General features: G+C 37.7%; 40 protein-coding genes. 23 read left to right on the top strand and 17 right to left on the bottom strand.

The annotated features are described in order from the left end of the window. Window positions 1-18 precede the first annotated feature (18 nt). The 5 genes from ACNKXV_RS01765 to holA form a co-directional block, all read right to left on the bottom strand. Complete coding sequence (locus ACNKXV_RS01765; protein WP_417905977.1) at window positions 19-942, bottom strand: CPBP family intramembrane glutamic endopeptidase; 924 nt, start codon at window positions 940-942, stop codon at window positions 19-21. A gap of 8 nt (window positions 943-950) precedes the next feature. Then, window positions 951-1,985 (bottom strand): o-succinylbenzoate synthase, encoded by a 1,035-nt coding sequence (locus ACNKXV_RS01770; protein ID WP_417905978.1) that lies wholly within the window; start codon window positions 1,983-1,985, stop codon window positions 951-953. Between the two features lie 3 nt (window positions 1,986-1,988). Continuing rightward, a complete protein-coding gene (locus ACNKXV_RS01775) occupies window positions 1,989-2,669 on the bottom strand; it encodes a metal-dependent hydrolase (protein ID WP_417905979.1) in 681 nt (226 codons plus the stop codon). A gap of 64 nt (window positions 2,670-2,733) precedes the next feature. After that, a complete protein-coding gene (menA, locus tag ACNKXV_RS01780) occupies window positions 2,734-3,636 on the bottom strand; it encodes a 1,4-dihydroxy-2-naphthoate octaprenyltransferase (RefSeq protein ID WP_417905980.1) in 903 nt (300 codons plus the stop codon). Between the two features lie 2 nt (window positions 3,637-3,638). Next, window positions 3,639-4,643 (bottom strand): DNA polymerase III subunit delta, encoded by a 1,005-nt coding sequence (gene holA / locus ACNKXV_RS01785; RefSeq protein WP_417905981.1) that lies wholly within the window; start codon window positions 4,641-4,643, stop codon window positions 3,639-3,641. 84 nt (window positions 4,644-4,727) lie between these two features. On the opposite strand from holA, the gene ACNKXV_RS01790 reads away from it, so the two are divergent. From ACNKXV_RS01790 to ACNKXV_RS01805, 4 genes are all read left to right on the top strand, one after another. Next, window positions 4,728-5,174, top strand: a complete 447-nt coding sequence (locus tag ACNKXV_RS01790) for a type I restriction enzyme HsdR N-terminal domain-containing protein (RefSeq protein WP_417905982.1) — start codon at window positions 4,728-4,730, stop codon at window positions 5,172-5,174. Further along, a complete protein-coding gene (locus ACNKXV_RS01795) occupies window positions 5,174-6,172 on the top strand; it encodes a glycosyltransferase family 2 protein (protein WP_417905983.1) in 999 nt (332 codons plus the stop codon). Before ACNKXV_RS01790 ends, ACNKXV_RS01795 begins: the two co-directional genes overlap by 1 nt. 90 nt (window positions 6,173-6,262) lie before the next feature. After that, window positions 6,263-7,105 carry an OmpA/MotB family protein gene (locus ACNKXV_RS01800; protein WP_417905984.1) on the top strand — a complete coding sequence of 281 codons (843 nt, stop codon included), beginning with the start codon at window positions 6,263-6,265 and terminating at the stop codon, window positions 7,103-7,105. 128 nt (window positions 7,106-7,233) lie between these two features. Then, window positions 7,234-8,331: a hypothetical protein gene (locus tag ACNKXV_RS01805; protein WP_417905985.1), complete on the top strand. Its 1,098-nt coding sequence runs from the start codon at window positions 7,234-7,236 to the stop codon at window positions 8,329-8,331. A gap of 31 nt (window positions 8,332-8,362) precedes the next feature. On the opposite strand, the gene ACNKXV_RS01810 is transcribed toward ACNKXV_RS01805, so the two are convergent. From ACNKXV_RS01810 to ACNKXV_RS01820, 3 genes are all read right to left on the bottom strand, one after another. Continuing rightward, window positions 8,363-8,983, bottom strand: a complete 621-nt coding sequence (locus ACNKXV_RS01810; RefSeq protein WP_417905986.1) for an L-threonylcarbamoyladenylate synthase — start codon at window positions 8,981-8,983, stop codon at window positions 8,363-8,365. A 52-nt stretch (window positions 8,984-9,035) separates the two neighbouring features. Further along, window positions 9,036-9,248: a hypervirulence associated TUDOR domain-containing protein gene (locus tag ACNKXV_RS01815; RefSeq protein WP_417905987.1), complete on the bottom strand. Its 213-nt coding sequence runs from the start codon at window positions 9,246-9,248 to the stop codon at window positions 9,036-9,038. Between the two features lie 210 nt (window positions 9,249-9,458). Further along, window positions 9,459-11,780: an ATP-dependent helicase gene (locus ACNKXV_RS01820; RefSeq protein WP_417905988.1), complete on the bottom strand. Its 2,322-nt coding sequence runs from the start codon at window positions 11,778-11,780 to the stop codon at window positions 9,459-9,461. Between the two features lie 152 nt (window positions 11,781-11,932). On the opposite strand from ACNKXV_RS01820, the gene ACNKXV_RS01825 reads away from it, so the two are divergent. The 3 genes from ACNKXV_RS01825 to ACNKXV_RS01835 all read left to right on the top strand — a co-directional run bounded on the left by ACNKXV_RS01825 (window position 11,933) and on the right by ACNKXV_RS01835 (window position 14,674). Further along, entirely contained in the window at window positions 11,933-12,469 is a 537-nt protein-coding gene (locus ACNKXV_RS01825) for a DsrE family protein (protein WP_417905989.1), read from the top strand. A 77-nt stretch (window positions 12,470-12,546) separates the two neighbouring features. Further along, on the top strand, window positions 12,547-14,142 hold the full coding sequence (locus ACNKXV_RS01830; RefSeq protein ID WP_417905990.1) for an FMN-binding glutamate synthase family protein: 1,596 nt from the start codon (window positions 12,547-12,549) through the stop codon (window positions 14,140-14,142). Window positions 14,143-14,152: 10 nt separating this feature from the next. Then, complete coding sequence (locus ACNKXV_RS01835; protein ID WP_417905991.1) at window positions 14,153-14,674, top strand: DUF7935 family protein; 522 nt, start codon at window positions 14,153-14,155, stop codon at window positions 14,672-14,674. Here the strand turns inward: ACNKXV_RS01835 and ACNKXV_RS01840 are convergent. The 3 genes from ACNKXV_RS01840 to ACNKXV_RS01850 are packed head-to-tail and all read right to left on the bottom strand — an operon-like array spanning window position 14,658 to window position 18,599. Beyond that, window positions 14,658-15,581, bottom strand: coding sequence for a patatin-like phospholipase family protein (locus ACNKXV_RS01840; protein ID WP_417905992.1), 924 nt, complete (start codon window positions 15,579-15,581; stop codon window positions 14,658-14,660). The two genes, ACNKXV_RS01835 and ACNKXV_RS01840, sit on opposite strands and share 17 nt — an antisense overlap. After that, on the bottom strand, window positions 15,581-16,483 hold the full coding sequence (locus ACNKXV_RS01845) for a patatin-like phospholipase family protein (protein ID WP_417905993.1): 903 nt from the start codon (window positions 16,481-16,483) through the stop codon (window positions 15,581-15,583). The genes ACNKXV_RS01840 and ACNKXV_RS01845 overlap by 1 nt, the downstream gene beginning before the upstream one ends. A gap of 1 nt (window position 16,484) precedes the next feature. Then, window positions 16,485-18,599 carry a M1 family metallopeptidase gene (locus ACNKXV_RS01850; RefSeq protein WP_417905994.1) on the bottom strand — a complete coding sequence of 705 codons (2,115 nt, stop codon included), beginning with the start codon at window positions 18,597-18,599 and terminating at the stop codon, window positions 16,485-16,487. 124 nt (window positions 18,600-18,723) lie between these two features. On the opposite strand from ACNKXV_RS01850, the gene recG reads away from it, so the two are divergent. The 3 genes from recG (at window position 18,724) to pheT (ending at window position 24,584) form a co-directional block, all read left to right on the top strand. Beyond that, window positions 18,724-20,823 (top strand): ATP-dependent DNA helicase RecG, encoded by a 2,100-nt coding sequence (recG, locus tag ACNKXV_RS01855; RefSeq protein ID WP_417905995.1) that lies wholly within the window; start codon window positions 18,724-18,726, stop codon window positions 20,821-20,823. Between the two features lie 288 nt (window positions 20,824-21,111). Further along, on the top strand, window positions 21,112-22,017 hold the full coding sequence (locus ACNKXV_RS01860) for a tetratricopeptide repeat protein (RefSeq protein ID WP_417905996.1): 906 nt from the start codon (window positions 21,112-21,114) through the stop codon (window positions 22,015-22,017). Between the two features lie 140 nt (window positions 22,018-22,157). After that, the gene (gene pheT, locus ACNKXV_RS01865) at window positions 22,158-24,584 is read left to right on the top strand and encodes a phenylalanine--tRNA ligase subunit beta (protein ID WP_417905997.1); all 2,427 of its coding nucleotides are present in this window, start codon (window positions 22,158-22,160) and stop codon (window positions 24,582-24,584) included. Window positions 24,585-24,633: 49 nt separating this feature from the next. Here pheT and ACNKXV_RS01870 read toward each other — a convergent pair whose 3' ends face one another. Further along, complete coding sequence (locus ACNKXV_RS01870; RefSeq protein ID WP_417905998.1) at window positions 24,634-25,212, bottom strand: DUF4136 domain-containing protein; 579 nt, start codon at window positions 25,210-25,212, stop codon at window positions 24,634-24,636. 244 nt (window positions 25,213-25,456) lie between these two features. Here ACNKXV_RS01870 and ACNKXV_RS01875 point away from each other — a divergent pair, with 244 nt between their 5' ends. The 3 genes from ACNKXV_RS01875 (at window position 25,457) to ACNKXV_RS01885 (ending at window position 26,691) form a co-directional block, all read left to right on the top strand. Continuing rightward, window positions 25,457-26,182, top strand: a complete 726-nt coding sequence (locus ACNKXV_RS01875) for a hypothetical protein (RefSeq protein ID WP_417905999.1) — start codon at window positions 25,457-25,459, stop codon at window positions 26,180-26,182. A gap of 70 nt (window positions 26,183-26,252) precedes the next feature. Further along, window positions 26,253-26,498 (top strand): putative signal transducing protein, encoded by a 246-nt coding sequence (locus ACNKXV_RS01880; protein WP_417906000.1) that lies wholly within the window; start codon window positions 26,253-26,255, stop codon window positions 26,496-26,498. Further along, on the top strand, window positions 26,491-26,691 hold the full coding sequence (locus ACNKXV_RS01885) for a hypothetical protein (RefSeq protein WP_417906001.1): 201 nt from the start codon (window positions 26,491-26,493) through the stop codon (window positions 26,689-26,691). The genes ACNKXV_RS01880 and ACNKXV_RS01885 overlap by 8 nt, the downstream gene beginning before the upstream one ends. A 31-nt stretch (window positions 26,692-26,722) precedes the next feature. Here ACNKXV_RS01885 and ACNKXV_RS01890 read toward each other — a convergent pair whose 3' ends face one another. The 3 genes from ACNKXV_RS01890 to ACNKXV_RS01900 all read right to left on the bottom strand — a co-directional run bounded on the left by ACNKXV_RS01890 (window position 26,723) and on the right by ACNKXV_RS01900 (window position 30,056). After that, window positions 26,723-27,733 carry a 3-oxoacyl-ACP synthase III family protein gene (locus tag ACNKXV_RS01890; RefSeq protein ID WP_417906002.1) on the bottom strand — a complete coding sequence of 337 codons (1,011 nt, stop codon included), beginning with the start codon at window positions 27,731-27,733 and terminating at the stop codon, window positions 26,723-26,725. Between the two features lie 328 nt (window positions 27,734-28,061). Continuing rightward, entirely contained in the window at window positions 28,062-29,372 is a 1,311-nt protein-coding gene (locus tag ACNKXV_RS01895; RefSeq protein WP_417906003.1) for an ABC1 kinase family protein, read from the bottom strand. 12 nt (window positions 29,373-29,384) lie between these two features. Further along, the gene (locus ACNKXV_RS01900) at window positions 29,385-30,056 is read right to left on the bottom strand and encodes a TetR family transcriptional regulator C-terminal domain-containing protein (RefSeq protein WP_417906004.1); all 672 of its coding nucleotides are present in this window, start codon (window positions 30,054-30,056) and stop codon (window positions 29,385-29,387) included. Between the two features lie 205 nt (window positions 30,057-30,261). On the opposite strand from ACNKXV_RS01900, the gene htpG reads away from it, so the two are divergent. Both htpG and ACNKXV_RS01910 read left to right on the top strand, forming a co-directional pair. Then, window positions 30,262-32,148 (top strand): molecular chaperone HtpG, encoded by a 1,887-nt coding sequence (gene htpG, locus ACNKXV_RS01905; RefSeq protein ID WP_417906005.1) that lies wholly within the window; start codon window positions 30,262-30,264, stop codon window positions 32,146-32,148. A gap of 81 nt (window positions 32,149-32,229) precedes the next feature. Beyond that, window positions 32,230-33,048 carry a DUF6503 family protein gene (locus ACNKXV_RS01910; RefSeq protein ID WP_417906006.1) on the top strand — a complete coding sequence of 273 codons (819 nt, stop codon included), beginning with the start codon at window positions 32,230-32,232 and terminating at the stop codon, window positions 33,046-33,048. Window positions 33,049-33,053: 5 nt separating this feature from the next. Here the strand turns inward: ACNKXV_RS01910 and ACNKXV_RS01915 are convergent, their stop codons facing one another. Beyond that, window positions 33,054-35,285, bottom strand: coding sequence for a tetratricopeptide repeat-containing hybrid sensor histidine kinase/response regulator (locus ACNKXV_RS01915; protein ID WP_417906007.1), 2,232 nt, complete (start codon window positions 35,283-35,285; stop codon window positions 33,054-33,056). A gap of 172 nt (window positions 35,286-35,457) precedes the next feature. Between ACNKXV_RS01915 and ACNKXV_RS01920 the strand changes: the two genes are divergently transcribed. Next, window positions 35,458-35,784, top strand: a complete 327-nt coding sequence (locus ACNKXV_RS01920; protein ID WP_417906008.1) for a DoxX family protein — start codon at window positions 35,458-35,460, stop codon at window positions 35,782-35,784. Window positions 35,785-35,795: 11 nt separating this feature from the next. Continuing rightward, entirely contained in the window at window positions 35,796-36,380 is a 585-nt protein-coding gene (locus ACNKXV_RS01925; protein WP_417906009.1) for an alpha-ketoglutarate-dependent dioxygenase AlkB family protein, read from the top strand. Here the strand turns inward: ACNKXV_RS01925 and ACNKXV_RS01930 are convergent. Beyond that, complete coding sequence (locus tag ACNKXV_RS01930; protein ID WP_417906010.1) at window positions 36,377-37,159, bottom strand: S1/P1 nuclease; 783 nt, start codon at window positions 37,157-37,159, stop codon at window positions 36,377-36,379. The two genes, ACNKXV_RS01925 and ACNKXV_RS01930, sit on opposite strands and share 4 nt — an antisense overlap. A 154-nt stretch (window positions 37,160-37,313) precedes the next feature. On the opposite strand from ACNKXV_RS01930, the gene ACNKXV_RS01935 reads away from it, so the two are divergent. The 6 genes from ACNKXV_RS01935 (at window position 37,314) to mqo (ending at window position 42,970) form a co-directional block, all read left to right on the top strand. Continuing rightward, entirely contained in the window at window positions 37,314-38,246 is a 933-nt protein-coding gene (locus tag ACNKXV_RS01935; RefSeq protein ID WP_417906011.1) for an alpha/beta hydrolase, read from the top strand. Window positions 38,247-38,249: 3 nt separating this feature from the next. Continuing rightward, complete coding sequence (locus ACNKXV_RS01940; RefSeq protein ID WP_417906012.1) at window positions 38,250-38,420, top strand: type II toxin-antitoxin system antitoxin; 171 nt, start codon at window positions 38,250-38,252, stop codon at window positions 38,418-38,420. Next, window positions 38,420-39,229, top strand: coding sequence for an HAD family hydrolase (locus ACNKXV_RS01945; RefSeq protein ID WP_417906013.1), 810 nt, complete (start codon window positions 38,420-38,422; stop codon window positions 39,227-39,229). The genes ACNKXV_RS01940 and ACNKXV_RS01945 overlap by 1 nt, the downstream gene beginning before the upstream one ends. A gap of 67 nt (window positions 39,230-39,296) precedes the next feature. After that, a complete protein-coding gene (locus ACNKXV_RS01950) occupies window positions 39,297-40,562 on the top strand; it encodes a DUF819 family protein (RefSeq protein ID WP_417906014.1) in 1,266 nt (421 codons plus the stop codon). A 52-nt stretch (window positions 40,563-40,614) separates the two neighbouring features. Next, entirely contained in the window at window positions 40,615-41,355 is a 741-nt protein-coding gene (locus ACNKXV_RS01955; protein ID WP_417906015.1) for a DUF4369 domain-containing protein, read from the top strand. Between the two features lie 118 nt (window positions 41,356-41,473). Next, window positions 41,474-42,970 (top strand): malate dehydrogenase (quinone), encoded by a 1,497-nt coding sequence (mqo, locus tag ACNKXV_RS01960; RefSeq protein ID WP_417906016.1) that lies wholly within the window; start codon window positions 41,474-41,476, stop codon window positions 42,968-42,970. The last annotated feature ends 75 nt before the right edge of the window (window positions 42,971-43,045 follow it).

The following is a 43,045-nucleotide window of genomic DNA, read 5'->3' on the forward strand; positions in this document are numbered from 1 at the left end:
CAATTTGCTTTCATATTCTTAATTTTCTTCTGAAACATTTAATAATTCAGAGGTTTCCACACGACCAAATAACTTCTCTTTCCAATTGGTCCAATTATATTTTTTGGCGAGAATGAACAAGAAAATTGGGTATACCACCAAAACAGGAATAATAATATCAAAACCTGCAGAAGGCTCTGAAACATCTTTAAAAACAGAGTTAGTTTGGAAAGCAGTCCAGTCGGCAGTTACCAGAAGTGCCGTGATCAAATTGTTGGCAGCATGAAATCCCAGCGCTAATTCCAGACCTTCATCCATAAGGGTCATGATGCCTAGCATAAACCCTGTGCCTATATAATAGATCATTATAATATCACCTAATTTGGTAACTTCAGGATTGAAATAATGCAATCCTCCAAATATTACTGAAGTAAGTACCAGGGGGATCCATCGATTTTTTGCAACTAAACCTATTCCCTGCATTAAATAACCCCGGAAAAAATATTCTTCAAAACTGGTCTGGATGGGAATTAGAAATACCGAAATAAGCAATAAATACAGGAAAGGTTCCCATTGAAAATTCAGTACATAATCCTGCGGATTCGAATAATAATCCAACAGAGTGACCCCAATATTGAATACTGCAACAAGAATAAATGCAAACCAGAACCTGCTCCAATCCACCTTCTTTCTTGAGGTGGTAAGACTTTTAATTGGTTGTTTATGGACATATTTCACCCATAAGAACAAACCGGCAAGAAATATTAAAAATGCAAGCAGGTTTTCAAATAAAACCCGGTTGGATCCCTTGCGGGCAATTTCCTCCTGCATTATTTGATTCATATCCAACCCCAGCATTTCAATCGCCACATAATTTAGGGCCATCAATCCGAAGAAAAGAATAGGGATTATCAAATATTTCCAAAATGACTGATTGTACCTGAAAGCCTGTGCTATAAACATAGTATCACTTAAAATTTAAAATCCCATTGTCTAGCGGGATCATACTGAATATTTCCATTTTTTACCAATAGTGGACTTTCCATATTATTGGTATATAAACCACCGGTTCCCAATCCCTGAGGCAAACTGGTGTTCAAGGTATAGGTCCATTGCGCAATGGCATTTAAACCAATATTGCTTTCCAGTGCGCTGGTAATCCACCAATTAACATTGTTGTCCTCGCAGATTTCTATCCACTCCTGAGTCCCCTTGATACCACCAATTAAACTCGGTTTAAAAATGGCGTATTGAGGTTGAATAGTTTGTATAAGTTTTTGTTTTTCTGTTACACTGGTAACCCCGATTAATTCTTCATCAAGAGCTATAGGAACCGCAGTTATTTCACATAAAGAGGCCATTTCTTCCCATTGCCCCTGCTTTATAGGCTGCTCAATGCTATGAATCCCAAATTCAGAAATACGTTTAATTTTTTCCTGCGCTTCAGTAGGTTTCCAGGCTCCATTTGCATCAACCCTTAATTCAATTTCAGCTTCAGAAAAATCTTCCCTGATAGATTCAAGTAATTTGATTTCAGATTCAAAATCAATAGCTCCTATTTTCAATTTGATACAGTCAAACCCCTGTTTCAGTTTATCTGAAATTTGCTGCTTCATGAAATCCTTATCTCCCATCCAGATAAGACCATTGATTGGAATGGATGCATTGCCTGAAGTAAATTCAGAAGGAAACAGGTTAAAAGGATCTTGAGCCTCCAAACTCTTGAAGGCCATTTCTATTCCAAATTGAATGCTGGGAAAATCCCGGAGTTCTTCCCACAGCATTTCTTTACCCAGATTTATATTAGCACAAACCCACTTTAATTTTTCCTCATAATCTGGCCTGTCATCAAAACTCAGGCTTCTAAGAATTCCACATTCACCATAACCAACCTTTCCATTATTAGTGATTTTAATGAACCAGGTCTCTTTTTCAGTAAGAACGCCCCGGGAAGTTCCACTGGGGCGTTTAAATTTTAAAAAGTACTTTTTATAAGCTGCATGCATAAATTAGATTTCGATGGATTCACCAATTTCAAGGAGCATAAGGTCTTTGCCTTTTTCGTAGAATTTTTTCTTCGCCATATCATGGTCGATTTCTAAAAATCCGAAAGTATCATAATGGCAACCCAGAATTTTATCACATTCTATAAAATCACTCGCCAAAATGGCATCATCTACCCCCATGGTGAAGTTATCACCAATAGGTAATACAGCAAGATCCAGTTTGGTTTGCATTGGTATAAGTTTCATATCCATGGTCAGTGCTGTATCCCCGGCGATATAGATGTTTTTATGTTCTCCTTCGATTACAAATCCACCCGGCTGTCCGCCGTACTTTCCATCCGGGAAAGAACTGGTATGAATAGCATTTACATATTTTACCGATCCAAATTCGAAGTCCCAGCTACCACCATGATTCATTGGATGAACTTCGAATCCCATCGCTTCATAATGGCTGGCAATTTCAAAATTGCTTACTATGGTTGCTCCGGTATTTTTAGCAATAGCTTCAGCATCCAGAATATGATCCTGGTGTGCATGGGTCAAAAGAATATAGTCTGCTTTAAGATTATTTATATCCACCTTATCCTTTGCAAGATCATTCCCGGTTATAAATGGATCTACGATAATATGGGTGTTTCCTATTTCGAGAGCAAGAGTATTCTGGCCGTAAAATGTAATTTTCATAATCTCAGTTTATGGTTTTTATAAAAATAGACAGTTTAATTTTGCTATACAATTAATAAGCTTTTTACCATACTAATCCAATGGCAAAAAGAATGGAGATGGCAAATGTGGATAAAGCAACAACCTTTAATTCCGGATCCAGATCTTTGGGATTGGTGTTATTTCCCACGCGATTCAAATGCAGTATAAGTGGAATAAACCCTACGAGATAGATAAAATCATTTAGTTGCCTTGAAATAAAGGCGGAGTAAATTAAAAAGAAAAACAGAGCGCCAACTATAATGGTATAGTGATAATTTTTTGCCTTCTGCTCCCCCATCTTCACCACAAGGGTATTCTTACCGGCATTAGCATCTGAGATCCTATCCCGCATGTTATTTAAATTTAGAACAGCAACACTCAAAAGCCCAATCGCAATAGCCGGAAAAAAGCTGATCCATTCATGATTATGGGTATAGAGATAATAACTTCCATAGACTGCGACCAGGCCAAAAAATAAAAAAACGAACAGATCTCCCTGACCGCGGTAACCGTAAGCTGAATTTCCTACGGTGTATTTAATAGCTGCAACAATTGCGGCTACCCCAAGAAGCAAGAATATAAGTGCCGAGAGCCATTTATCACTATCAAAAGAAGCATAGATGAGTAAAACGGCTAATACCAAAGTTGCAATTGCGGTAACCACGATGGCTACCAACATCTCCTTTTGACTTATCAAACCGCTTTGTAGTGCTCTTGTTGGGCCTATTCTTTCATCATTATCTGTCCCCTTAATTCCATCACCATAATCGTTGGCAAAATTGGAAAGGATCTGCAGCCCAAGCGTAGTTCCCATGGCCAGACTAAATATCGCCGGATTGAAGGCTGCTTTTTCAGCTGCCATGGCACTTCCAACAATAATTCCTGAGAAAGAAAGCGGCAAAGTCCTGATACGGGCTGCACTAACCCAGGTAATTAATTTACTCATAATTAGTTCATGATTTTTACAAGAAGTTCTTTCAATAGATCTCCCTGTGGAATATTAGTCGCACCAACCCCTTTACTTTTAACGTCAGTTTCATGTAGCAGGCTTATGGCATTACTTACTTTCTTCATAGGATAATTACGGGCAGCGCTGGCATAATCGCTAACAAAAAACGGATTAACCTTTAGCTGTTTAGCAACCGCGGCTTTAGATTTATCCTGAAGTCCGTGATATTGTAAGATCTTTGAAAAATAACCAAACAATAAGGAAATGGTAACTATAAGCGGATTGTCTTTAGGATTCTGAGCAAAATAGTTGATGATGCGATGAGCTTTTACGGTATCTCCTGCTCCAATAGCTTTTGTTAGCTCAAAATTGTTGAAATCCTTACTTATCCCAATATTCTCTTCAATTAACTCGGGAGTTATGGTTGTACCCTCCTTACATATTAACTGAAGTTTTTGTAGTTCGTTATCAATTTTACCTAAATCTATTCCCAGAAATTCCACCAGCATTTGTGCGGCTTTTGGAGAGATATCATAGTCACGGCTTTTTAGCGTTTTCATGATCCAGCTACCAACCTGATTTTCATACAGCCTTTTATTTTCAAACACCACTCCTGTTTTTGAAATGGTTTTATGAAGTTTCTTTCGTTTGTCTATTTTCTTGTATTTATAACAAACAACCAGTACGGTAGTAGGCTGCGGATTTTCAGCATAGGAAGCAAGATTTTCAATAGTTCGGGATAAATCCTGAGCTTCTTTTACGATCACCACCTGCCGCTCAGCCATCATAGGGAATCTTTTAGCATTGCTCACAATGTCCTCTATAGAAGTATCCCTCCCATAAATGGTCATTTGATTAAAACCTTTTTCCTCTTCAGTCAAAAGATTATCTGAAATAAAATCGGCGATACGATCAATATAATAAGGCTCTTCACCCATCAGGAAATAAATTGGCTTAATATTTCCTTTTTGAATGTCACTAACTATTTGTTTGGCTTCGTCCATAGAAGGTTTTGCGGCGGTTTAGGTAAAGAAAAACTCAGGAACGGTTAATTGCAGCTATGTAATATTCTTTATTACTTTTGAAAAATGCAAAAACTGAACTTTCCTTCATATTCGTTTCGGTTCAAAAATAATCAAAATAAAATAGCTGTTTTTGATGATCTAAGGAAAAAATTCGTGATCCTTACCCCGGAAGAATGGGTGCGACAACATACGGTGAAATATCTCCAGATTGAAAAGAATTATCCGCAGAGTCATATCAATGTCGAGAAACAGCTTAAGATAGCCGGACTTGTAAAAAGATATGATGTAGTGGTTTTTGAACCAGATGGAGGGATTCAGATAATTGTGGAATGTAAAGCACCGCAAATTAAGATCACTCAGGATACATTTGATCAAATTGCGAGATATAACTTAAGTTTAAAAGCCAATTATCTTATGGTCACGAATGGGCTGGAACATTTTTTTTGCCAACTTGATTATGAAAATGAGACTTACATCTTTTTAAAAGAACTACCGGAATACAAGAGATAATGAAAATTGGAATTGTAATATTAAACTGGAACGGCAAAAAGCTACTGGAACAATTTCTACCTTCAGTAATAGAACATTCGCAAGCTGCCACGATCTATGTAGCAGATAATGCTTCTACAGATGATTCCGTAGCGTTTGTAAAAAAAGAATTCCCGGAAGTTAGAATTATTGAAAACAAACATAACATTGGCTATGCCGGAGGTTACAATCTCGCCCTGCAATCTGTTCCTGAAGATATCTTCATACTATTAAACAGTGATGTTGAAGTTACCCAAGACTGGTTAGTGCCAATTTTGGAAACTTTCGAAAAGGAACCTGGAGTAGCTGCCATTCAGCCTAAAATCCTGGATTTTAAAAATAAAAATCACTTTGAGTATGCCGGAGCAGCAGGTGGTTATATAGATAAATATGGTTATCCATATTGCCGCGGAAGAATTTTTCAGGAAATAGAACAAGACCACGGGCAATATAATGATGATCCCTATATATTTTGGGCAAGCGGGGCGTGTATCGCCATTAGACGGAAAGTATTTTTTGAAGCCGGAGGTTTTGATGAAGATTTTTTTGCTCACCAGGAAGAAATTGATCTTTGCTGGCGTATTCAAAATATGGGATACCGCATAAAATTTGTTTCTGAATCCTCCGTTTTTCATGTTGGTGGAGCTACTTTAAATACTCTTAATCCCAAAAAGACATATTTGAACTTTAGAAACGGACTTTTTTTACTTCTGAAAAACTTAAAATCTCAGGAATTATATAAAATTTTATTCATTAGAATGATCCTTGACGGGCTTGCTGCATTCAGGTTTATTTTTAGCGGTAAGTTCCAGCATTTTTTCGCAATTCTTAAGGCGCATTTCAGCTTCTACAGCCAATACAGCCTAATGAAAAAGAAAAGACCGAACTCATTCATTATCAATAAATACTGGGATATCAGCTCTATAGTTTACCAGCATTTTGTACTTAAAAAACACAGGTATACCGAGCTTAAAAAATAATTAAGCAAGGAAATGTTAAAATAGCTTTCTACCTTATTAATTTTTTGATATTTTTGATCCATCTAACAATTAAAATTTAAGATACTGATTATGAAAAAAATCATGCTTTTGTCGGCAACAGCTGCCATTCTACTTTCTTCTTGTGTTTCACAGAAGAAATACAATGAACTTGAAACTAAACAAAGAGAAACTCAGGACCAGTTGAATACTGCTACTGTTAAGTTGAACTCTTGTTTAGATGAAAAGGGTAGAATGAATGAGCAGATTACACGTTTAAATAATACTAATGCTGCCTTATTGAACAACGTTGGAGATCTTGCAACTCTTTCTAAGAAAGAAGCTGAGAACCTTGAGCGTTCATTAGAGAGCATTAAGGAGAAGGATCTTGCTATTCGTTCTATGCAACAGGCGATTAACAAGAAAGATTCTGTAACTCTTGCTTTAGTTACAAGTCTTAAAGGAGCCCTTGGAAACATGAACGATGAGGACATCGAAATCAATGTTGAAAAAGGTGTGGTATACGTATCTATTTCAGATAAGTTATTATTTGACAGTGGACGTTATAACATCACTCCTCGTGCAAAAGAAGTACTTGGAAAAGTTGCTACTGTTGTTAAAAACAAGCCGAACATCGAATTTATGGTGGAAGGTCACACAGATAACAAGCCAATCAGCACTTCAATGTTCGAAGACAACTGGGATCTTAGTGTAAAACGTGCTACTTCTGTAGTAAGAGTTCTACAAGACGATTTTGGTGTTGAACCTGCTCGTATGACTGCAGCTGGAAGAAGCTACTACATTCCTGTAGCTAGCAACGAAACTGCTGAAGGTCGTGCTAAGAACAGAAGAACAAGAATCGTTGTTCTTCCAAAACTTGACCAATTCTACTCTATGATAGAAGAAGGTATGGAGAAAGCAACATCTCAGGAATAAGAAAACAAGCTTTATAAGCTGAAAAGAAGCCTCGCGATAGCGGGGCTTTTTTTATTTAACCTTGATTGTTGTTGAAAATCAGTAATTTATATTATTTTTAAACCATCCCTACACCAAACATTATTGCTATGAAGAAGATGGGTGCGCATATATGGCTGGTAGGGCTCGTTATTATAATCCTTATTTCCTGGTCCTGTTCCAAAGAGCAGCTTGATAAAACCATAACCACACCTATGGTGGAGCAAGCTAAGGTGGATAAAACTTCTGACACCCCCGGGCTTAAAAAAGATCATACGTATAAAATTGAAAATTGCGGTTTACGCTATACCGGCATACCTGCGCTGGATGATTCCTGTACCTTAACAGATTTTGCAGTTATCCTCTTCGGCTATATCAATAGTCTGGTAAGTGATCCCGACTACCAACCGGCTCTTACACAATATTATGCCGAATTAAATAAGAAATATGCCGTCCATTATAGAGGGGATAATTATTTTGGTAAGGATGGGGAATATGATCAACTCGCTAAAAAGCGCTGGAGGGAACTGAATGCTTTCTGGGACCTGAAAAAAGAAATTACTTTAAATGCCCAGCATACTATTTCTCTCGATAACCGGGAAACCCTCGCTGCGATGATTGAAAGCTTTGATCCTCTGGTTAGAAACAGAGAAGAAGCTTACGCCAAGGCTGATGCTTTGATTGCCTATAACTCTTCTTCCCCTAACTATCCGGAAAATCCTTTTTTCGCTTTGGAGGCTTTTACTCTTAGAAATGGCTTGCTGGTAATTGGTGACGGACTTTTGCAAACCCTCGTAGAGACCGGGATAGATGAGAAAGTAGCCTTTACGGCCGTTATATCGCATGAATGGTGGCATCAGGTGCACTATGAATATGAAGATAAGTGGAATCTGGAGCTCGAAAACCAGGCAGCCCGTTCGAGATACCTTGAACTCGAAGCCGATTTTGCAGCAGCTTATTTTATGGCACATAAAAGGGGCGCTACCTTCAACTGGAAGTTGATCGAGCAATACTTCACCCTTTCTTTTAATGTTGGCGATTGTTTCATACAAAGCAATCAACATCATGGCACTCCAGAGCAAAGATATATGGCTGCCAAATATGGATATAAGCTCGCAGATAATTCAAAAAAGAAAGGTTTTATTTTAAGCCCTGAGCAGGTACACAAGGAATTTTTAAAACTGTATCCCGTCTTAATTGCGATGTAAAAAGTAAGCCCTCAATAGAGGGCTTTTTGAACTACATGATTTCTATACTTCCTTTACCTTCACGAATTACTTCAGGCTCGGGGGTAGTGAGATCTATTACGGTGGATGGAATATTATCTCCATAGCCGCCATCTATTACCAGATCCACCAGATTATCCCATTTTTCACAAATAAGTTCCGGATCTGTACTGTATTCAAGCACCTCATCCTCATCTTTTATTGAGGTAGAAACTATAGGGTTTCCAAGTGCACTAACTATAGCTTTGCAAATATTATTATCGGGAACCCTGATTCCTACTGTTTTTTTCTTCTTAAATACATTGGGTAAGTTACTCCCACCGGGAAGGATAAAAGTATATGGCCCGGGCAAACAGCGTTTAAGGATTTTAAAAGTAGCAGTATCTATTTGCTTGACATAATCTGAAATGTTACTTAAATCCTCGCACACAAAAGAAAAGTTGGCTTTTTCAAGTTTAACCTTCTTTATTCTGGCGATCTTCTCTAAAGCGGCAGTATTAGTAATATCACATCCTAACCCATAAATGGTATCTGTAGGATAAATAATCAATCCACCTTTTTTTAATACCTCCACCACTTTGCTAATGTGCTTGGGAGCAGGGTTATCATCATAAATTTTCAGTAATTCCGCCATAATTGTATGTTTAAATTGTGTATTAAATCTTTTACATTATAAGATATAGAGTTCAACTTATCCGGTCTACTTCACTCTCCAGTTTCAAAACCTCAGCTCCATCTTCCTGCTTAATAAGTAAAGCTTTATTGCCTTTTTCTCCTTTTCTGGTGATAGTACTCCCTTTTATTTCCTTACTAACTTCTTTAGCGAAAGTTGAGACTACTTTTCCTTTTGCCTTGCCATTTCCCCAATTCCATTCTACCTCACTTCCTTCTCTAATCATATTTTTCTTTTCAAGATAAGAATTTTAATTATTCAAAAATGATTACGAACACCTCTAACACATTAATTACAGGTTTTTATTACAAAAAAAAAGAGACCCGAAGGTCTCTTTAAAAATTTGCATTTTTTTGGTTTTTTGTGAACTAAATTATGTAGGGATTCATTTACCTCAGTGCTAATATATGTAATCTATACATTTATTCAAATTTTTCTAAGAAAGTATCTTCAATTTTGCGAATCGAAGTAATAATTTCTTAATTCCTCCATGTTCAAAATCGATTTCAGCTTTCCTATCCTGGCCTATTCCTTCAAGTTTAAGAACCTTTCCTTTTCCAAAACGAGTATGCTCAACTTCATTTCCTTCAGAGAGATCCAAGGTAGCTTTTGCTTTCTCCGGCTGGGCAGATGCCGGTCTTAATTTCCTTAATTTTCTAAGTTGATCTTCAGAAGGTTTATGAGCCGGTGGCGGATTGGAACTTTTTGGTTTGGTTCGTCTTAACTTACTTTTATCCACCTCATCACCAAAGATATCTGTATCAATTAAAGGTTTGTATTTATAGTCATCCTGCGGAATCATTAGCTGAAGATACTGATCGTCTATTTCATCAATAAACCTGCTTGGCTCGGCATCTACCAACTTACCCCAGCGATATCGGGATAAGGTATAAGTAAGATAGGCCTGTTTTTCTGCTCTTGTCAAGGCAACATAAAACAACCTACGCTCCTCTTCCAGTTCACTTCTGGTATTCATACTCATGGCTGAAGGAAACAGATCCTCCTCCATTCCAACAATATATACATATGGGAATTCAAGACCTTTGGCCAGGTGAATCGTCATAAGTGCGACCCTGTCATCATCACCAGTGTCGTTATCCAGATCTGTCGCCAGAGCAACGTCTTCCAGGAACTCTGCCAGAGAACCACTTGCGTCTGCCAGTTCTTTCTGGCCTTCCACAAAATCCCTGATCCCGTTAAGAAGTTCCTCAATATTTTCAATTCGGGCAATTCCTTCCGGAGTACCGTCTTTTTTCAATTCCTGAACAAGTCCGGTTTTTTTAGCAACGGTTTCAGCAACCTCGAAAGCATTGCTGGTTTCGTTCATGATCGTAAAACTTTTGATCATGTTTACGAAATTCTCCAGTTTGGTCTGGGTCCCTTTATTGATCTTAAGGTCCAGCTTATCCAGATTTTCAATTACCTCGAAAATAGACCGGTTATGCTGATTTGCAGTAATAGACAATCTGTCCATGGTAGTTTGACCAATCCCCCGTGCAGGATAATTGATCACCCGTTTTAAAGCTTCTTCATCCTTATTGTTTAGAATAAGCCTCAAATAAGCAAGCACATCCTTGATCTCCTTTCTTTGATAAAAGGATAGTCCTCCATAGATCCTATAGGGTATATCTCTTTTTCGCAGAGCATCCTCCATCGCCCTACTTTGGGCATTGGTACGATACAGGATGGCAAAATCACCATTATTCAATTGATTTTGCATTCTGTTTTCAAAAATGGAGCCGGCAACATATCTTCCCTCTTCCCCATCTGTAAGCAACCTGTTCACGATAATTTTTGGCCCGTCATCATTGGCAGTCCAAACTATCTTATCCAGCTTGGTTTTATTCTTATCTATAATGGAGTTAGCCGCATTTACAATATTTCGTGTAGACCGGTAATTCTGTTCCAGCCTGTACATTTGCACATTGTCATAATCCTTCTGGAAATTCAGGATATTATTAATGTTCGCACCCCGGAAAGCGTAGATACTCTGGGCATCATCTCCCACCACACAAATATTCTGAAATTTATCTGAAAGTGCTCTTACTATCAAATACTGCGAATGGTTGGTATCCTGATACTCATCCACCAGAATGTATTTGAAACGACTCTGGTATTTATGTAAAACATCCGGAAATCTATTCAAAAGCTCATTGGTCTTGAGGAGTAAATCATCAAAATCCATAGCACCGGCTTTAAAGCAACGGTTAACATATTCTTTGTAGATTTCCCCAAGACGAGGCTTTTTCGACATGGCATCTGCCTCCTGTAATTCTCCGTTCTGGAAATAAGCTTTCACCGTGATCAGGCTGTTCTTATAGGAAGAGATCCGGTTATAGACCTGCTTATATTTATAAACATCCTTATCCAGTCTCATATCCTTTATGATAGCACGGATAACCGAATGAGAATCCTGAGTATCGTAAATAGTGAAATTTGAGGGATAGCCAAGTTTATCTGCTTCGAATCTCAGGATCTTAGCAAAAACAGAGTGAAAGGTACCCATCCAGAGATTTTTAGCCTCACTGTTTCCAACAATTTTGGCAATACGCTGCTTCATTTCCCGCGCCGCCTTATTGGTAAAGGTGAGCGACAAAATATTAAACGCATCCACTCCCTGATCCATCAGGTAAGCGATCCTATAGGTTAACACTCTCGTTTTTCCGGATCCAGCACCGGCAATAACGATCATAGGGCCATCTTTCTGCAGCACCGGAGCCCTTTGTGCATCATTCAATTCAGCTAAATAAGCTTCCAAATTTTCTCCGTTTTTAAAAGCTGAAAGGTAACCAAAATGCTTAAAAGTCTAAACCCGAATGCAGTTGAATTTTGAACAATCGGGATCTCCCGCTGTGCAATGAATTATATTTTAATATCTTTAAAAATCTAATATTTACCTCAGCATAATTCATGAAAACATCAGTATTTCTGCTTATAATTCTTTGCTCTTTTATAACCTACGGTCAGAGCCCCGAAAGAGGCAATGTTATCCCTGAATTTGGCAAAACATTCGAGGTTCAAAACCCGGAATTTGCCACAGATACTACCTCACTTCTAAAAGTAGTTTTCGATGTAAACCGAAGTTTTAATGCCGAGGAACCAAATAAACTTATTGAAACTGCGGCACGTTTTCTAAATATGCATGAGAAAGCAGGCGTGGTTCCTTCGAATATGAGAGTTGCCCTGGTAATTCACGGCAAAGCGGTTAAAGACGTACTGGCTCATACCTTTTACCGGGAAGAGTTTCCATCCTCTTCAAAAAACCCTAATATCTCGTTGATCGAAGCCTTAGTAGAAAACGGAGTGGAATTAGTCTTATGCGGCCAGAGTGCAGCGCACTATAAGGTTTCCAGGGAGAAGGCTCATCCGCAAGTAAAGTTTGCTCTTTCGGCTATGACCGCTTTGGTTCAATTACAAAATGAAAATTACCGTCTTATCGCTTTTTGAAAAAAGCTTATAAAAATAAAGTCTGCACAGCTCTATTTTTCTGAATGGTGTGATGTAAAACATTTAAGACCTTATAAATGCAAGTTATATTTGATTTCCTTATAAAAATTCCATGGTGGGTATGGCTCATTTTATTCCTGATGCTCGTTGCCTTTAGAGATGTCTTTTTAAACAGAAAGCATACAATTCTTCATAATTTTCCGGTGGTAGGCCATATGAGATATTTCCTGGAAAGTATAGGACCGGAACTCAGGCAGTACATTGTAGCAAATAATCGGGAAGAACTTCCTTTTAACCGCAGAGAACGCGGATGGATATATGCCTCTGCCAAAAACGAGAATAATTACGAAGGTTTTGGAACAGATCAGGATATATTTTCCACGCATTATATTTTTATCAATAATGCCATGCTTCCCTATAAATTACCGGCAGATCACCCAAACAGAAAGAACAGCGGACTTATTCCCTGCGCAAAAGTTATGGGCCAGTTTAATAAGCGCAGAAGACCATATCGCCCGGCCTCTATAATAAATATTTCGGCCATGAGTTTTGGATCACTTTCAGCCAAAGCCATAGAATCGCTCAATTTAGGATGTAAACTTTCAGGGGCTTATCACAACACCGGTGAAGGTGGATTATCATCTTACCATCAAAAAGGGGCAGATGTGGTTTTCCAGATAGGAACCGGTTATTTTGGAACCAGAGACGGATTGGGGAATTTCTCTATGGAAAAACTGGTTGACCTGGTGAAAAATAATCCGCAGATAAGAGCTATAGAATTAAAATTATCCCAGGGTGCAAAACCGGGAAAAGGTGGTGTATTACCCGCTGCTAAGATCTCTAAAGAAATTTCTGAAATTCGGGGAGTTCCCTTGGGTAAAGATGTACTTTCTCCCTCCTATCATACCGCATTTGAGGGGATTGAGGGAATGGTGGATTTTATTGAAGAAATTGCTGAAGCTACAGGCTTACCCGTAGGGATCAAATCGGCAGTAGGACAGTTGAACGACTGGAAAAAACTCGCCAGCATCATGCAGGAGCAGGATCGCGGTCCCGACTTTATTTCCATTGATGGTGGCGAAGGAGGAACCGGGGCGGCTCCCCCAAGTTTTGCAGATCATGTTTCTCTCCCCTGGATTTACGCTTTTACAGATGTTTACAAAGTCTTCCAGAATTATAAATTAACCGACAGAATTGTATTTGTTGCTGCCGGAAAACTGGGCTTCCCGGCCAAAGCTGCTATGGCCCTTGCTCTTGGCGCAGACTGCATCAATGTGGCGCGGGAAGCTATGATGAGCATTGGTTGTATACAGGCACAAAGTTGCCATACCAACACCTGTCCCACCGGAGTTGCTACACAAAATAAGTGGTTGCAGGCGGGGATTGATATTCAGGATAAGGCCATGAGAACTAATTTCTATTTCGTGAAATTCAGGAAGGAGCTGCTTCAAATTAGCCATGCCTGTGGATATGAGCACCCCTGCCAATTTACCACAGATGATGTGGACATTAACTTAAGCGATAAGAATTTGGCAAAAACTCTGGCCACGACTTTTTCTTACCATAAAGATGAAGTAAATTTCGGCTCGGTTAATGAACTTCTGGAATGCCCTCATTTAGGAGGAAACCTCAACCTGGAAATGATGAAACTAACCGAAGATTCCATTGATTAAATTTTTATAAATGAACGAAACTGCGATCCTTGATTTACTATACGGCATACTGCCGGCTTTAATAGTGGGGCTAATTAGTTATTATTTTTTCCATGTATACACCAATAATGAAGAGAACCGCAGAAGATTCCTATTATTAAGGGAAAAACAAAAAACCACTCTCCCTATAAAATTACAGGCTTATGAACGCTTTGCTCTTTATCTGGAACGCATCTCTCCAGGGAAGTTATTGTTTAGAGTACAGCCTACTTCTGATGATGTTGCTTCGTATGTAAATTTGCTCATTGCAAACATAGATCAGGAATTCGAGCATAATCTGGCACAACAAATATATATTAGCGATTCCTGCTGGGATTACATTAAAACAGCCAAGAATGCAACTATTAATATGCTTAGAAATGCTTCCGGGAAAGAAGGTGTAAGTACACCGGATGAATTACGAGAAGTTGTTCTAAAAGGTATGATGGACAAGCAACCTCCTACAGATGCTGCATTATCTTACATTAAGAAAGAAGTTAAAAACCTAACTTAAACCAGGAGGATTTTGAGGCTTTCCTTTCCATCTCTTTCTTTTCAGCATATTCATAACCCTGCTGCCACCATTCTGTCATTGCTTTTTTGTTGAAAACGAGGGAATTTTCAGTAAGTTTCGTAGGCGTATAATAGATATTCAGCTTTACTTTTTTATTCATAGCCGCAAGTTTACCTTCCACGATATCATGGTATTCCACCTGATCGAGTAAAAATCCAAAAAGGTTTACCATAAGAGAAAATGGGTTTTTCCCTAATATCTTATTGTATTCCATATTTTCGGCTTCGAGAATGATCGCGTCAACTTCAGTCGCACCTCGCTTGATAGCTTCTCTAATTGGAACCACACAACCAAGACCGCCATCGGCATATTCAAACCCATCCTTTTGAGCGAGACTCATAAATGGAATATAATTACAGCTGATCCATATCCAGTCACAAAAATCATCATACTCAAATTCATGGATGGATTTATATTCAACTCTGTTCTTGGACAAATTGGAAACTGTTACCACTACATCTTTTACATTGCCTTTCAACAAATCGAAATCCTGGTGTGAAAAATTTTTCCGAATGTTCCGTCTAAGTGCTTTACTCTCTCCAAACGTACGGCGTTGCCTTATAAACTGCCAGATAGTATTCAGGTAATTAATTGTAACATATTCCCGGCCTTCCTTTTTCTTCACCACAAAAGGATTCACACTAAAGATCTTTCGTTGATTTACATTGGTGTAAATATCATACACCTTCTGGATGTTCCCGGCTGCAAGATGTGGAATTAAAAGGCTCCCTGTAGATGTGCCCAGAAAAAGATCGTATTTGCGTTTTTGTTCCTGAATTAAATATTGAGCAACTCCGCCAGCGAAGGCTCCTTTACTTCCTCCTCCAGATATTACCAGTGCACGCATTAAGGTTGAATTTCGTTAATTTCTTCGTTTCGGTACTTTGCAAACTCATAGCCACTTTCCCACCACTCCGTCATTTTCTCTTTATCAAAAATAAGCGAGTTGGTCGTTAAAACGCTGGGAGTATAATACAGGTTTAAAATACAATCTTTATTGGCTGCAGAAAATTTTCCGATCTGAATATTTTGATATTCTATCCTGTTCAGCATAAATTCAAACATATTCGTGATAAGGGAAAATACGTTTTTAGACGGAAGGCGGTTTAAATAGGTGACTTCAGTTTTCAGAATAATGGCATCAACTTCTGTCGCACCTCTTTTAATAGCCTCCTCCAAAGGGACCATACTTCCAAGTCCGCCATCTGCATATTCACAGCCATTCTTCTTTGCCAGACTCATAAACGGCGCGTAATTACAGGAAATCCAGATCCAATCTAAAAAACTTTCATAATCAAAGTTCTTGATCGATTTATACTCGACTTCATTAAGAGAAAGGTTAGACACTGTAACCACTATATCTTTACCTCCTGCTTTAAGCTCGTTGAATTCCTCTTTTGTAAAGGTTTTATGAAGTAGTTTTTTGAGATTATAACTATCACCAAAGGTCTTTTTCCCTCGTAATAAATTCTTTAACACGTTATAATGATTGATGGTAATATTCTCATATCCATGTTTTTTGGAAATATTAAAAGGCTGATTACTAAAAATACTATCCTGATCAACATTGGTGTATGCCTGCTTCACTTTTTCAGCTTTGTGCAATGCCATATGCGAAATCAAAAGGCTGCCGGTAGAAGTACCTATAAAAATATCATAATCGCGTTTTAAAACCTCAGTAAGATATTGAGCAACACCTCCTGCAAAAGCACCTTTACTACCACCACCGGAGATCACTAATGCTCTCATATTATCCTGAAATTTTTAGTCGTAAATAACTTGTTTCGTTCTCGGTCAATTCTGAAGAAACCTGTAGCAGATCTCTCCTGTATTCTTCATTTTTCAATAATTCTGAAAGTAATTTTCTGGAATAATTTCTGAAGCTCCAGGTATGATGATTCGTGGCTTTTATAAGACTTTTTAAACTGGAATCATTAAAAGCGCCTAACTGGAACAAATAACCGAATGCATTTTCCCGTACCTGAAATGGATATGATTCCATAGTATAACCCGCCAATTCCTCATAATATTCCTGATTATTTTCAGTTTCAAAATCGGGAGTGACCAGGTTGAGAGCAAGCCAAAGCATTCTAACATTTTTTTCATAGAAACCATCTATGTTTCGGGTTAACTCTAAATACTTGTCGCGGTCCTGGGGGAATTGTTCCCAAAGTTTGTACAGGGCAGCTTCAATGGTAAGATAGGAATCATCTTTAAGCAAGGATTCGAAATCTTTTTTAAGTGCTGGCGGAATTTCTTGCATGCTAATGGCAATTGCCTGTCGCACATATAAATTATTAGTTTCAAAAGCTTTTTTATACAGAATCATTGCCTGCTCTGAAGTTAAACCTGAAAGCTGGTGAACTACTTCCTGACCTAGACAATTGTTCACCGGAAAACCTAAAGCTTTATCCAGATAACTAAACTTCTGGTCTAAGGGCGTTTCCCTTAAAGCAGCCAGTTCCAGATAGGAAGTGATAAATGGCGAATTCTTGAGGGAATTAAGCGATTGATTCGCTTTAAAAGCTGATTGCTCCAGCCAGTCCTTTCTAAAATTAAGAAGATCCATTCCGGATGCTTTTTCCATCTCAGTTAAGAACTCTTCCGTATCCACTCCCTGAAACGCATACTTCTGAAGGTAATTTTTAATGCCCATTTTAAAAGCTTCGTCCCCTACTTTCTCGCGTAAAATATGCAGCGTCCATGCTCCCTTTTGATAAAATGTAATGCTTCCGGCGCCGGGATCAAGTAAAGATTCTCCTTTCCCATGATCACTTAATTTCTTTAAGGTTTCGGCAGATTCGTACAATTTCCAGTAATAGTAATCCTCACCAAAAATTTTCTTTTCTGCTAACAACGCATAAAAAGTCGCAAAACCTTCATGCAACCAGTGGTGTCCTCCATCTTTTTCAGTTATAAGATTTCCAAACCATTGATGGGCCAGTTCATGGGCATTGACGTTCACATAATTGCGGTCATGGAACCCAATTTTATCCACCATTAAGGATTCAGAAAATATGGTGGTTCCCGTATTCTCCATCCCTGCATATAAGAAATCCTTTACCGGGATTTGTTTATAATTCTGCCATGGATAAGGAACACCGATCTCCTCTTCCATAAAATCCATTATTTCTGCAGAATATAGGTAGGTTGATTCCACCAGACTTGAATCTTCCGGCGAATAATAAATTTGAATATTTTTATTAGATGCTGAAACTGTGGTTTTATAGTCATAAATACCCGCCGCAACAGCCAGTAAATAACTACTCATGGGCTCAACCATATCAAATTCCCATAGCTTCGTGGAGTCCGAGACCTTTGTATTAGCTTTTTCCACACCATTGGCAATCACATTGAATTGTTCCGGAAATTCGACTTTAAGATCAAAAACAGCTTTTTCCCGCATATCATCGGGACTTGGCAACCAGGTTGAAGTATATTTTCCCTGTCCCTGCGTCCAAACCTGTTTTTTAGAATCCGGAATATCAGGTAATTGCCAGTTAATAAAATACATTCCCTGTGCCGGACTTACCTCATAATTTAAACTCAGTATATTGTTCAAAGAAGGCTGGAAATTTTGAAGTATATATATCCCTTCATCATCTGTGGAATAAACTACCGACTTGCCGTTTAGCTCAACTTCAGAAAATTTCATCTTTTTCCCATTGATAAATAAGGTATCTGAAGTTCCCGTAAAATCGATCTTATAATTGATTTGCCCTTTTACCATCTGCTTCACAGGATCGATGTTCACATAGGCATCAATTTCCTTAAAGTCGAAGTTATCTATTTGTGAATCAATAATTACCTGAGCCGGAAGTATTGAAAAATAAAAGAAGAAGAGTAGGATTATAAAATTCCTCATAGAATAAAATAGTATGCCAATGCAAAATACAAAAATTGAAATAGCAGTCTTTAAAAATCAGGATTAATGCAGTATTGGAAAACTACCGCTCCAAAAATCAAACTGATTTAATATCTTCGTTTTTATGATTCAGAATCTGTTACAAACACCTATTGAGTATTTAAAAGGAGTAGGTCCAAATCGTGCCGAAACCTTAAAAAAAGAACTTAATATTTCTTCTTACAGAGATCTGATCAATTTTTTCCCGAACCGCTATATCGACAAAACCGGGTTTTACAAGATCGCAGCCCTGCAGCAAAATACTTCAGAAGTACAGATTGTTGGCAAGATCGTCCATATGAAAATGGTCGATCAAAAAAAAGGGAAACGCCTTGTTGCCGATTTTGTAGACGATACCGGCCGGATGGAACTTATCTGGTTCCGGGGCCATAAATGGATAAGGGAAAACCTGAAATTGAATACGCCCTATGTCATTTTTGGGCGTACCAATTATTATAACGGGATGTTCAGTATGCCTCATCCTGAGCTTGAGCTGGTTTCCGATTATAAAAAAAATCTTAGAGTTGCCATGCAACCGGTATACCCTTCCACAGAAATGCTTCAGAAAAAGGGCATCACCAACCGGGTTGTAATGAGGCTCATGCAGGAGGTGCTTCAGCAAACGGGTTTAAAGTTTTCTGAAAGTTTAAATCGAGGATTACTGGAAGAGCTTAAACTAATTTCCAAAGCTGAAGCTTTATTTAATATCCATTTTCCAAAAAATCAGGAGCTTCTGGCTAAAGCTCAATTCAGACTAAAATTTGAAGAATTATTCTTTATTCAAATTCAGTTACTGCGTAAAAACATGCTGAATAAGCAGAAGATCAAAGGCTTCAGTTTTGAAAAAATTGGCGGGCATTTTCTGGAATTTTACCAGGAACACCTGCCTTTTGAGCTTACCAATGCTCAAAAACGTGTGGTAAAAGAAATAAGGAGTGATATGGGAAGTGGTGCCCAGATGAACCGATTGCTACAGGGTGATGTGGGTTCCGGGAAAACCATCGTCGCTTTGATGAGCATGTTGATCGCGCTGGATAACGGATTTCAGGCCTGTTTAATGGCACCAACAGAGATTCTTTCCATACAGCATTATAACGGACTGGCCGACCTTTGTAAGGACCTTGATCTAAAAATTTATCTTTTGACAGGGTCTACCAAAACAGCCATGCGAAGGGAGATCCATGAAAAACTGGAATCGGGAGAAATTGATATCCTGATTGGTACCCACGCCCTCCTGGAGGACAAAGTGAAGTTTAAAAATCTTGGGCTTGCGGTAATTGATGAACAACATAGGTTTGGAGTAGCTCAGCGGGCCAAGCTGTGGAAAAAAAATCATATCCCGCCGCACATCCTTGTAATGACCGCCACTCCTATTCCACGAACACTGGCCATGAGTTTATATGGTGATCTGGATATTTCAGTTATCGACGAGTTACCACCCGGCAGGAAACCAATTAAAACGGTACATAGATATGACAGTAATCGCTTAAAGGTTTTTGCATTTATTCGCGACGAAATTAAAAAAGGCCGACAGGTGTATGTGGTATATCCGCTTATCCAGGAGTCAGAAAAAATGGATTATAAAGATCTGATGGATGGATATGAAAGTATCGCCAGGGAGTTTCCCGATTTTCAGATCTCCATAGTCCACGGGCAAATGAAACCTGCAGATAAGGACTATGAAATGGACAGGTTTGTAAGAGGGGAAACTCAAATAATGGTTGCCACAACCGTTATTGAAGTAGGTGTAAATGTGCCCAATGCCAGTGTTATGATCATTGAAAGCGCGGAGCGGTTTGGTCTTTCTCAGCTCCACCAGTTACGCGGAAGGGTTGGCCGGGGAGCCGAACAAAGTTTTTGTATCCTCATGACCGGTCATAAATTATCCAACGACAGTAAAACCCGACTGGAAACTATGACCGCAACCAATGATGGGTTTGAAATTGCTGAAGTTGATCTTAAATTAAGAGGCCCCGGAGACCTTATGGGAACTCAACAAAGCGGAGTTTTAAATTTAAAAATAGCCGATATTGTTAAGGATAATTCCATCCTAAAATTGGCCAGATCGTATGCCGGTAAAATTTTAAAGGAAGACCCCAATCTGGAGAAAGAAGAAAATATTGGCATTCGTCATGCCTATTCCCGCCTGGTCAAAAATAAAACTATCTGGAACTATATTAGTTAACCCTTGATCTTCAAGGCCCTTATTCAAACTTCGGTGGACTTTGTCTAATTAGGCCTTAAGACTGATGCTTTTCACTCACCAATCCACCGCCATAGCCTAATTTTACTATATCCTTAAATTTTAAACCTTGAAATTCAGATAGATAAATACTTTTTATTTATCTTTAAACGAGACCCAAAGTTATAATACTTTTCCTACGGTTTAAAAGAACCTCAACGTTGTCTACTTTTTCTAGGAAGGACACCGGCAAATTTGAACACCTATTTAAATTTTTCTAATACCATAATTATGAGTACAATTATTAAACTTAGAGGTATTATTAGCCTGTTGCTAATAATCTTCACTACTTCAATTTACGCTCAGGAAACCAATGATGATATGGTTTCCAAACTTTACGAAACCTATAAACTTAAAGGGCCTGATGAAGTCTTAAAGCTTTATAAAAAGAACAATTCCAATACAGATTATGAAGGTCTTCAGGAACCTCTCAATATTTTAGGCTACAGGTTAATGCAGGATGATAAGGACATGGTGGCGGCAGAGGTTCTATTAAAAGCCCAAATAGATGAATATCCCGAAGAGGCCAATCCTTATGATTCCTATTCAGATCTACTTCTAGAAATGGGAAAACAGGATGAGGCAGTTAAATACATAGAAAAATCCCTGGCGATTGCAGAACAAACAGATCATATTGATAATAATTTGATCATTGAAGCCGGGAAAGCGAAAATGGCCATTCTCGAGAATAAGGACAAGCAACTTAATTTCCTTATTGGGAACTGGGATAATGAGACCACAGTTTATAAGAACGACAAAGAAACGAGTAACTCTTCGGGAGCAAATAATATTACATTTCAAAAAGAAGGTTCGGTTTTAATTATAGACCACGATGATTCTGCAAAGAAACCTTGCTGTAAAAGAATTATGGTTTACAATCCTGCAAATGATGAGTTTGACATTGCTTTTATGGGTAGAAATCAACCGGGTGGCATTGCTACTTCAAAAATGAAAGTAAAAGAAACCAAGCCGGGTCATTATGAATTCATAGAAAAATTCATGGACACAGATAACGCTCCCCAGGAGAGAAAACATGAAATAATAAAAGAAAATAATTCAGTACACTGGGTGGTGTTCACCTCTGGAGAGAATGGTTGGGAAAAGATCCGGTCCATGGATCTCACCAAAAAGGACTGATTATTTTTATAGTATATGATTCTGATAAAAGAGGTTTTTTTAAGCCTCTTTTTCATTTAAAAACATATCTACAAAATTGGTTACCAGATTATGACAAAACCATTCGTAATACTATCTTTGCTGGCTGAAAAAGATTACTCATGAAGATTTCTTATAACTGGCTGAAACAGTTTATAAAATTACCTGAAAACGCTGAAAATACCGGAGAACTTCTTACAGATCTTGGTCTGGAAGTAGAAGGTATTAACGAATTCCAAAGTGTTAAAGGTGGAATGGCCGGCGTGGTGGTAGGACACGTTTTAAGTTGTGAACCTCATCCAAATGCCGACCGACTTAACCTCACCAGGGTGAATCTGGGAAATGGCGAAGATGTACAGATCGTATGTGGAGCCCCTAATATAGCTGCAGGACAAAAAGTACCGGTGGCAACTATAGGCACCGTACTGTATGACGAAAAAGGTGAATCCTGGGAAATAAAAAAAGGTAAAATTCGGGGAGAAGTGAGTTTTGGAATGATTTGTTCCGAAAAAGAGCTTGGTTTAGGTCAAAGCCATGAGGGAATCATGGTAATGGACAACGAACTGGTTCCGGGAACTCCGGTCGCCGAATTATTTGAGGTTGAGAACGATGAAGTATTTGAAATAGGCCTTACTCCTAACCGCGCCGATGCTATGAGTCACTGGGGTGTGGCGAGGGATCTAAAAGCCGGTTACCAGCAAAAAGGTCAGCATCTTGAACTAATTACACCTTCAGTAAGTAGTTTTCATGTTGATAGCAGGAGTTTAAAGATCCAGATAAAAGTGGAAGATTCTAACCTTGCTCCAAGATATTGTGGTGTCACGATTTCTGAAATTAAGGTTGGTGAATCTCCTAAATGGTTGCAGAATAGACTTAAGGCTATTGGAATTACGCCTAAGAATAATATTGTGGATGCCACGAATTATGTGATGCATGAGCTTGGGCAACCACTACACGCTTTTGATGCATCTCAAATTGCCGGAAACGAGATCAATGTAACCACGGTTAAAGCCGGAACTAAGTTTACGACTCTCGATGAAGTGGAACGAGAACTGCACGAAGAAGACCTTATGATATGTGATGCGGAAAAGCCACTGGCCATTGCAGGTGTGTTTGGTGGTCTTGGAAGTGGAGTTACTGCTTCTACCACTCAAATTTTCCTGGAAAGTGCATATTTTAATCCGGTTAGCGTTCGAAAAACTGCTAAACGCCATGCTTTAAATACTGATGCTTCTTTTAGGTTCGAAAGAGGGATTGATATCAATCAGGTGGAATATGCCTTAAAAAGAGCCGCCTTACTTATAAAAGAAATTGCCGGAGGGGAAATCACCAGTGACATTGATGATCTTTATTTTAAAAAAATTGAGGATTTCCAGGTATTCTTAACCTTTGAAAAAGTAAATAAGTTAATTGGAGAAAACCTGGAAGAGGAAACTATAAAATCTATTCTCGCCTCTTTGGAAATACGGGTTAATAATGTTACCGAAACCGGAATGGGTCTAACCATTCCTTCTTATAGGGTAGATGTTCACAGAGAATCTGATGTCATCGAGGAAATCCTGAGAGTTTACGGTTACAACAACATTAAGTTTGGGGATAAACTTAGCCTTTCGGTAGCTAATTCATCCAAATTTGAAGATTATAAGATCCAGAACCTTATCGCTAACCAGTTAATTGGTCAGGGCTTTTATGAAACCATGTCCAATTCTTTGACCACGGCAGAATATAATAAGTATAGCGATGATCTTAAGGATGAGTATCAGGTTAAGATGCTTAATCCGCTAAGTCAGGATCTTTCAGTCTTAAGACAAACCATGTTGTTTTCAGGGTTGGAAACCATTAGCTATAACCTTAACCGCAAAAGACATAATCTAAGGATCTTTGAATTCGGAAAAACCTATCACTCTTATGTTAGTGGCAGAACAGAGAACAAACATCTTTCCCTGTTCATTTCAGGCAACAGATCTTCTGAGAGCTGGAACACGATCCCGGGGAAAGGAAATTTCTTTTATCTGAAAGGAGTAATTGACACTATTTTTGAAAAACTGGGAATTACAGGTTTAAAATCGAAGGCAGGTAAAAGTGAGATCTTCTCTGAAGGGCTTCAGCTAAGTACTAAGAAATCAAAACTTGTTGATTTTGGAGTAGTTAAAAAATCTATTCTGAAAAAATTCGATATCGATCAGGAAGTGATCTATGCAGATTTCAATTGGAGTGAAATAGTTGAATTGGCGAAACAGCAAAAAAGGAAGGTTACTTCTATCCCAAAACATCCAAGTATGAGAAGGGATTTCGCACTGCTGCTTGACAATGCCGTTTCTTACGACGAAATAGAGCAGATCGCTTACCAGACAGAGAAGAAATTACTTAAAGACGTGAATTTGTTCGATGTCTACGAAGGGGACAGTTTACCTGAAGGAAAGAAAAGTTATGCAGTTAGCTTTATTTTCCAGGATGAGCATAAAACTTTAACCGATAAGCAAGTTGATAAATTGATGAGTAAACTCAAATTCAGGTTCGAGAAAGAGCTTAAAGCAGAGTTGAGATAATAAAAAAAACCGTGTGAACTTCACACGGTTTTTTTTTGCCTTTTAAATATTAAAGACCTTTAAAGGTCTCATCGATATATTCCCGGATTTCACGATCCATTCGTTTTTTTTCAATTTTTTCATTCGAGGTGCCACGCCACAGGATCTCATTGGTCCTTCTGTCTATAAGGTCAATCACAATAGAACCGGTTCTGTAAGGAATTTGATTCACCCTTGGACCATCAATTCGTTGCACCGTAAAATAATTATCATACATATAGTCACGGTAATATGGACCAATATAAAAGCCCGGTCGATAATAAGCATAATTGGTATAAACCGGATTGGCATTCACCGCTACTTTTTCATCAAACATTGGATGTACATATACCAGCACATCAGGCTGGATCTTATCCAGATTAAAGCCTTTCTCCTTCATGTTGGAATTAATGGTATTGATAATCGTTGCCTGAATAGCCGAATTGTTTAGATCCCGGTTAAGAATGGTGTCCTTATTAGGCAAATAAGCATAACTATTATAAGATTTAAGTTTTTGCACATCCTTTTTTACCGTAGGCACGCTCGAACCACAAGCGATGAGCAAACCCGATATGAATGTGAATAGAATAAAGCTTTTCCAAATTTTCATAACATCAAAATTTTTCTGTTTTAGGGTAAATTAGCTCTAAACCCGGCCATATAAAAATCATTTATAAGGTTTGACTTTTCTTTAACGACATAAAGCCGCTATGGCCATTTTCTACCCGCCACAGCGAACAAATAATTTATAGAGCATTTCATCATTTCCTGCTCAAGGTGACAAGTTTATATTAAACTGGAGATTGTTTCTTAAAGCTTATTTGACTAAATTAGAGTAGCTTAAGAAGAAGAAAATGCAGTTGAAAATCTCTCCCACCAATATTGAACAGCGGCTCTTAAAGTATCGAAACCGTACTATTGATGAAAATGATATCATGAATCAGGTTCATGATATTCTCCAAACACATAGTAGTTCTGAAAAAAGCATACAATTAGAATTGAAGGAAGGTAATTTTGCAGAAAGCAATGCCTTTATTTTTGATTTTCTAAAAACAGATAAAATATTTCACATCAACGATATTGAAAAAATTTGTGTGGATTACCGACTCCGATTTCTGAATGCTAATCTTCTTAAATCCGAAGTTCCATTGGAGGCGGTTAAAAAAATTAAAGCTTTAGAAAAACAGCATCATACCAGCCTTAAAGGTTTCAAAATAATGGCGCCTTCCAAACTTTTTAAACTGGAAAATGCAGACGATCCACTCTTGTTCGCTCCAATAGGAAATGGGTATTATTATTTGATCCATAAATGGGGCAATGATCTTCACCCTTTTCGGAAAGTATTAATGTGGCCCTTTAAAACCCTTGAAAATTTTGTTGTTTTACTTTTAGCGGGCAGTTTTCTGTGCGCATTGTTAGTCCCGGATGGTTTATTTAGTCAAGATCAGTCAATCACACAGTTTCTAATGATATTCTTCTTTATATTTAAATGGCTTGCCGGATTGTCTATTTTTTATGGATTTAAAATGGGAAAAAATTTCAGCAGTGAGATATGGAACAGTAAATATTACAATGCCTGAAAATTAATTAGATCCCTAAACCTTCCAGAAGTCTTACTAATTTGTAATTTAGAGGATAAAACCATAAGAAATGAGCGAAGATCAGAATTATAAGAGGGTCTATACAGGGCCCGAGACCAATGTGCAATACTTACAGGATCTATTCGAAAAATCCGGAATACATTCAAGAGTAAGAAATGATTTCGATTCTGGCCTTAGAGCTGGATTTGGCGGTGGATTACCGGGCCAGGTTTTACTGTTTGTCGAGAACGATAAATTTGCTGAAGCCACGGAAATCGCCCGTACTACTTTCCCTAAAGATTTTGATAATGAGTAATGAGGAAGTAAACGAAAGCCCACAGAGAAATATCTGGCATCTGGTATTAGGAATATTATTTCTGTTCTATGGAAGTTTTAGACTTTATACATTACTCAACTCTGTACAAACAGATAATCTGGGCATTGCACTAGCCATAGGCTTCATTCTATTTGGATTCTATGATCTCTATAAATATTATAAAGGAGTATAAAAAAAGCCCTGTTCAAAATAGGGCTTTATAATTACCATTTTAAGATTGCGCTTCCCCAGGTAAATCCGCTACCAAAAGCTGCCAGAACTACAATATCGCCCTCCTTGACTTTACCTTCTTCCCAGGCTTCAGTTAAAGCAATTGGAATCGAAGCGGCAGTAGTATTTCCATATTTCTGGATATTATTAAATACCTGCTCATCTTTCAGTTTAAATTTTTGCTGAATGAATTGTGAAATTCTCAGGTTTGCCTGATGCGGCACTAATAGGTTTATATCTGCTACTCCCAGGCCATTAGACTGAAGTGCTTCATTAATTACTTCTGAAAACCTTTGAATGGCATTTTTAAATACAAACTGGCCATTCATATACGGGTAATATGGAATATCATCTCCTTGCGGATTTTCTTCTATGATTTGAGGCACCCAATGATTGGTACTTGGTCCTTTTAAAGAAAGTTCAAGGGCATGCTTCCCTTCTGAATGTAAATGAGTGGATAAAATCCCCTGCCCGTTATGATCACTTCTGGTCAAAACCGCAGCTCCTGCTCCATCTCCAAAAATTACAGAAACAGATCTACCTCTGTCTGTAAAATCAAGACCTCCACTATGGTTCTCACTTCCAATTACCAGAACATTCTTATACATTCCGGTTTTAATAAACTGGTCAGCTACAGAAACTGCATAGATAAATCCGCTACATTGATTTCTAACATCCAATGCTGGGCAGGTATCTATTTCCAGCATTTCCTGAACCTGTACTCCACAGCCAGGAAAATAATAGTCGGGACTCAAAGTAGCAAAAACGATAAGATCTATATCGTCTTTGGAAATTCCAGATCTTTCAATCGCAATTTTGGCAGCTTTTACTCCCATAACCGCGGTGGTATTTCCATCGCCCTCTTTTATGTGACGGCGTTCCTTTATTCCGGTTCGCTCGGTTATCCATTCATCATTAGTGTCCATTAATTTGGACAGATCGTCGTTAGTCACAACATTTTCCGGTACATATTTTCCTAATCCTGCAATTTTTGTTTGATACATGAACGATATTTATGATATTAAATAATATACTAATTAAATTTAGCTAATTCGCTAAAAAACGGACGTGCAATATAAGAAACATTAACATTTCTTCCCGCCTTGCAGGTTTCTTAATTAAGACAAATAAAGGGGTTCTAAGCGATTTAACCCGGGTCACTTGAGATCAAGGATTCCAGATTTACGCTTTATTAATTTAATTCAAAAAAACATTGATCCGCCTATCATAATGATTTAAAACAGATTTGAAAAGTGGATTATTCATATAAAAAAGAAAGCGCAGCTGTTAAGTACACAACTACGCTTTCCACCAACCTAACCAATAAACCAACTATTCGCTATACTCTTTATATTGTTCGGTTTTAACCACTGCCTTTAGATCATGCAATAAATTGTAAAGGCCAAAAAAAGTACGACTCATATAAAGGAAATGCCTGCTTCCTCTGTTACCATTCATTTTCCGTAATTCCTGATCTTTGGAATACCTTTCACTTAGATCTGTCAAATTCCTCCAAAAATCTTCATCGGTAAAATCAAATTCTTCAGATTGATATGGAGTGGAAAACATCTTAAACATCTCATAGAACATTTCAGAAAAAAATTCCTTTTCTCTTGATGTATCATTTTCCGTGAGAATTTCAAGATCCAAAAGTCTTTCCTGGAAATATTTTTTATCATTAAGTTTTTCCCGGTTTGTAAGCGAGAAATAAGGTTTATAGAAATCTTCCGGGATTTGTTTTATACATCCAAAATCTATGGCGATTAGGTTATGATCACTATCTACCATAAAATTCCCCGGATGAGGATCTGCATGCACCTGCTTTAAGGAATGGATCTGATACATGTAAAAATCCCATAATGCCTGTCCAATTTTATTAGCTAACTCCTGGTCCTTATTCACATTTGAAAATTCACTTAAATGAACTCCTTCCATCCAATCCATGGTTATGATCTTTTCACTGGAAAGGTCTTCGTAATATTCAGGGAATTTAAGGTGAGGGATATGGGCACAGGCAGAAGATATTTGTTTGCTCTGCTTTACCTCCAGGACATAATCTGTTTCTTCCAGCAACTTACCTTCAACCTCTTTAAAATATTTTTCTGAATCTTTCGCCTGCAGGTTAAACATCTTTAAAGCTATAGGTTTCACCATAGCCAGATCTGAACTGATACTATCTGCAACCCCCGGATACTGGATTTTCACAGCAAGTTTTTTCCCATCTTTTGTAGCCCTGTGCACCTGACCGATGCTGGCCGCATTTACCGATCGGGTTGCAAAAGTATCATATAGCTTCTCCGGGTATGCTCCATTATATTTTTTAAAAGTTTTTCTAACCAAAGGTTCAGACAATGGTGGAACGCTAAATTGCGCCAGACTGAATTTTTCTACATAGGCTCCAGGCAGCAAATTTTTCTCCATGGATAGCATTTGAGCAACCTTGAGCGCACTACCTTTTAAACTTTTAAGGCCATCATATATATCTGAAGCATTATTCTCATCTAATTCATCCCGGGTCAATTCCCGATTAAAAGCCTTCTTTCCGTAATATTTTATATAGTTCCCTCCTACTTTAACTCCGGTTTGAACCATTTTACTGGTTCGTCCAATTTTGCCGGTGGGTATTTTATCAATAGTCTTCATAATACCGGCTTTCTATTTAGTTCGTTCTTTCCAGAGAAATTTTCCAAGATCAACGATCCTTTCCAGAGGAGTATTATCAAATACATCAAAAATGGTATTGATGGATTTTTCTATCGCTACATCTGTACTCTCAAACCCTGCAGAATTATCATCCATCCAGAATTTTAAGAGGAATAAGAATTGTACCCATAAGCCTTCACTAAAAAGCATCTCATTCTTACCAAGAAGTTTTAAAGATTTCTCCTGGTTCTCGGCTGCTATAAGGCTCTTCCCGTAATCCTTGATCCTGGAACGTAATCCTTTTAGTTGTTCAAGGTTTTTTAAAGGAGTGGAATTCTCATTCAATGCATATAAAACATAACTCCGGTTTGCGGTGAGCACTTCGAAAAAGGTATAAAAGAATGTAAGTAGCTTTTCACGATTCGAAAATTTCGCATATTCTTTTGACTGCTCCATCACAGATATGGCATTGTCAAAAAATTTATTCCAGATCGCTCTTCTTAACCCATCAAAGCTTCCAAAAAACTGATAGAATTCCTGTTCGGTGATATTATTATCTTTTGAAAACTTAAAAACACTTTTAGGAGTTTTTTCATTCTCTAGCACAAAATCCATATAAAGGGCTATAAGCTCATCTTCATTCGGTTTCGTTTTCACTTTACTATTGCCTTTAGATTTCGTCATAATATTTCGTTCTGATCAAATATACAATTTTGTTTAATTTTTAAATTAAATAGTTAAACAAAACTTTGTTAAAATAATTTCTTACTGACTTGGATGTTAGACGATCCAGAATGTAGATAATTACAAAAGTGTCAGTTTGACAGCCAGACCTGAATGGTATTTTTTTTGACACATAGCAACTGAATCAATTTTTAAAATTAAACCTATGGCAACCGGAAAAATAAATGTGTCTGTCGAAAACATATTTCCGCTTATTAAAAAGTTCTTATACAGTGATCATGAGATCTTTTTAAGAGAGTTAATATCCAACGCTACTGATGCAACCCTTAAATTAAAACACTTAAGTACTCTTGGTGAGGCTAATGTAGATTATGGCAACCCTGTAATCGAGGTAAAGGTGAACGAAGAAGCTAAAACTCTTCATATCATCGATCAGGGGATTGGGATGACCAAAGATGAGGTTAAAAAATATATTAACGAAGTAGCCTTCTCCGGAGCAGAAGAATTTTTAGATAAATACAAAGATTCAGCTAAAGACAGTGGAATCATAGGTCATTTTGGACTTGGATTCTATTCTGCTTTTATGGTAGCCAATAAAGTGGAGATTCTTACGAAATCTCATAAAGATGAACCTGCAGCTCACTGGGTTTGTGAAGGGACTACCGAATTCACTTTAGAGGATGGCGATAAAAAAGAACATGGTACAGAGATAATTCTTCATATTAATGATGATGAAGAAGAATTCCTGAAAGAAAGCAGAATCCAGGAATTACTGGTGAAGTATAACAAGTTTATGCCTATCCCAATTAAATTTGGAACCAAGGAAGAAACTCTTCCCCTACCTGAAGATGCCAAGGAAGATGCCAAGCCGGAGACTAAAACTGTTGACAACATCATAAACAATCCAAATCCAGCCTGGACCAAACAACCTACAGATCTTGAAGAAAAGGATTATAACAACTTCTACCGTGAGTTATATCCAATGCAGTTCGAAGATCCGTTATTCCACATTCACCTGAATGTAGATTATCCATTTAACCTGACCGGGATTTTATATTTCCCAAGAATGGCTCAGGACATGAATATTCAAAAAGATAAAATCCAGTTATACCAAAACCAGGTTTTTGTTACAGATAACGTTGAAGGTATAGTACCGGAATTCCTAACAATGCTAAGAGGAGTTATAGATTCTCCGGATATCCCATTAAACGTTTCCAGATCTTACCTTCAGGCAGATGGAGCAGTAAAAAAGATCTCCAGCTACATTACCAGAAAGGTGGCTGATAAGCTGAAAAGTCTTTTCAATAACAACAGAGAGGATTTTGAAAAGAAATGGAACGATATCAAGATCGTGATCGAATACGGAATGCTTACTGAAGATAAATTCTTTGAGAAAGCAGATAAATTCGCTCTTTATCCAACAACAGATGGTGAATATTTCACTTTTGAAGAACTTCAGGAAAAGATAAAAGAAAATCAGACTGATAAGGACGAGAACCTGGTCGTGCTGTATGCTTCTAACGAGAATGAACAGCACAGTTACATAGAAGCTGCAAAAGATAAAGGCTATAAAGTATTATTACTGGATTCTCCAATTGTTTCTCACCTGTTGCAGAAGCTCGAAACTTCTAAAGAAAAGATCTCTTTTGTACGTGTGGACTCAGACCATGTAGACAACCTAATCAAAAAAGATGAGGAAAAGATCTCTAAATTATCTGAAGAAGAAAAGGAGAAATTAAAAGCAGATTTTGAGAAGGTAATTCCTGCAGAAAAATATACGATCCAGATGGAAGCAATGGATAGCAATGCTGCACCGCTTATCATCACTCAGCCAGAATTCATGCGTCGTATGAAGGAGATGCAACAAACCGGTGGCGGTGGAATGTTTGGAATGGGTAATATGCCAGAAATGTACAATCTGGTTGTTAACACCAACCACGAATTGATCAATAACATTTTAAACACCAAAACTGAGAAAAAACAGCAACGTTTGATCAAGCAATCGCTCGATCTTGCCCGACTTTCTCAAAACCTTCTTAAGGGTGAAGAGCTTACGGCTTTCATCAAAAGAAGTTTTGAAATGGTGAAATAAACTAAACATTAAGGTTTAATTAAAAAAGCCGCTTTCTTTTTGGAAGCGGCTTTTTCTATATTAGACTCTTTAAAACAAGCTATGATGAAGAGAATTGCTATTATTTTACTGTTTTTTTGTGTTCTGGGATGTAAAGAAGAAGGGAAAACTGAAAAGGTACCAGTTGAACCTAATAATGGAATTGGGGATGGTGCCTTACCTCCTAAAGTTTTGACTTTTTCTGAAAATATCGAAGAAGCTCACAACAAACCTGCTTTTAAGATGCAGAGGGCTGTTAGCTTTGATATAGATCTGGACTTTGGCGGGAAACAAAGACTAAAGGGTACTGTGAGTATGACGACTAATTCTTCAAAGGTTAGAATAGAATCAGAAGATGGTTTTACCATTACCTTTAATGGTGAAATGGTGGGGATGAAGCCGGCAGATGCTTCCGCAAAAAATGCAAGATTCGACATCTTTACCTGGCAATATTTTTTCGCTATGCCTTTTAAACTTACAGATCCGGGAACAGTATGGGAAGATTCAGTTAACCGAAAACTGGATGGAATAGTTTATGAAACAGCAAAACTTAGTTTTAAGCAGGACACGGGAGATTCCCCGGATGACTGGTATATTATATATAAAGATCCTGAAACCAACCTCCTAAAAGCCGCCGCTTACATAGTCACCTTCAATACCGGAAAGGCTTCAGCAGAGAACAACCCTCATGTAATCGAATATAGTGATTATACCGTTGTGGAGAATGTATCTTTAGCGCAAACCTGGACTTTTCATGACTGGGATGAAGAAAACGGACCTGGAAAAATACTTGGACGAGCTAGCATCTCGAATATAAATTTCTTTATACCGAAAGAAAACTATTTCAAAATCCCCGCAGATGCGCAGATTATAGAAAAATAAATCGTTTAGGCTTTTTCAGGAACAGTAGCTATACTTAGATTCTTATAAATGATCTGGTAGAACTGCTGTACATCGTAAGGTTTAATAATGATTCCGCTCATTCCTGCAGCCTGAATCTCTTCTCTAATCTCTTCTACCTCTACAGCAGTAAGAGCCAGAACAGGCAGATGATCATTGAATTTTCTAATCTCGCGTGTTGCATCCAATCCGCTGATTCCGGGCATGTTTACATCCATAAGAACCAGATCGAAATGATTATTTTTTACAATTTCTATTGCAGAAGCACCGTCTCCGGCAACTTCACACTCGAAATCTTTCTTTTCCAAAATTCTTTTGGTCACCACCTGATTAATACGGTTATCATCAACAATCAGGATACGTTTTTTAGAATTTAAGCTAAGATCTGCGTCAACCTCAACTTCTTTAAGAATAGCTTTTTTAGAATGGTCTATTCCAAATTTGATATTAAAGCTAAAAGTAGAGCCTTTCCCCTCCTTGCTTTCAAGCTTTATCTTGGAATTAAAAAGCTTCAGCAGTTTCTTAACGATAGGAAGTCCCAGTCCGGTTCCCTGGTAATTATAATTGGAATTTTCAAGCTGTGAAAATTCTTCAAAGATCACTTTACGCTTGCTTTCCGGAATTCCCGGGCCATTATCTCTAATTTCAAAATAAATGGAAACCTTATTATTTGACTTTTCGGTGGCTTTAATTATTATATGAATATCACCACGTTCAGTAAATTTCATAGCATTCCCCACCAGATTCATCAAAATTTGAGATAACCTGACAGAATCTCCAATTATATGAGTTGGAACCTCTGGATCAACCTGAAGATGAATTTTATTTTTATTCTGAATCCGGGTAAATTCAAAACTATTGATAATACTTTTTAGAAGATCCCGAAGATTGAAGGATACATTCTCAAGTTTAACCTCGTTACTTTCCATCTTGTTCATCTGCAGTACATCATTGATCAATGCTAACAGATAATCTGCAGAAAACTTCAGAGATTTAAGATCGTTTTTATGCTTTTCAAGGCTTTTATCTTCCAGTAAAAGAGAGGTGAGGCCAATCACTCCGTAAAGTGGAGTTCGTATTTCGTGACTAACGGTACTAAAAAATCGTGTTTTTAACAAGGATAGATTTTCAGCCTGTTCCTTAGCTTCCTTAAACTGAATATTTTTCTTTCGCAGCTCGCTTATTAAACTTCTTCTATCGGTATTAATTTTAAAAAGAAATACTAGGATTAATATCAGCACTATAGAAGAGATCACCATAATGATCACCTTTTCCTTGCTTTTTTCTATGATTTCGTCTTGAAGTTTCTGTTCTCTTTCAGCGATCTCCAGGTTTCTCTGATATTCAGAAAGGTTGAAACGGGCATCTGCCGCTTCCATCTCCCTTAATTTTTCACGTTCAAATAAAAGTGAATTATATTCACTGTATTTTTTGTGTGCTTCGTATGCAGATTTATACTTCTTGTCACTGGCAAGAACTTCAGCATATGCTTTATAGGCATCTGCTGCCGGTAATAATAAAGTATCAGATTCGGCTAAAAGAAGAGACTGGTCAAAATAATGGTAAGAAGAATCAAATTGCTTTTTATATCCATAATATCGCCCATGCAACATATACATTTGGGAAATCCATTCACTATAATTTTCATTCTCCCTATCTATATATTTATTCATAAGAGCCATAGACTCCTTTAAATAGGGATACGCTCTGTCATATTCCCCCTTATCCAGATACGTCCAACCGATATTGGATTTTGGAGCAATTAGCTCCTCTGGCGAGTTCATTTTAATAGCAAGCTGGATTACTTTCTCATAGTATTCGATACCTTTTTGAGCAGTTTCAGGATTTTCAGAATAAGTATTACCAAGATTATTATAAGAAAACAGCAACAAAGTATCATTATTACTTTCTAAAGAATACTGCAGACCAAGTGTATAATTTTTACGAGCACGTGCAGGGTCTTTTTGATCACTGTAGATATGCCCAAGGATATTATAACCTTTTACAGCGTAGGCGTGGCTATTTAATTCTTTTGCACGACTCACAAGATTATGAGCATCGTCTATAGCCAGCTCATAATTATAAGCTGTAAAATTAAGCTGGACAATTTCGTAAAGTTCTTTTAGGGCTTCTTCGTCTTCGCTGGAAAGCTCCTGCGAAAAACTAACGTTAAAGCATAAAAAAAACACCAGAAAATAAACTAAAAAGTCTCTTTTCAAAAATTTCAGGTTAGGTTATAATTAGATTCAGGGCGTTGAAATTACTCTAATTAAAGAACTTACACAACATTAATTTTAAGTAAACTTTAATTTTTTTATCCTCGCTCTAAATTTAATTAATCTCTATATTCCAAAAAATTGTAAGTTGAGTTTTTCCTGGCATTTATTATTAATGAGTTCATTATATTTTATAGGTGGTATAATGCACCTTATAAAACCTCGTATCTACTTACGAATCATGCCCCGATACCTGCCTAAGCCTAAACTTCTTGTATTCCTAAGCGGAATCGCTGAATTACTAATAGCTGCGGGACTTATTTTCAACAAAACCAGAGAATTAGCTATTTACAGCTTAATTTTAATGCTCCTTGTATTTCTCCTTGTCCATTTTTATATGTTATCATCTCAAAAGGCCGCAGCAGGTTTTCCACGATGGATTTTAATTGCAAGAATACCCCTACAATTTATTTTAATGCTATGGGCTTTTTCTTACTTATGAAAATTTGAATTATGAATGCAGAGACTACAAATTTGAATAATGCGAGCCTGATTTATTATCCAAATTTTTTATCCCCTCCTCTCGCCACAAAAATTTACGATCAGCTGCTTTCTCTTTCAAGCTGGAAACAGGAACCAATTAAAATTTTTGGAAAAGAAATAATGCAACCCAGGTTAACACTCCTATTTGGAGAGACGGACATGAAATATGGGTATTCGGGCATTAAAATGGAAACAGAACCCTTTCCAGATTTTCTAAGAGAACTTAAGAATGATTGTGAAAGCGTCACTAATACCAGTTTTAATGTATGCCTCGCCAATCTATACAGAGATGGATCTGACAGTATGGGATGGCACTCTGATGATGAAAAGGAACTGGGCGATAAACCAGTAATTGCATCAATTAGCCTTGGGGAAGAGCGGATGTTTCATTTAAAGCACAAAACCAATCCGGAAGAAAAGTATAAAAAAAGACTGCAACATGGCAGTCTTTTAATTATGCAGGGCTCTACTCAAAAATTCTGGAAACACCAGCTTCCAAAAACTAAGAAAGGAATAGGCCCAAGAATAAATTTAACTTTCAGGAAAATCTATTAAGAATATATGTCATTCAGGATTTTTGCCAGACGCAGGCCACCTTTCTGTAATTGGTCAAGCACTGTGGGCATATGCTCATACATATAACGGTAACCTAATTTATCACCATTCTCTACTCCGCTGTAAAGATCTTCGGCCATAGCTCTGGATTCGTAAACCCATTCCAGCAATTTACCGTTTTGGATAGTTTTAATTTCAGCAGGAGTAAGATTTTTGGTATTTATAGCCAGTTCAGTATAACTCATTTGATAAAATTCTATCATTTCGCTATCCCAAACTCTGTGAATATTTGAACCATCATTAAACCAACGCACCTGGATATCATTACCTCCTTTATCTTCAGAATGTCCCGTATGGAAAGGCTGGTGCAAGTCACCTACAAAGTGTACCAGCATCTTTAAATAAAATTCCTTCTCTTTTTTAGTAGAAGTATCATCCTTTAAAACCGCCACACATTTACGGATTGCCTGTACAAGATCCCCTTCTTTATTTGCATTTGCAGCTATATATGTTTCCTCATCCGGATCGATATTTACATAATGCCAAGGCCCGTACTGCCTGAAATCTCTATCACTTTTAATATCATCGGCATAATTCGCAACAAATGCCAGACCGTGACCATTTAATATCTCATCAATGGCTTTTTTAGCCTTTTTGTTCAAATGATTTTCGGCAATTTCTGCAGTAGCACGGTGTCCCGTTTTACCCCAATCACCTTCCGTGGAATATCCCGAAAGACTAATACATACCAATAAAATAAGGATGCTGATTTTTTTCATATTCAAGTAATTTCCCGCAAATATAGCCAAGCTAAAACTATTTTCATGTTAAGAGGGGGGAATATAGATTTATAACTATATATTTATAACATCAAATTGATATCAAATACTAATCTTTATTACATCTTCAACACTTTCCAATTCTTATAACTAAATGAAAAAAGCCTTATCCATTTTATTTGCTTTCTGCATGTTAGGCCTTCAGGCTCAGGATGTGAATTTTTCTGAAGAAGAACTGCAAATAAACAAGTTTACTGAAGGTACTCTTACTACTCCCCTTTCTGGCAGTGAATCGCTGGTTATTTTTATTCAGGGTTCCGGGCCAACTGATAGAGATGGAAATCAATCCATGATGAAAAATGATGGAATGAAAAAAATGTCCAGAGAACTGGCTGAAAATGGGATCGCCAGTTTCAGGTTCGATAAACGGATCTTTCAAATGAATAAATTAAAGATCAAGGAGGAGGATCTTAGGTTTGAACATTTTGTAGAAGACGTGGAGGAAATCCTGAAATATTTTAAAGCTTCAGACCAATATGAAAATTTGATAATTGCAGGGCATAGTCAGGGCTCACTGGTTGGAATGATCGCTGCGAAAAAAAATGCCGATGCTTTTATTTCACTTGCCGGTGCAGGAGAACCCATAGATAATATAATCACAGATCAAATTAAAAAAATGGCTCCACCTCTTGCAGAGAATGCCCGCACCGCGTTTGAAGAAATGAAAACAAATGGCAAAACGACCAATTACAGTCCCATGCTTCAAACCATCTTTAAACCTTCTGTGCAGCCTTTTATGAATAGCTGGATTCAATATGACCCTGCTCAGGAAATTGCCCAACTTGACATTCCGGTTCTAATTATCAATGGGACTGCAGATATTCAAGTAGAAGAAGAACAAGCCAAAAAACTTGCTAACGCAAAAGCAGATGCTCAGTTAAAAATTATTCAGGACATGAATCATATTTTTCGTGAAATAAAAAGCAAAGATCAACTGGTAAATACCAAATCTTATAACGAACCTAATTTACCCTTGCACCCTGAATTAATAGAAGCGATCACAACTTTTATAAAGGAAGTTGAATAAAGTATGAGTAAGAAAAAACCTTTCGCCCTGCGCATAGACGAAGAGATGCTAAAGGCAGTTGAAAAATGGGCTTCAGATGAATTTAGAAGTACCAACGGCCAAATTGAGTGGATGCTGCACAAAGCTCTCAAAGAAGCAAAACGATTACCAAAAACCCAAAACCAGAACAATTAATGTTTAAGATAGTTTTCTCTGACATCGACGGTACTTTACTAAATGAAGATCGTGATGTATCTCCCCTTACCATTGAAACAATTCAAAAACTGGAATCCAGACAAATTCCTTTCATTTTAATTTCCTCACGGATGCCGGCAGCTATGCGGCATCTTCAAAAGAAAATGAATATTGAACACCATCCTATCATTAGTTATAATGGCGGACTAATTATAGTTGATAATAAAGTGGTAAGTTCTACTGAAATTCCAATCAATATTCTTGAAGATCTGCACATTTATAATAAAACTCACGATGTCCACTTAAGTTTATACCATAAAGATGAATGGTATGTGCCCCGGGATGATTTCTGGACGCAAAGAGAGATCAATAACACGAAGGTCCAACCGGCGCATGAAAGCAACATCGCGGTTATCGAAAAGTGGAAAAATGAAAATAAAGGGGCCCATAAAATAATGGCGATGGGTGAGGAAGAAAAAATCGATGGAATTCGGGATTTTCTTATCACTAACTATAAAGACCAGCTTCATTTATACAGATCCAAACCATCTTATCTCGAAATAGCACCTAAATCAATTTCCAAGTTAACGGCGGTTGAACTCTTATTAAAAGATCATTTTCGTATTCCATTATCCCAATCCATGGCGTTTGGAGATAATTATAATGATATAGAAATGATCAAGGGAGTAGGAATGGGAATAGCGGTTGCTAATGCTAAACCCGAAGTACTGGAAATTGCCCATATGGTAACTTCCTCCGGTAAAGAAGATGGTGTTGCCAAAAGTCTTGCCGAGATCATGAATTTCTAACCTTAATCTTACTTCTTGCAACTACAATAAAAATTGTATTTTGCCGCCCAATATTCTAAAATTACATATGGAAACCACCACTGTTTTTACCAATGATGCGATAGTGTTTGGATTATTAATGATCGCATTAGGATTTGTGTTTTACACCTCCTCAAAAAAGGAAGGATTCTGGAGCAAATTTTATAAAGTTGTTCCCGCACTATTAATGTGCTATTTAATTCCTGCGATCTTTAATTCCTTAAATCTAATCGATGACGAGACCTCACAGCTTTATTTTGTAGCCAGCAGATATTTATTACCAGCTGCACTGGTCTTAATGACGTTAAGTATCGATCTTAAAGCAGTTTTTGGTCTTGGCCCAAAAGCACTCATCATGTTCTTTGCAGGAACTGTTGGGATAATTTTAGGTGGCCCTATAGCAATATTGATCATTTCAGCAATCTCACCGGAAACTGTAGGTGGTGTAGGTCCAGATGCCATATGGCGAGGCCTGTCTACCATTGCTGGTAGCTGGATTGGTGGAGGAGCCAATCAGGCTGCGATGCTGGAAATCTATGAATACAATCCCGATCTTTATGGCGGGATGGTTCTTGTAGATATTGTAGTTGCAAACCTCTGGATGGCTCTGATACTTATGGGAATTGGGAAAAATGATGCAATTGACAGATGGTTAAAAGCAGATAATTCAGCAATTGAAGACCTTAAGGTTAAGGTAAGCGATTATGCTAAAAGTGTAAACCGCATTCCTACTTTACCGGACTTTATGATCATGCTGGCACTTGCATTTGGTGCAGTTGGAATTGCACATTGGGGAGCCGATGAAATTTCAGGTTTACTCTTATCCAGCTTTGATGTATTTAACGATTCAAAGAGTGCCTTATCATCCTTCTCATCTCAATTCTTCTGGATGATCACCATTGCCACTGCCATTGGAATTTTATTATCCTTTACAAAATTCAAAAAATATGAAGGCGCCGGCGCCAGTAAAATAGGTAGTATTTTCATTTATATTCTTGTAGCGACCATTGGAATGAAGATGGATCTAACCATGATACTGGATAATCCTGGACTTATTGCTATTGGACTCGTATGGATTTTAATACACGTGATCGTTTTGATCGTTACAGCAAAACTTATAAAAGCACCTTATTTCTTCCTGGCAGTTGGGAGCCAGGCAAACGTTGGTGGTGCAGCATCTGCTCCGGTAGTGGCCGCAGCCTTCCACCCTTCTTTAGCAACCGTAGGGGTTTTACTCGCTGTGTTTGGATATGTGGTAGGAACTTATGGCGCAATTCTATGTACAATATTAATGCAAATAGCCGCCGGCAGTTAGTTTTAAACAGAAAATTATAAGATATTTGCGCTCCTTAAAACTTAATTTTAAAATGAAAAAAATAGCTCTTCTTTTAGTGGTTCTGATTGGCTTAAGCTCTTGTTCAGAAAAAGAAAGCAACTTAGTAGTAAATGGTGAAATCAAAGGCCTTAAAAAAGGGACTTTATACCTTCAAAAGATAGAAGATACATCGCTGGTGAATGTAGATTCAGTTAAAGTAACCGGTGACCCAAAGTTTAGCATGGAAGCTTATATTGAAAGTCCGCAGATCATGTATTTGTTCCTTGATAAGGTGGATAATAACCAGTTTGATGATAGAATAGATTTTTTCGCAGATGAAGGACAGGTGACCATCAACACTCAGCTGGAGAAGTTTGAAACAGGAGCAGAAATTATTGGATCTGTAAACCAGGAGAAGCTGATGGAATACCGCAAAATGATAAGCCGCTTTAATGATCAGAACCTGGATCTAATTAAAGAAAGTTTTGAAGCTGAAAAAATGCAGGATGATGACAAACTGATGGAGATCGATACCAAATATGACAGGTTGCTTAGAAGAAAGTATTTGTATACAGTAAATTTTGCGATCAATAATAAGGACCATGAGATCGCACCATATCTTGCTTTATCTGAAGTTTTTGATGCCAATATCAAATATCTGGATACCATATACACGTCTTTAGCTCCTAAAGTGAAAAAATCAAAATATGGTAAAGAGCTGAAAGACTTTTTAAAAGAAAGAAGAAAACAGGAGAAACTGGAAGCCAAAGTGGAAAAACAATCTCAGGAATGATAATATTTATTCTTTTCGATATTATTTAGGAGCCTTTTAAGGCTCCTTTTTTATTTCTTAATATTTCGTTGGCTTTTTTTGCTCCTTTCTTTCCTTAAATTGGGAAAAACCAGTTTTTATGAATGAAACCAATCGAGAATACGACCTGATTTGTGTTGGAGGCGGAATAATGAGTGCTACTCTCTCCTTAATGCTTAAACTCATAGATCCGGAAATAAAAATTATCATTTTTGAAAGGCTAGACAGGGTTGCTCAGGAAAGTACCGAAGCCTGGAATAATGCCGGAACAGGACATTCGGCTTTTTGCGAATTGAATTACACCCCTCAACAGGAAGATGGAACAGTAGATATTTCGAAAGCAATTGATATATTTCAGCAATTTGAAAGATCAAAGCAATTCTGGTCCTACCTGGTAAGCCAGAAACTTATAAAAGACCCTCAAAACTTCATTCACACTATTCCTCATCATGCTTGGGTAAGAGGAGAAAAAGATGTTGAGTTTTTAAAAAAACGGTTTAACACTATGAAAGAACACTTCATGTTCGAGACTATGGAGTATTCAGAAGACCATGAAAAACTTGAAAGATGGTTTCCTCTAATTATGCAGAACCGGGATGCGGGTGAGAAAATGGCCGCTACAAGAATGGAGCTGGGAACCGGTGTTAATTTTGGTTCTCTTACACAGCAATATTTCAGGATACTGGAGGGACAGTTCAATGTTCCGGTAATTCGCAATACCGAAGTCCTGGATATCGACCCTGATGGTCCTGAAGAATGGACTGCACTTACCAAAGACATTAAGACCGGAGAAAAGAAATATTACGATGCCGAGCATGTCTTTATTGGAGCTGGTGGAGGTGCCCTACCCTTACTTCAAAAAGTAGAGATCGAAGAAAAAGATGGGTATGGCGGATTTCCAGTGAGTGGTCAATGGTTATTTTGCAAGAACAGAGAGATCATCGAAAAACATCATGCTAAAGTCTACAGCAAAGCCGGGGTGGATGCGCCTCCAATGTCTGTACCTCATCTTGATGCCCGTTACATCAACGGGAAGAAGGAATTACTTTTTGGACCATTTGCCGGATTTAGCACCAAATTTTTAAAAGAAGGGTCAATCCTGGATCTTCCAAAAACCATCAAATTCGACAATATCCCGTCCATGTGGGGTGTTTTTTGGCATAACCTCCCTTTAACCACTTATCTTATCGAGCAGGTTCGCATGGATCATAAAGACCGAATAGATGATCTAAGGGTCTTTATTAAAGACGCAAAGCCGGAAGATTGGGAACTAAAAGTTGCCGGTCAAAGAGTGCAAATAATTAAAAAAGATGAAGAAAAAGGTGGAGTCCTGGAATTTGGGACAGATGTCGTACATAGCAAAGATGGTAAAATTACCGCCTTGCTAGGTGCTTCTCCAGGCGCTTCCACAGCAGTGCATATTATGCTTGAAGTTTTGCAAATAGCATTCCCTGAAAAAATAAAGACCAGTAAATACAGTGAAAAATTAAATAAAATGATCCCTTTTTGGAATCGGGACATTCAGAATTACGAAGAAGAATTCAAGCAGGTACAAAAAGTCACCAGTGAACTGCTCAATTTAGACGCAAAACATTAATTTTTTAAACCCCCGAATATTATAAATAAAAAAAGCTTTTCCAATTGGAGAAGCTTTTTATTAAGAGCCGATGGA

Source organism: Christiangramia aquimixticola (assembly GCF_048285835.1).
Lineage (GTDB): Bacteria > Bacteroidota > Bacteroidia > Flavobacteriales > Flavobacteriaceae > Christiangramia > Christiangramia aquimixticola.

Excerpts from the sequence above, each read along its gene's own strand:
- ACNKXV_RS01880 (WP_417906000.1), top strand. The coding sequence starts at position 26,253 with ATGAGCGAAGATCAGAATTATAAGAGGGTCTATACAGGGCCCGAGACC.
- ACNKXV_RS01950 (WP_417906014.1), top strand. The coding sequence starts at position 39,297 with ATGGAAACCACCACTGTTTTTACCAATGATGCGATAGTGTTTGGATTA.
- ACNKXV_RS01840 (WP_417905992.1), bottom strand. The coding sequence starts at position 15,581 with ATGCGTGCACTGGTAATATCTGGAGGAGGAAGTAAAGGAGCCTTCGCT.
- ACNKXV_RS01860 (WP_417905996.1), top strand. The coding sequence starts at position 21,112 with ATGAGTACAATTATTAAACTTAGAGGTATTATTAGCCTGTTGCTAATA.
- menA (WP_417905980.1), bottom strand. The coding sequence starts at position 3,636 with ATGAGTAAATTAATTACCTGGGTTAGTGCAGCCCGTATCAGGACTTTG.
- ACNKXV_RS01800 (WP_417905984.1), top strand. The coding sequence starts at position 6,263 with ATGAAAAAAATCATGCTTTTGTCGGCAACAGCTGCCATTCTACTTTCT.
- ACNKXV_RS01845 (WP_417905993.1), bottom strand. The coding sequence starts at position 16,483 with ATGAGAGCATTAGTGATCTCCGGTGGTGGTAGTAAAGGTGCTTTTGCA.
- htpG (WP_417906005.1), top strand. The coding sequence starts at position 30,262 with ATGGCAACCGGAAAAATAAATGTGTCTGTCGAAAACATATTTCCGCTT.
- ACNKXV_RS01945 (WP_417906013.1), top strand. The coding sequence starts at position 38,420 with ATGTTTAAGATAGTTTTCTCTGACATCGACGGTACTTTACTAAATGAA.
- mqo (WP_417906016.1), top strand. The coding sequence starts at position 41,474 with ATGAATGAAACCAATCGAGAATACGACCTGATTTGTGTTGGAGGCGGA.
- ACNKXV_RS01920 (WP_417906008.1), top strand. The coding sequence starts at position 35,458 with ATGAGTTCATTATATTTTATAGGTGGTATAATGCACCTTATAAAACCT.
- holA (WP_417905981.1), bottom strand. The coding sequence starts at position 4,643 with ATGGACGAAGCCAAACAAATAGTTAGTGACATTCAAAAAGGAAATATT.
- ACNKXV_RS01900 (WP_417906004.1), bottom strand. The coding sequence starts at position 30,056 with ATGACGAAATCTAAAGGCAATAGTAAAGTGAAAACGAAACCGAATGAA.
- ACNKXV_RS01870 (WP_417905998.1), bottom strand. The coding sequence starts at position 25,212 with ATGAAAATTTGGAAAAGCTTTATTCTATTCACATTCATATCGGGTTTG.
- ACNKXV_RS01940 (WP_417906012.1), top strand. The coding sequence starts at position 38,250 with ATGAGTAAGAAAAAACCTTTCGCCCTGCGCATAGACGAAGAGATGCTA.
- ACNKXV_RS01815 (WP_417905987.1), bottom strand. The coding sequence starts at position 9,248 with ATGATTAGAGAAGGAAGTGAGGTAGAATGGAATTGGGGAAATGGCAAG.
- ACNKXV_RS01825 (WP_417905989.1), top strand. The coding sequence starts at position 11,933 with ATGAAAACATCAGTATTTCTGCTTATAATTCTTTGCTCTTTTATAACC.
- ACNKXV_RS01930 (WP_417906010.1), bottom strand. The coding sequence starts at position 37,159 with ATGAAAAAAATCAGCATCCTTATTTTATTGGTATGTATTAGTCTTTCG.
- ACNKXV_RS01875 (WP_417905999.1), top strand. The coding sequence starts at position 25,457 with ATGCAGTTGAAAATCTCTCCCACCAATATTGAACAGCGGCTCTTAAAG.
- ACNKXV_RS01890 (WP_417906002.1), bottom strand. The coding sequence starts at position 27,733 with ATGTATCAAACAAAAATTGCAGGATTAGGAAAATATGTACCGGAAAAT.
- ACNKXV_RS01885 (WP_417906001.1), top strand. The coding sequence starts at position 26,491 with ATGAGTAATGAGGAAGTAAACGAAAGCCCACAGAGAAATATCTGGCAT.
- ACNKXV_RS01805 (WP_417905985.1), top strand. The coding sequence starts at position 7,234 with ATGAAGAAGATGGGTGCGCATATATGGCTGGTAGGGCTCGTTATTATA.
- ACNKXV_RS01775 (WP_417905979.1), bottom strand. The coding sequence starts at position 2,669 with ATGAAAATTACATTTTACGGCCAGAATACTCTTGCTCTCGAAATAGGA.
- ACNKXV_RS01925 (WP_417906009.1), top strand. The coding sequence starts at position 35,796 with ATGAATGCAGAGACTACAAATTTGAATAATGCGAGCCTGATTTATTAT.
- ACNKXV_RS01835 (WP_417905991.1), top strand. The coding sequence starts at position 14,153 with ATGAACGAAACTGCGATCCTTGATTTACTATACGGCATACTGCCGGCT.
- ACNKXV_RS01895 (WP_417906003.1), bottom strand. The coding sequence starts at position 29,372 with ATGAAGACTATTGATAAAATACCCACCGGCAAAATTGGACGAACCAGT.
- ACNKXV_RS01910 (WP_417906006.1), top strand. The coding sequence starts at position 32,230 with ATGATGAAGAGAATTGCTATTATTTTACTGTTTTTTTGTGTTCTGGGA.
- pheT (WP_417905997.1), top strand. The coding sequence starts at position 22,158 with ATGAAGATTTCTTATAACTGGCTGAAACAGTTTATAAAATTACCTGAA.
- ACNKXV_RS01810 (WP_417905986.1), bottom strand. The coding sequence starts at position 8,983 with ATGGCGGAATTACTGAAAATTTATGATGATAACCCTGCTCCCAAGCAC.
- ACNKXV_RS01935 (WP_417906011.1), top strand. The coding sequence starts at position 37,314 with ATGAAAAAAGCCTTATCCATTTTATTTGCTTTCTGCATGTTAGGCCTT.
- ACNKXV_RS01790 (WP_417905982.1), top strand. The coding sequence starts at position 4,728 with ATGCAAAAACTGAACTTTCCTTCATATTCGTTTCGGTTCAAAAATAAT.
- ACNKXV_RS01955 (WP_417906015.1), top strand. The coding sequence starts at position 40,615 with ATGAAAAAAATAGCTCTTCTTTTAGTGGTTCTGATTGGCTTAAGCTCT.
- ACNKXV_RS01765 (WP_417905977.1), bottom strand. The coding sequence starts at position 942 with ATGTTTATAGCACAGGCTTTCAGGTACAATCAGTCATTTTGGAAATAT.
- ACNKXV_RS01795 (WP_417905983.1), top strand. The coding sequence starts at position 5,174 with ATGAAAATTGGAATTGTAATATTAAACTGGAACGGCAAAAAGCTACTG.
- ACNKXV_RS01850 (WP_417905994.1), bottom strand. The coding sequence starts at position 18,599 with ATGAGGAATTTTATAATCCTACTCTTCTTCTTTTATTTTTCAATACTT.
- ACNKXV_RS01770 (WP_417905978.1), bottom strand. The coding sequence starts at position 1,985 with ATGCATGCAGCTTATAAAAAGTACTTTTTAAAATTTAAACGCCCCAGT.
- ACNKXV_RS01830 (WP_417905990.1), top strand. The coding sequence starts at position 12,547 with ATGCAAGTTATATTTGATTTCCTTATAAAAATTCCATGGTGGGTATGG.
- recG (WP_417905995.1), top strand. The coding sequence starts at position 18,724 with ATGATTCAGAATCTGTTACAAACACCTATTGAGTATTTAAAAGGAGTA.